The 54,749-nt window shown below is 67.6% G+C and carries 54 protein-coding genes and 1 other RNA gene (2 of these 55 running past the window's edge); 16 read left to right on the forward strand and 39 right to left on the reverse strand.

Annotation, left to right across the window (positions count from 1 at the left end; translation table 11 throughout):
* Positions 1-478, forward strand: the 3' portion of a protein-coding gene (locus VGV58_RS16090; protein ID WP_326875040.1) for an SDR family oxidoreductase. 278 nt of this gene lie to the left of the window's left edge; 478 of the gene's 756 nt are visible here — the last part of the coding sequence; the start codon falls outside the window, past its left edge; its stop codon occupies positions 476-478.
* A 169-nt stretch (positions 479-647) separates the two neighbouring features.
* Positions 648-1,595, forward strand: coding sequence for a 50S ribosomal protein L11 methyltransferase (locus tag VGV58_RS16095; protein WP_326875041.1), 948 nt, complete (start codon positions 648-650; stop codon positions 1,593-1,595).
* 47 nt (positions 1,596-1,642) lie between these two features.
* On the opposite strand, the gene VGV58_RS16100 is transcribed toward VGV58_RS16095, so the two are convergent.
* Complete coding sequence (locus VGV58_RS16100) at positions 1,643-1,771, reverse strand: hypothetical protein (protein WP_326875042.1); 129 nt, start codon at positions 1,769-1,771, stop codon at positions 1,643-1,645.
* A gap of 58 nt (positions 1,772-1,829) precedes the next feature.
* Positions 1,830-2,075 carry a hypothetical protein gene (locus VGV58_RS16105; RefSeq protein ID WP_326875043.1) on the reverse strand — a complete coding sequence of 82 codons (246 nt, stop codon included), beginning with the start codon at positions 2,073-2,075 and terminating at the stop codon, positions 1,830-1,832.
* Between the two features lie 305 nt (positions 2,076-2,380).
* Between VGV58_RS16105 and VGV58_RS16110 the strand changes: the two genes are divergently transcribed.
* Entirely contained in the window at positions 2,381-4,213 is a 1,833-nt protein-coding gene (locus VGV58_RS16110) for an aminopeptidase P family protein (RefSeq protein ID WP_326875044.1), read from the forward strand.
* Between the two features lie 140 nt (positions 4,214-4,353).
* On the opposite strand, the gene VGV58_RS16115 is transcribed toward VGV58_RS16110, so the two are convergent.
* The 5 genes from VGV58_RS16115 to VGV58_RS16135 form a co-directional block, all read right to left on the reverse strand.
* Positions 4,354-5,316, reverse strand: coding sequence for a PLP-dependent cysteine synthase family protein (locus VGV58_RS16115; protein WP_326875045.1), 963 nt, complete (start codon positions 5,314-5,316; stop codon positions 4,354-4,356).
* A 20-nt stretch (positions 5,317-5,336) separates the two neighbouring features.
* Positions 5,337-5,636 carry an AzlD family protein gene (locus tag VGV58_RS16120; RefSeq protein ID WP_284170957.1) on the reverse strand — a complete coding sequence of 100 codons (300 nt, stop codon included), beginning with the start codon at positions 5,634-5,636 and terminating at the stop codon, positions 5,337-5,339.
* On the reverse strand, positions 5,633-6,343 hold the full coding sequence (locus VGV58_RS16125) for an AzlC family ABC transporter permease (protein ID WP_326875046.1): 711 nt from the start codon (positions 6,341-6,343) through the stop codon (positions 5,633-5,635). Before VGV58_RS16125 ends, VGV58_RS16120 begins: the two co-directional genes overlap by 4 nt.
* Before the next feature lie 11 nt (positions 6,344-6,354).
* A complete protein-coding gene (locus tag VGV58_RS16130) occupies positions 6,355-7,218 on the reverse strand; it encodes an AraC family transcriptional regulator (protein ID WP_326875047.1) in 864 nt (287 codons plus the stop codon).
* 85 nt (positions 7,219-7,303) lie between these two features.
* Positions 7,304-8,515, reverse strand: a complete 1,212-nt coding sequence (locus VGV58_RS16135; protein WP_326875048.1) for an MFS transporter — start codon at positions 8,513-8,515, stop codon at positions 7,304-7,306.
* Between the two features lie 83 nt (positions 8,516-8,598).
* Here VGV58_RS16135 and VGV58_RS16140 point away from each other — a divergent pair, with 83 nt between their 5' ends.
* The 3 genes from VGV58_RS16140 to VGV58_RS16150 are packed head-to-tail and all read left to right on the forward strand — an operon-like array spanning position 8,599 to position 11,718.
* On the forward strand, positions 8,599-9,618 hold the full coding sequence (locus VGV58_RS16140; protein ID WP_326875049.1) for an AraC family transcriptional regulator: 1,020 nt from the start codon (positions 8,599-8,601) through the stop codon (positions 9,616-9,618).
* Between the two features lie 25 nt (positions 9,619-9,643).
* A complete protein-coding gene (gene pepT / locus VGV58_RS16145; protein ID WP_326875050.1) occupies positions 9,644-10,894 on the forward strand; it encodes a peptidase T in 1,251 nt (416 codons plus the stop codon).
* Between the two features lie 50 nt (positions 10,895-10,944).
* The gene (locus tag VGV58_RS16150; protein ID WP_326875051.1) at positions 10,945-11,718 is read left to right on the forward strand and encodes a M50 family metallopeptidase; all 774 of its coding nucleotides are present in this window, start codon (positions 10,945-10,947) and stop codon (positions 11,716-11,718) included.
* A gap of 18 nt (positions 11,719-11,736) precedes the next feature.
* Here the strand turns inward: VGV58_RS16150 and ligA are convergent, their stop codons facing one another.
* Complete coding sequence (ligA, locus tag VGV58_RS16155; RefSeq protein ID WP_326875052.1) at positions 11,737-13,887, reverse strand: NAD-dependent DNA ligase LigA; 2,151 nt, start codon at positions 13,885-13,887, stop codon at positions 11,737-11,739.
* 222 nt (positions 13,888-14,109) lie between these two features.
* Between ligA and VGV58_RS16160 the strand changes: the two genes are divergently transcribed.
* Positions 14,110-14,889, forward strand: coding sequence for a DUF2189 domain-containing protein (locus tag VGV58_RS16160; protein ID WP_414644041.1), 780 nt, complete (start codon positions 14,110-14,112; stop codon positions 14,887-14,889).
* Positions 14,890-15,068: 179 nt separating this feature from the next.
* Here the strand turns inward: VGV58_RS16160 and VGV58_RS16165 are convergent, their stop codons facing one another.
* Genes VGV58_RS16165 through VGV58_RS16175 form a run of 3 tightly spaced genes read right to left on the reverse strand, consistent with a single transcriptional unit; the run spans position 15,069 to position 18,017 of the window.
* Complete coding sequence (locus tag VGV58_RS16165; RefSeq protein WP_326875054.1) at positions 15,069-15,872, reverse strand: carbohydrate ABC transporter permease; 804 nt, start codon at positions 15,870-15,872, stop codon at positions 15,069-15,071.
* Entirely contained in the window at positions 15,869-16,738 is an 870-nt protein-coding gene (locus VGV58_RS16170; protein ID WP_326875055.1) for a carbohydrate ABC transporter permease, read from the reverse strand. Before VGV58_RS16170 ends, VGV58_RS16165 begins: the two co-directional genes overlap by 4 nt.
* A 52-nt stretch (positions 16,739-16,790) precedes the next feature.
* The gene (locus VGV58_RS16175; protein WP_326875056.1) at positions 16,791-18,017 is read right to left on the reverse strand and encodes an ABC transporter substrate-binding protein; all 1,227 of its coding nucleotides are present in this window, start codon (positions 18,015-18,017) and stop codon (positions 16,791-16,793) included.
* Positions 18,018-18,132: 115 nt separating this feature from the next.
* On the opposite strand from VGV58_RS16175, the gene VGV58_RS16180 reads away from it, so the two are divergent.
* Positions 18,133-18,279, forward strand: coding sequence for a hypothetical protein (locus VGV58_RS16180; protein WP_326875057.1), 147 nt, complete (start codon positions 18,133-18,135; stop codon positions 18,277-18,279).
* A gap of 156 nt (positions 18,280-18,435) precedes the next feature.
* On the opposite strand, the gene VGV58_RS16185 is transcribed toward VGV58_RS16180, so the two are convergent.
* Positions 18,436-20,520, reverse strand: a complete 2,085-nt coding sequence (locus tag VGV58_RS16185; protein ID WP_326875058.1) for a DEAD/DEAH box helicase — start codon at positions 20,518-20,520, stop codon at positions 18,436-18,438.
* Between the two features lie 233 nt (positions 20,521-20,753).
* Here VGV58_RS16185 and aidB point away from each other — a divergent pair, with 233 nt between their 5' ends.
* A complete protein-coding gene (gene aidB / locus VGV58_RS16190) occupies positions 20,754-21,572 on the forward strand; it encodes an AidB family quorum-quenching N-acyl homoserine lactonase (RefSeq protein WP_326875059.1) in 819 nt (272 codons plus the stop codon).
* Between the two features lie 12 nt (positions 21,573-21,584).
* On the opposite strand, the gene recN is transcribed toward aidB, so the two are convergent.
* The 8 genes from recN to VGV58_RS16230 form a co-directional block, all read right to left on the reverse strand.
* The gene (recN, locus tag VGV58_RS16195; RefSeq protein ID WP_326875060.1) at positions 21,585-23,273 is read right to left on the reverse strand and encodes a DNA repair protein RecN; all 1,689 of its coding nucleotides are present in this window, start codon (positions 23,271-23,273) and stop codon (positions 21,585-21,587) included.
* A gap of 60 nt (positions 23,274-23,333) precedes the next feature.
* A complete protein-coding gene (locus VGV58_RS16200; RefSeq protein WP_326875061.1) occupies positions 23,334-24,248 on the reverse strand; it encodes an outer membrane protein assembly factor BamD in 915 nt (304 codons plus the stop codon).
* Positions 24,249-24,416: 168 nt separating this feature from the next.
* Entirely contained in the window at positions 24,417-25,364 is a 948-nt protein-coding gene (gene lpxC / locus VGV58_RS16205) for a UDP-3-O-acyl-N-acetylglucosamine deacetylase (protein WP_326875062.1), read from the reverse strand.
* A gap of 329 nt (positions 25,365-25,693) precedes the next feature.
* Positions 25,694-27,403 (reverse strand): cell division protein FtsZ, encoded by a 1,710-nt coding sequence (gene ftsZ / locus VGV58_RS16210; RefSeq protein ID WP_326875063.1) that lies wholly within the window; start codon positions 27,401-27,403, stop codon positions 25,694-25,696.
* Between the two features lie 130 nt (positions 27,404-27,533).
* Complete coding sequence (gene ftsA, locus VGV58_RS16215) at positions 27,534-28,859, reverse strand: cell division protein FtsA (RefSeq protein ID WP_326875064.1); 1,326 nt, start codon at positions 28,857-28,859, stop codon at positions 27,534-27,536.
* The gene (locus VGV58_RS16220; RefSeq protein WP_326875065.1) at positions 28,856-29,776 is read right to left on the reverse strand and encodes a cell division protein FtsQ/DivIB; all 921 of its coding nucleotides are present in this window, start codon (positions 29,774-29,776) and stop codon (positions 28,856-28,858) included. The genes ftsA and VGV58_RS16220 overlap by 4 nt, the downstream gene beginning before the upstream one ends.
* Positions 29,777-29,787: 11 nt before the next feature.
* A complete protein-coding gene (locus VGV58_RS16225) occupies positions 29,788-30,702 on the reverse strand; it encodes a D-alanine--D-alanine ligase (RefSeq protein ID WP_326875066.1) in 915 nt (304 codons plus the stop codon).
* Positions 30,703-30,812: 110 nt separating this feature from the next.
* Entirely contained in the window at positions 30,813-31,328 is a 516-nt protein-coding gene (locus tag VGV58_RS16230; protein WP_326875067.1) for a MarR family winged helix-turn-helix transcriptional regulator, read from the reverse strand.
* A 105-nt stretch (positions 31,329-31,433) separates the two neighbouring features.
* Between VGV58_RS16230 and VGV58_RS16235 the strand changes: the two genes are divergently transcribed.
* A complete protein-coding gene (locus VGV58_RS16235; protein WP_326875068.1) occupies positions 31,434-32,354 on the forward strand; it encodes a DMT family transporter in 921 nt (306 codons plus the stop codon).
* Here VGV58_RS16235 and murB read toward each other — a convergent pair.
* The 17 genes from murB to VGV58_RS16320 all read right to left on the reverse strand — a co-directional run bounded on the left by murB (position 32,309) and on the right by VGV58_RS16320 (position 48,714).
* Positions 32,309-33,232 (reverse strand): UDP-N-acetylmuramate dehydrogenase, encoded by a 924-nt coding sequence (gene murB / locus VGV58_RS16240; protein ID WP_326875069.1) that lies wholly within the window; start codon positions 33,230-33,232, stop codon positions 32,309-32,311. The two genes, VGV58_RS16235 and murB, sit on opposite strands and share 46 nt — an antisense overlap.
* Positions 33,233-33,236: 4 nt before the next feature.
* Entirely contained in the window at positions 33,237-33,665 is a 429-nt protein-coding gene (locus VGV58_RS16245) for an endonuclease domain-containing protein (protein WP_326875070.1), read from the reverse strand.
* A 16-nt stretch (positions 33,666-33,681) separates the two neighbouring features.
* On the reverse strand, positions 33,682-35,121 hold the full coding sequence (gene murC / locus VGV58_RS16250; RefSeq protein ID WP_326875071.1) for a UDP-N-acetylmuramate--L-alanine ligase: 1,440 nt from the start codon (positions 35,119-35,121) through the stop codon (positions 33,682-33,684).
* 21 nt (positions 35,122-35,142) lie between these two features.
* Positions 35,143-36,243, reverse strand: coding sequence for an undecaprenyldiphospho-muramoylpentapeptide beta-N-acetylglucosaminyltransferase (murG, locus tag VGV58_RS16255; RefSeq protein ID WP_326875072.1), 1,101 nt, complete (start codon positions 36,241-36,243; stop codon positions 35,143-35,145).
* Positions 36,240-37,379: an FtsW/RodA/SpoVE family cell cycle protein gene (locus VGV58_RS16260; protein WP_326875073.1), complete on the reverse strand. Its 1,140-nt coding sequence runs from the start codon at positions 37,377-37,379 to the stop codon at positions 36,240-36,242. Before VGV58_RS16260 ends, murG begins: the two co-directional genes overlap by 4 nt.
* Before the next feature lie 134 nt (positions 37,380-37,513).
* Complete coding sequence (locus VGV58_RS16265) at positions 37,514-37,975, reverse strand: cupin domain-containing protein (protein WP_326875074.1); 462 nt, start codon at positions 37,973-37,975, stop codon at positions 37,514-37,516.
* A gap of 43 nt (positions 37,976-38,018) precedes the next feature.
* On the reverse strand, positions 38,019-38,321 hold the full coding sequence (locus tag VGV58_RS16270) for a HigA family addiction module antitoxin (protein ID WP_326875075.1): 303 nt from the start codon (positions 38,319-38,321) through the stop codon (positions 38,019-38,021).
* A complete protein-coding gene (locus tag VGV58_RS16275; protein ID WP_326875076.1) occupies positions 38,321-38,644 on the reverse strand; it encodes a type II toxin-antitoxin system RelE/ParE family toxin in 324 nt (107 codons plus the stop codon). The genes VGV58_RS16270 and VGV58_RS16275 overlap by 1 nt, the downstream gene beginning before the upstream one ends.
* 19 nt (positions 38,645-38,663) lie before the next feature.
* The gene (gene murD, locus VGV58_RS16280) at positions 38,664-40,091 is read right to left on the reverse strand and encodes a UDP-N-acetylmuramoyl-L-alanine--D-glutamate ligase (RefSeq protein WP_326875077.1); all 1,428 of its coding nucleotides are present in this window, start codon (positions 40,089-40,091) and stop codon (positions 38,664-38,666) included.
* Positions 40,091-41,173: a phospho-N-acetylmuramoyl-pentapeptide-transferase gene (gene mraY / locus VGV58_RS16285; protein WP_326875078.1), complete on the reverse strand. Its 1,083-nt coding sequence runs from the start codon at positions 41,171-41,173 to the stop codon at positions 40,091-40,093. Before mraY ends, murD begins: the two co-directional genes overlap by 1 nt.
* A gap of 17 nt (positions 41,174-41,190) precedes the next feature.
* Entirely contained in the window at positions 41,191-42,618 is a 1,428-nt protein-coding gene (locus VGV58_RS16290; protein WP_326875079.1) for a UDP-N-acetylmuramoylalanyl-D-glutamyl-2,6-diaminopimelate--D-alanyl-D-alanine ligase, read from the reverse strand.
* On the reverse strand, positions 42,615-44,087 hold the full coding sequence (locus VGV58_RS16295; protein ID WP_326875080.1) for a UDP-N-acetylmuramoyl-L-alanyl-D-glutamate--2,6-diaminopimelate ligase: 1,473 nt from the start codon (positions 44,085-44,087) through the stop codon (positions 42,615-42,617). Before VGV58_RS16295 ends, VGV58_RS16290 begins: the two co-directional genes overlap by 4 nt.
* A 137-nt stretch (positions 44,088-44,224) precedes the next feature.
* Positions 44,225-46,021 (reverse strand): peptidoglycan D,D-transpeptidase FtsI family protein, encoded by a 1,797-nt coding sequence (locus tag VGV58_RS16300; RefSeq protein ID WP_326875081.1) that lies wholly within the window; start codon positions 46,019-46,021, stop codon positions 44,225-44,227.
* Positions 46,018-46,407 (reverse strand): cell division protein FtsL, encoded by a 390-nt coding sequence (gene ftsL, locus VGV58_RS16305; protein WP_326875082.1) that lies wholly within the window; start codon positions 46,405-46,407, stop codon positions 46,018-46,020. Before ftsL ends, VGV58_RS16300 begins: the two co-directional genes overlap by 4 nt.
* A 2-nt stretch (positions 46,408-46,409) precedes the next feature.
* Positions 46,410-47,414, reverse strand: a complete 1,005-nt coding sequence (gene rsmH, locus VGV58_RS16310; RefSeq protein WP_326875083.1) for a 16S rRNA (cytosine(1402)-N(4))-methyltransferase RsmH — start codon at positions 47,412-47,414, stop codon at positions 46,410-46,412.
* Positions 47,411-47,866, reverse strand: a complete 456-nt coding sequence (locus VGV58_RS16315; protein ID WP_326875084.1) for a division/cell wall cluster transcriptional repressor MraZ — start codon at positions 47,864-47,866, stop codon at positions 47,411-47,413. Before VGV58_RS16315 ends, rsmH begins: the two co-directional genes overlap by 4 nt.
* A gap of 383 nt (positions 47,867-48,249) precedes the next feature.
* A complete protein-coding gene (locus VGV58_RS16320; protein WP_326875085.1) occupies positions 48,250-48,714 on the reverse strand; it encodes a MarR family winged helix-turn-helix transcriptional regulator in 465 nt (154 codons plus the stop codon).
* A 229-nt stretch (positions 48,715-48,943) separates the two neighbouring features.
* Here VGV58_RS16320 and VGV58_RS16325 point away from each other — a divergent pair, with 229 nt between their 5' ends.
* Both VGV58_RS16325 and VGV58_RS16330 read left to right on the forward strand, forming a co-directional pair.
* Complete coding sequence (locus VGV58_RS16325) at positions 48,944-49,369, forward strand: organic hydroperoxide resistance protein (protein WP_152013023.1); 426 nt, start codon at positions 48,944-48,946, stop codon at positions 49,367-49,369.
* A 124-nt stretch (positions 49,370-49,493) separates the two neighbouring features.
* The gene (locus VGV58_RS16330) at positions 49,494-50,447 is read left to right on the forward strand and encodes an MBL fold metallo-hydrolase (RefSeq protein WP_326875086.1); all 954 of its coding nucleotides are present in this window, start codon (positions 49,494-49,496) and stop codon (positions 50,445-50,447) included.
* Positions 50,448-50,508: 61 nt separating this feature from the next.
* Here VGV58_RS16330 and rnpB read toward each other — a convergent pair.
* Together rnpB and VGV58_RS16340 are read right to left on the reverse strand one after the other, a co-directional pair.
* An RNA gene (rnpB, locus tag VGV58_RS16335) (RNase P RNA component class A) lies at positions 50,509-50,915 on the reverse strand.
* Positions 50,916-50,969: 54 nt separating this feature from the next.
* Positions 50,970-51,635 (reverse strand): lytic transglycosylase domain-containing protein, encoded by a 666-nt coding sequence (locus VGV58_RS16340; protein WP_326875087.1) that lies wholly within the window; start codon positions 51,633-51,635, stop codon positions 50,970-50,972.
* A 314-nt stretch (positions 51,636-51,949) separates the two neighbouring features.
* On the opposite strand from VGV58_RS16340, the gene VGV58_RS16345 reads away from it, so the two are divergent.
* From VGV58_RS16345 to VGV58_RS16360, 4 genes are all read left to right on the forward strand, one after another.
* On the forward strand, positions 51,950-52,249 hold the full coding sequence (locus VGV58_RS16345) for a glycine zipper domain-containing protein (protein ID WP_326875088.1): 300 nt from the start codon (positions 51,950-51,952) through the stop codon (positions 52,247-52,249).
* A gap of 55 nt (positions 52,250-52,304) precedes the next feature.
* Positions 52,305-53,051: a TerB family tellurite resistance protein gene (locus VGV58_RS16350; RefSeq protein WP_326875089.1), complete on the forward strand. Its 747-nt coding sequence runs from the start codon at positions 52,305-52,307 to the stop codon at positions 53,049-53,051.
* On the forward strand, positions 53,048-53,851 hold the full coding sequence (locus VGV58_RS16355) for an N-acetylmuramoyl-L-alanine amidase (RefSeq protein ID WP_326875090.1): 804 nt from the start codon (positions 53,048-53,050) through the stop codon (positions 53,849-53,851). The genes VGV58_RS16350 and VGV58_RS16355 overlap by 4 nt, the downstream gene beginning before the upstream one ends.
* A 112-nt stretch (positions 53,852-53,963) precedes the next feature.
* Positions 53,964-54,749: the 5' portion of a diguanylate cyclase domain-containing protein gene (locus VGV58_RS16360; protein WP_326875091.1), read on the forward strand. 171 nt of this gene lie beyond the right edge of the window; only the first 786 of its 957 coding nucleotides appear in the window; the start codon lies at positions 53,964-53,966; its stop codon lies off the right edge, out of view.

Consider the following 54,749-nt stretch of genomic DNA (forward strand, 5'->3'; position numbering starts at 1 on the left):
GGTCGCCGCCGGCGACTTCCTCGCCACGGCCGAGGACACGGTTGCGACCAATCTGCTCGGCCCGATCCGGCTGACCGCCGCGCTGCTGCCGCATCTCCTGAAGCAGGAGCGCGCGGCGATCCTGACCGTCTCCTCCGGCCTCGCCTTCGTGCCGCTGGCGACGACGCCGACCTACAGCGCGACCAAGGCGGCGATCCATGCCTGGTCGATGGCACTACGCGAGCAGCTCAAAAAGACCTCGGTCGAGGTCATCGAGATCGCCCCGCCCTACGTCCAGACCGAATTGCTCGGCCCGCAGCAGGCGGTCGATCCCGCAGCGATGCCACTGGCCGAGTTCATCGCCGAGGTGATGGCGCTGCTCGAAAGCCAGCCTACCTCCGGCGAGATCATCGTCGAGCGCTGCAAGCCGCTGCGCTTCGCCGCCGAGAACGGCCAGGTCGCGGCGATCTTCGCCCAGCTCAACGCGCAGCACGGCTGAGCGCCCCCCGCGCAGGTCGTCCCGGACAAGCCGCATCAGCGGCGCCGATCCGAGACCCATACCTGAACCGTTCTGGCATGGGTCCCGGGTCTCCCTTCGGTCGCCCGGGACGACCAAGAAGGTGGCTGAACGGAATGACAAGCCGCCTCGCCCCTGCTAAGCCGCGCCCATGCGCGAAGGCCTCCTCCCCGCGACGGTCGCGACCGTCCTCGAACTCGAAACCAGCGGCGACAAGGCCCGCGCCTTGACCGAGCTCCTGGGCGAGGTATTCGACCCCACAGAAACGGCCGTCTCCGCCTTCGAGGTCGAGAGCGGCGTCACCACCCTGTCGCTGAACGCGCCCTGGAAGGTCGAGATCTATTTCGCGACGCACCCGGACGAAGAAGCGGTGCGTGACATGCTCAGGCCAATCGTCGGCGACAGCATCGACGCGACGCCTTTCACCACGGTAAAGCAGCAGGATTGGGTCGCCGCCAGCCTGGACGGCCTGCAGCCGGTGCGCGCCGGCAGGGTCCTGGTCCACGGTTCGCATGACCGCGACGCGGTCAAGGTCAACGACGTCGCCATCGAGATCGCGGCGGCGCTCGCCTTCGGCACCGGCCATCACGGCACCACCGCCGGCTGCCTGCTGGCGCTCGACGCCGAGCTGAAGAAGCGCCGGCCACGCAACGCCATCGATGTCGGCACCGGCACCGGCATCCTCGCGCTCGCGCTCGCCAAGCAGGTCAAGCGCAAGGTCGTCGCCGGCGATATCGACGCGATCGCGATCGAGGTCTCAGCCAGCAATGCCAGGATCAACCATGCCCCGCAGGCGCTCGACCTTTATGTCGCGCCGGGCCTGCGCCATGCCAAGGCGGATCGTCCCCGCCATTTCGACCTGATCTTCGCCAATATCCTGGCCGGCCCGCTGCGCAAGCTGGCACCCGCGATCGCCCGCGCGCTCTCCGATGACGGCGTGGTGATCCTGTCGGGGCTGCTGGAAATGGACGTCGCCGGCGTGCTCTCGGCCTATCGCCATCAGGGGCTGGCGCTGGCCAAGCGCTCCTCGCGCGAAGGCTGGGCAACGCTGGTCATGAAAAGAGGCGGCGCAGCCGCCAGGCCGCGCCGCCTCTACTAGGCCCTACACTTCGAACAAGCGGCAGCGGATTTCGCCGCCATGCCTGCTCAGAAGCCCAGGTGGCCGTACTTTCCTTCGGCTTCCGCCTGCAAAGCGCGGGCGTCGTGCCAGACCGCGGCCGCGAACTTGGCGGCGTCGACGATCGAGTCATAGGCATGCTTGACGATGGCGATCATGGTCCTGGTTCCTTGTCTGTTGCGCGCGGCGCGGTTCGCGGCCTGCGGCGCTTGAAGATCAACGGTTGAAAGGCAGCTCGGCGTCGCTTTTCAGCGTCGTCGCCGGGAAGCCACCGAGCACCAGCTCACTCTCGCGAACCAGGTAGCTGTGTGCGCGCAGCTCGCGCAGGGCCGAACGGCGGCGGCTCTCGATCATCGCGGCATAGAGACGCTGCCAGAAGCCCTGGCCAGCGGTCTTGGTTTCCGTCGTCTCGGCGCGGGTCGCGGCCGGAAGGACGTCGGTGGAATTCAGCACATAGGTCATAAGGGTCTCTCCTCGAGATCACGAAGGACAGTCCCGGTCGCTTCCTCGTTCTCTTATGCGACTAAAGTGGGCCGTCTTCGCACTTGCGAGAAGATATGTTCGCATATGCACAACATGCAAAAAACGCATGACAGAAACAGAATTACATTAACGAGTGCGAATTTCGCATAGCGATGAGGCAGATCGCTCAAATGCGAGCCAGCGTCCGCCTGCTGCGAAAGCAGGGGCGAAACGGCAGTTTTGCACTGGCCTTTCAGGCGCGCGGAAGCGAGTGTGGCCGCAAATCCCGCTTTGCCGAGCCCGACATGACCGATTCCCGCGCCACCTGCCGCTTCCAGTCCTTCTCCGAACCGAGCGACCCGTCCCAGGTCGCGCCACGCGTCGCGGCCTTGCGCGCTGCTTTGGCGAAGCAGGGCCTCGACGGTTTCATCGTCCCGCGCGCCGACGAGCACCAGGGCGAGTACGTCCCCGCCCATATGGCGCGCCTTGCCTGGCTGACCGGCTTCACCGGCTCGGCCGGCCATGCCGTCGTCCTCGCCGACAAGGCGGCGCTGATCGTCGATGGCCGCTACACCATCCAGTCCGCCGCACAGACCGACACCAGCGTCGTGACGCCGACCAAGATGGAAGAGACGCCGCTAGACAAATGGGTCGAGGCCAATCTGCCGGCGGGCGGCAAGCTCGGCTACGATCCCTGGCTCCACACCGTCGACGGCGTCGCCAGGCTGGAAAAGGCCGTAGCCTCGGCCGGCGGCATGCTGGTGCCGGTGACGCCGAATCCGATCGACGCGCTCTGGAGCGACCGCCCGGCCCCGCCGACCGCGCCGGTCAAGGCGCATCCGGCCGCCTATGCCGGCGAGAGCGCCGCCAGCAAGCTCGCCCGCATCCAGCAGGAACTTGCCAAGGCCAAGGTCGATGCGCTCGTGCTCTCCGATCCGCACGCGCTGGCCTGGACCTTCAACATCCGCGGCGGCGATGTCGAGCACACGCCGCTGCCGCTCGGCTATGCCATCGTGCCGCTCGAGGGCCGCCCGACCGTCTTCCTCGCTCCCGAGAAAATCACCAACGAGGCCGGCGACGCCATCGGCGCGCTCGGCGAGATCGCCCCGCCACAGGCACTGGAGCAGCAGCTCAAGGCGCTCGGTACCAACAAGGCCAAGGTCCGGCTCGATTCCGCGACGGCCGCCTCGGCGTTGGCGACGCTGATCCGCGATGCCGGTGGCATGCCCGAAGCCGGCACCGACCCGATCGCGCTGATGAAGGCGAGGAAGAACGAGGCCGAGCTCGACGGCAGCCGCCGGGCACATCTGCGCGACGGCGCGGCCATCGTCCGCTTCCTGTCCTGGCTGGCGCGCGAAGCGCCGAAGGGCGGCCTGACCGAGATCGACGCCGTAGCGGCGCTGGAAGCCGAGCGGCTGAAGACCGGCGAATTGCGCGACGTCTCCTTCACCACCATCGCCGGCGCCGGCCCGAACGCGGCGCTGCCGCATTACCGCGTCACCGAATCCAGCAATCGCAGGATCGAGCCCGGCATCTTCCTGGTCGATTCCGGCGGGCAATACGAGGACGGCACCACCGACATCACCCGCACCATGGCGGTGGGTGAACCGACGGCCGAGATGCGCGACCGCTATACCCGCGTGCTCAAGGGCCATCTCGCGATCTCGCGCGCCGTCTTCCCGAAAGGCACTTCGGGCGCCCAGCTCGACGCCTTCGCCCGCGCTCCGCTCTGGCAGGCCGGGCTCGATTTCGACCACGGCACCGGCCATGGCGTCGGCAGCTATCTCTCGGTGCATGAGGGGCCGCAACGCCTCTCCAAGCTCGGCACCACGCCGCTCGAGCCCGGCATGATCCTCTCGAACGAGCCCGGCTACTACAAGGAAGGCGCCTACGGCATCCGCATCGAGAACCTGATCGTGGTCGAGGAGCGAGTGATCCCGGGAGGTGACCGCACCATGTACGGCTTCGAGACGGTGACCTGGTGCCCTTATGAGCGGGCGCTGATCGACCTCTCGCTGCTCGACGAAGGCGAGATCGCCTGGATCAACGCCTATCATGCTGAGGTCTGGAGCAAGCTCGCGCCGCTGGTCGAGGGCGAGGCGAAGGCCTGGCTGGAGCAGGCTTGCTTGCCGTTGTGAGAGCAGCCTCCTTCTCCCCTCGGGGGAGAAGGTGCCGGCAGGCGGATGAGGGCAGCACGACTGGGTGAGCCACCCTTCCCTCATCCGTCAGCGCTTCGCGCTGCCACCTTCTCCCCCGGAGGGGAGAAGGAAAGGAGCTCTCACCCCCACAGATTGGTCGACAGATACTTCAGCCCGGAATCGCAGACGATGACGGCAATCGTCTTCCCGGCCTCGCCCCCACGCAGCAGCTGAACCGCTGCCGCGACATTCGCCCCGGCCGAGAAGCCGCCGAAAATTCCCTCGAACCGCGCCAGCAGCCGCGTCGTCTCGCGCGCCTCCTCGCCGGTCACCTGCAGATAGCCGTCGACCGGCACATCCTGGAGGAAGGCAAGATCGGCCATCGAGTAACCACCACCCTGGATCGGATGATCAGGCCTGGCGACCGTCTCGCCCGCCGCGGCGGCAGCTCCCGCCGGCTCGACGACGTAGCAGCGCAATGTCGGGCTGCGCTCCTTCAGCACTCTGGTCACCCCGGCATAGCTGCCGCCCGAGCCGATGAAGTCGACGAAGGCGTCGATCGCGCCACCGCTCTGCTCCCAGAGCTCCGGCCCGGTCGTCCGGTAATGCGCCAGCCAATTGCCGTCGCGGTGGAACTGGTCGGCGCGGAAGGCGCCGCGCTCCTTTGTGATCCGCTTCGCTTCGCGGTCCACGAGTTCGAGATCGCCGCCCGAGACCTGCCCCGGCACCGAGCCCGGCAGTTGCTCGACCAGCACGACCTCGGCCCCGAGCGCCCGCATCATCCGGGCGCGCTCCTCGGAATTGCCTTTCGACATCACGGCGATGAAGGGGTAGCCCCTGATCCCGCAGACGATGGCGAGCCCAGTGCCCATATTGCCGGAGGTGAGCTCGACCACGGTCTGGCCGGGCTTCAGCGCACCGGACGCTTCCGCCTCCTCGATGATACCGAGCGCGGCCCGGTCCTTCTTCGAGAAACCGGGATTGAGATAGTCGAGCTTGGCGAAGACGGTCCCGCTGACGCCGAGATGCCGCGTCAGCCGATCGAGCCGCACCAGCGGCGTATCGCCGATCGCCTCGACCACGGAATCCATCACGGGGCGCATGCGTCTCCTCCCGGTCGGTTTCAGGCCACCATGCGCAAGGCAACCACGGTCGCGACCCCTACGGCAACCACGCCGAGCAGCGGCAGCCGCGTCGCCGCAAGACCGCAGACCAGTGCCGCCACCGTCTCCGGCCAGCCCGTCGCGAGTGCGCTGGGCGCGATCACGGCGATCAGCACGGCCGGCGGGATCGCATCGAAGGCGGCCTGCGCCCGCGGCGAGAGGTTGAGCCGGCCGACGAGGGCGAGGCCGGCAATGCGGGTGAGATAGGTCACCAGCGCCATGCCGAGGAAGGCGGCGAGATTGATCGGGTCGAGGCTCATTCGGCCGGGCTTTCGACGGGTTTCTCGGCGAGGTCGCCGGCAGCGGTCCAGGCTGCGGCGAGGCCGCAGAGCGCGCCCGCCAGCACATGCCAGGGCGGTCCGGCGAGCTTGTAGGCCAGCGCCGAAGCGATGCCGGCGGCAGCCACCGTCCAGGCCGTGACCCGGCCCTTCCAGAAGGCAGCGGTCAGGGCGATGAACAGCGCGGTGAAGGCGAAGTCGGCGCCATAGCGCTTGGGGTCGCCCAGCGCGGCGCCGATGATCGCGCCGGTGGTCGAGGTCGTCAGCCAGCCAAGCACGAAGGGCACGATCATGGCGAACCAGTAGGCCGGCGTGACCGGATGGCTGCGCGCGCGCTTCTCGGCCAGCGCCCAGTTCTCGTCGGCCATGTAGTAGAGCCCGCCGAAGAGCTGCGGCGTCGAGAAGCCCTTGAGCTTCGGCGCGATCGAGGCGCTCATCAGGATGTGGCGGGCATTGATCAGCGCCGTGGAGAACACCAGCGCGAAGATCGGCGCCGGGTGCGTCCAGAGCTCGACCGCGGCGAATTGCGCTCCGCCGGCAAAGACCAGCACGCTCATCAGGAAGACCTCGAACGGCGAGAGGCCCTTGCCGGCGGCGAGCGCACCGAAGAGCAGGCCGATCGGCACGGCCGCCAGCGCTGCCGGCCAGATGTCATTGAGCCCGGCCCGGGCTTCGTCTTTCCAGCTCATCGTCTTGTCCATCAGCCGTGATGGGCGGCGCGGAAGACGCCCGGCGTCACGCCAAGCCTCGCCTTGAAGGCGCGGGTCAGATGCGCCTGGTCGCAGAACCCGGTGGCGGCCGCGACCGCACCGGGGGATTCGCCACGCCGCAGCCGCTCGCGGGCGCGGCGGACGCGGACATCGACGAGATAGGCATGCGGCGTCAGCCCGGTCTCACGCCGGAAGGCCCGGATAAGGTGGTGCCGCGGCAGGCCGGAGCGCTGCGTCAGGTCCGCCAGCGACAGGTCTTCGTCATAGCGCTGCTCGAGCAGCTCCTTCGCCTGCGCGATAGGCCCGCGCTCGCGCCCGATGTCGCGAATAGAGAGATCGGCATGGCGCGACAGGCACCAGGCATAGGCGCGCAGCAGGCCTTCCTCACCGGCGAGGCCGTCGCCACCCTCCTCCAGCGCGCGATGCGCCTCCGAGAACAGCGCCGAGCCCTCCGGGTCCTGCACGGTCGGCTCGGGGAAGAACGGCGTGCCGATCGTCTCGTCGCCGGTCAGCGAGATCGCGACCTCGCGCATCAGCTCGATCGTCGGATAGGTCATCCGGTAGCGATAGCCGCCCTCGCTCGGCGCACCGTCATGGACGTCGAGCGGATGGTTGAAGACGAGATCGCCGGTGCGGGCGAAGAGCGTGCGGCCGCGCGCATGCCAGAGCTCGCAGCCCGAGAGGATCGTGCCGACCGCATAGGTCTCATGGGCATGCGGCGAATAGGTATGGGTCGAGAACCGCGCCGACAGGCATTCCAGCCCGGAGAAGCGCGCCGCCGTGAACAGGCGGGCGTGCTCGCCCTCCCGGAGCGGCATCTCCTGCAATGCGTCGCCTTGGCTGATCAGATCCATGGCGCAAGATAGAGCGGAACCGCGTCCGCATGTCTTGAAGAAAAGTGATGGCGACGATCACGCGATCGTCGCCATTTGTCAGGAGTCAGGGACGCGGCGGCTCCTTGCCAGCGACCAGCACCAAGAGCGCGCCTGCGAGCGTCGCCAACGCCATGTAGCCGATCGGGCCAAGCCCGCCGACATGGTTGACCAGGAGGCCGCCCAGCACGGCGCCGCTGGCGATCGCGACCAGGAAGGCCGCCGTCACCAAGCCGCTTGCCGATTCGGCGTGATCGGCCGCAACCCGCACCATCCAGGTCTGGAAACCGACGGGCGCGAAGCCGAAAGCGAAGCCCCAGAGCGCGACCGTGATCCCCGCGACGATCGGCGAGGCGCCGAACTGGAGCATGACCAGCGCCAGCACGCCGATCGCCAGCGCGAAGGAAACGATCGCAAGCTTGACCCCGCGCCCCGCCACCGCGCCGCCGGCGAAATTGCCGACGACATTACCAAGGCCGTAGCCGAGCAGCACGATGGTGATCGCCGCGACGCCGAGCTGCGGCGCATGCTCGAGGAATGGCCGGATATAGGTGAAGCCGGTGAACTGCCCGGAGATGATGACGAGCACCGAGATCAGCATCAGCCGGATGCTCGGCCGCGAGAGCAGCACTCCCAGAGTGCCGAGCCGCGGCGCCGCCTGAGGCGGCAGAGACGGCATCGTCGCCAGCAGCGCCAGCAGGGCGACGCCGGCAAGCGCAGCCGACAGCCCGAAGACTGCCCGCCAGCCGATCAGGGAATCGAGATAGGCTCCGAGCGGTCCGCCGCCGATGAAAGCCGCCGAGACGCCGGCGGAGATCAACGCCAGCGCCCTTGGCACGGACTGCGCCGGCACGAGCCGCAGCGTCAGCGCCGGCGCCATCGACCAGAAGCCGCCGAGCGCAAGACCGAGCAGGAAGCGCGCCGCCAGCAGCATGAGAAAGCCGTTCGCCAGCGCCGTGACGAGGCTCGACAAGGCAAGCAGCGAGAGCAGCGACCAGAGCACGAGGCGCCGGTCGAAGCGGCTGGTGACGATCGGCGTGAAGATAGCGGCGGCGACGCCGACCAGCGAGGTCACGGTGACGGTCTGCCCGGCGGCGCCGACGCTGATCGAGAGATCGGCGGCGATCGAGGTGAGGACGCTGGCGGGCAGGAATTCGGCGCTGACCAGGGCGAACACGCCCATGGAGAGAGCGAAGACCGCCGGCCAGACGGCCGTGCGCTCTTCGGGCACGATGCCGACGAGTTCGGCATCGGCTGTGGCTGACAAGGAATCCGACATCGGATGCTCCAAAAAAGACCGGAGAAGTTCGGACACCGGAGTTAGGCGTGACCGCCTGGAGCTTCCATGCTAGAAAATCCGATATGCTTGCCCAATCGTCCAGAAAATCGGGACCGGACCCGCTCACGGAGATGCTCCGCGGCCTCCGCCTCGAGGGTGTGGACTATGCCCGATACGAGATGACGACGCCGTGGTGTCTGCTGTTCCCGGCCCAGCCGGCGGCCCGCCTCCACTTCATGGCCGAGCGGGGTTGCTGGCTGCGCACGCCCGAGGGCGAGTGGTGCCGGCTCGAACAGGGCGATGCCGTGCTGATGCCGCGCGGCGTCGAGCATGCGCTGGCCAGCGAGCCCGGCCTCTCGGCGAAACCCAATGGCAACTGCGCCTTCCAGCATTGCTGCGGCGAGATCGCCGAGGCGCGCGGCGGGGCGGGAGAAGGCGATGCGACCTTGTTCTTCAGCGCCAGCCTCTGCTTCAACGTCGATGCCCAGCACCCGATGCTGCGGATGATGCCGGAACTGATGTGGGTGCATGAAATGGCAGTGCACGAGCCGGCAATCCCGGCACTGCTCGGCACCATGGCGTGTGAACTTGCGCTCGACCGGGTTGGCGCCGGCGGCATACTCACCCGCCTCGCCGATGTCGTCGCCGCCGCCCTGATCCGCTCTTGGGTCGAGCGTGGCTGCGGCAGCGCCACCGGCTGGGTCGCCGCCGCTCGCGATCCCGATATCGGCCGCGTCCTAGCCGCGATCCATCTCAACCCGAGCGAGGATTGGACGGTCGATGCGCTCGCCCGGGTGATGCACGCTTCGCGCTCCGCTTTCGCCGAGCGCTTCGCCAGCGTCGTCGGCGAGACCCCGGCCCGCTATGTCCTGCAGGTCCAGATGCACCAGGCCAGGCAGTGGCTGGAGCGCGACCGGATGCGGATTTCGGCCGTGGCGCGCCGCCTCGGTTACGATTCGGAGGCGTCCTTCAGCCGCGCCTTCAAGCGGGTGATCGGCAAGCCGCCGAGCCATTTCCGCAATACCGAGCCGCCGATCCGCGCGACACGGCCCGTCGACGCCTCCCCTGCCGGCAACGTCCCGGCGCGTATCACCGACCAATGACCGCCACGCCTTCGACGGAACGACCATGAGCATCCGCCAGCAACTGATCGAGCGCTTCTTCCGCTATGTCGCGGTCACCAGCCAGAGCGACATCAGAGCAACGACGCTGCCGAGCACGCCGGGCCAGCAACGCCTCGCCGAATTGCTTGCGGACGAACTGCGCGGGCTCGGCCTCGACGATGTCGCGATCGACGACCGCGCCACCGTCACGGCAGTGAAGCGCGGCACCGTCGCCGGCGCCCCCAAGATCGGCTTCATCGCCCATCTCGACACCTTCGACGCCGGCCTGTCGCCCGATATCCGCCCACAGCTTCTGCGCTTCGAGGGCAAGGACCTCTGCCTCAACCGCGACCAGGACATCTGGCTGCGCGTCGCCGAGCATCCGCAACTCAGCCACTGGCAGGGTGCCGAGATCATCACCAGCGATGGCACCAGCGTGCTCGGCGCTGACAACAAGGCGGCGATCACAGTGATCATGACCCTGCTCGCCAACCTCAGGCCGGAGGACAAACATGGCGACATCGCCGTCGCCTTCGTCCCCGACGAGGAGATCGGCCTGCGCGGCGCCAAGGTCCTCGACCTCGCCCGCTTCCCCTGCGACTTCGCCTATACGATCGATTGCTGCGAGCTTGGCGAAGTCGTGATCGAGAACTTCAACGCCGCCGCCGTGGAGATCACGCTCACAGGCGTCAGCACCCATCCGATGTCGGCCAAGGGCGTGCTGGTGAACCCGGTGCTGATGGCGCAGGATCTCATCAGCCGCTTCGACCGCTCTGAGACGCCGGAGAACACGGAGGGGCGCGAAGGCTATGTCTGGTTCAACGCCATCACCGCCAATGCCAGCGAGGCGAAGCTTGGGGCGCTGATCCGTGATTTCGACCGGCAAAGCTTCGAAGCGCGCAAGCGCCGCTTCAGCGAGGTCACCACCGAGATCGCCGCGCTCTATCCGACCGGCCGGGTCGAGTGTGTGGTCAGCGACACCTATGGCAACATCCATGACAGCCTGGGTGACGACCAGCGCCCGGTCGAACTGCTGTTCGGCGCCCTGGAAGCGCTGCAGATCCGCAGGATGCAGATCCCGATGCGCGGTGGCACCGATGGCGCGGCGCTCTCGGCCCGCGGCCTGCCAACGCCGAACTTCTTCACCGGCGCCTATAATTTCCACTCGCGCTACGAGTTCCTGCCCGTCCCGGCCTTCGAGAAGTCGTATGAGGTGGCACGGATGATCTGCACGCTAGCGGCGCAACCGCGGTCGGCGACAACCAACTTGCGGTAGCTCCGAAGTTCGTTGAAATGATCGGCAGGGTCTGGCGTCGGGGCGCAATCTTGCAGGTCAAATCACTGAAAGGCGGCCTGGAGTTCCGTTTCCCGGGACAGCCGACGATCCAACTCTATCTTGGCATGCCGCTCGTCGCGACGTTGCTCACCTATCCGCTCTGGCGCGGCTTCCGTGCGGACGGATTGATCGCTGCGGTTCTGGTCGGCATCGGCGCGATGCTGTCGGTGCTGGCCCATGAGCTCGGCCATGCCGCCGTGGCAAAGCGGGTCGGATTGAAGCCCTCGCTCATCCGGCTGTACGCCCTCGGCGGCGACGTGACGTGGCAAGCCAAGCACTGGACCCGTGCCGAGGAGCAGCGGATTCTGTGGGCCGGGCCGCTGGTCAATCTCCTGCTCGGGCTAGTCTGCCTCGGGGCCTACTGGCTGCTCCTGCAGGCGCCTGCATTGCTAGGAATTGCCGATCCCGAGCATGGGCGCACCGTGTTCCTGTCGCCACCGCCAAAGTTTGACCCGGTGCCGCTTCGCGTCCTGCACTGGCTGGGCTGGATCAATCTCGTCCTCGGTTTCCTCAACCTCCTGCCGGCCTATCCCCTGGATGGCGGCAGGCTGGCGCACAACTGGATCGAGCGGCGCTATGGCAGGGCTCGCGCGCTGTTCTGGCTCGGCCTCAGTGGCACTGGGCTGGCGATCCTGGCCAAGCTCGCCTTCGTCATGAGCCTTCTGGCGGGTATGCTGATCTGGGCCCCACCAGACTTCGCGCCGAACTGGGCCGCCTTCAAGAAGGGACGCCGCCTGCTCGCGGCCAAGCCGCAGGAGCCCTGAGCCAGCGCCGATCCGCCTCTACCCACCCACCAGCTCGAACCACCCTGCCTCGTCGATAACCTTGACACCGTGCTTGGCGGCGTCCTTGAGCTTCGAGCCGGCTCCTGGCCCCGCCACCAGCAGATCCGTCTTCGACGAGACCGAGCCGGCGACCTTCGCGCCGAGCCGTTCGGCCATCGCCTTGGCCTCGTCGCGGGTCATGCGCTCCAGCGCGCCGGTAAAGACGACGATCTGGCCGGCGACCGGGCTGGACGAGGCCACCGCCTCCAGCGGCTGCGGCGTCACCTCGCCCAGCAGCCGGGTGAGCATCTGCTGATTGTGCTCCTCGGCGAAGAACTGCAGCAGCGCCTCGACCACGGTCGGACCAACGCCGTCGATCGCATCGAGCGCCGCGCGCTCCTCGCTCTCGGGGTTCTCGGCGGCGAGGCAGGCGGCCTGCAGCGCCTCGAACGAGCCGTAATGGCGCGCCAGCAGACGGGCATTGGTCTCGCCGATATGGCGGATGCCGAGCCCGAAGATGAAGCGGTTCAGCGGGGGCCTGCGCCGGTCGTCGATGGCCTCGAACAGCTTCTTGGTGCTGGTCGCGCCGAAGCCTTCCTTGTCCTTCAGCTTCTTAAGGTTCGCCGCATCGCGCTCAGCCAGCGTGAAGATGTCGGCCGGCTGCTTCACTGGCAGGTCGGGATCGTCGTGGAAGAATTCGATCTGCTTGTCACCGAGCCCGTCAATGTCGAGCGCATCGCGCGAGACGAAATGCTTGAGACGCTCGACCGCCTGTGCCTCGCAGATCAGCCCGCCGGTGCAGCGGCGTACCGCATCCTCCTTGCCCGAGCGCGGATTATGCTCGCGCACCGCATCCGAGCCGCAGACCGGGCAACTCGTCGGGAAGACGTAGGGCTGTGCATCGGCCGGGCGCTTGGCGAGATCAACCGCCTCGACGCGCGGAATCACGTCGCCGGCGCGCTTCACCGTCACGGTGTCGCCGATGCGGATGTCGCTGCCGTCGCGGATCGGCAGCCCCTTCGAATCGAAGCCGCGGATATAGTCCTCGTTGTGCAGCGTCGCATTGGTGACGACGACGCCGCCGACCGTCACTGGCTTCAGCCGCGCAACCGGCGAGAGCGCCCCGGTGCGGCCGACCTGGATGTCGATCGCTTCCAGCACGGTGGTGGCGAGCTCGGCCGGGAATTTATGCGCGATCGCCCAGCGCGGCGCCCGCGCGACGAAGCCGAGCCTGGCCTGCAGCGCGAGATCGTCGACCTTGTAGACTACGCCGTCGATGTCGTAGCCGAGCGTGGCGCGCTGCGCCTCGATCGACCGGTAATGCGCCAGCAGCGCCTCGACGCTCTCGCAGCGCGCCATCAGCGGATTGGTCTTGAAACCCCAGCGCGCGAAGGCCTCGACCACGCCGAATTGCGTTGGCGCCGGCAGGACCGGCATCTCGCCCCAGGCGTAGGCGAAGAAGCGCAAGGGGCGGCTCGCCGTGATCGAGACGTCGAGCTGGCGCAGCGAGCCGGCGGCGGCGTTGCGCGGATTGGCGAACTCCCGTTCCTCCTTCTCGCGCTGGCGCTGGTTGATCGCGGCAAAATCGGCATGGCCGAGATAGATCTCGCCGCGCACCTCGGCGATCTCAGGCACGTCCTTGCCCTTCAACCGGTGCGGGATCTCGGAGATGGTGCGGGCATTGGCTGTGACGTCCTCGCCCTCCTCGCCATCGCCGCGCGTCGCGGCGCTGACCAGCTCGCCCTTCTCATAGCGCAGCGAGAGCGAGAGCCCGTCGATCTTCGGCTCGGCGGTGAAGGCGATCGGCTGGTCGTCCTTGCGGCCGAGGAAGGTCCGCACGCGGGTGACGAAATCGGCGATGTCCTCGTCGGCGAAGGCATTGTTGAGCGAAAGCATCGGCACGCGATGCCGGATCTTGGCGAACTTGCCTGAGGGCTTGGCGCCGACCTTGTCGGACAGCGCCTCGGTGCCTTTCAGCTCTGGGAAAGCGCTTTCAAGCGCCGTCAGCCGGCGGAACTTCGCGTCGAAGGTCGCGTCGTCCATGATCGGCGCGCTATCGCTGTGATAGGCCTCGTTCGCCGCGGCGATCTCGGGCGCGAGCAGCTGGTGCTCCGCGCGGGCGGCTTCGGGCGTCAAATCTTCGACGGGAGTGGGAACAGTGTCGGCCATGGCGCAGTTCTAGTTCAGGGGAGGTTTCCTGCGAAGCGCCTGTTTCACGATTTGGGTACGCCGATTTGTGGCAGGAGCGCGTCGGGTGTAGGCTTCCCCCGCTGAAATGGATGCTCGACGCCTCGCAGGTCTTGACCGGAGGATCGCGTCAGGACCGCCTAGGCGAACCGGGCCGCAACCGGGAAGAACGCCATGGCCGATACCCATATCCATCATCCCCCGATGGCGGCGAACGATGCTGCGCCTGCCGATGCCCTGCCGGTCAATGAGATCGGCATCGCCGACATCAAGGATGCGCTCAGGCAGGGCTATGCCGATTTCATCGCCCAGCCGAGCCACCTGCTCTTCATCGCGCTGATCTATCCGATCGCCGGCATCCTGCTCGCCCGGCTGACGGTGAGCTACAACATCTTCCCCTTGCTGTTCCCGCTGGCCTCGGGCTTCGCCCTGCTCGGCCCCTTCGCCGCGATCGGCCTCTACGAGATCAGCCGCCGCCGCGAGCTCGGCATGGACACCTCCTGGAAGCATGCGCTCGACGTCGTGCACTCGCCCGGCATCGGCCAGATCGCGACGCTTGGCGCGCTGCTGATGGGCGTCTTCCTCGCCTGGCTGTTCAGCGCCTGGGTGATCTATCGCTGGCTGATGGGCGATGTCCCGCTCGACTCCCTCGAGGGCTTCATGACGCCGCTGCTGACCACGGCGAACGGCTGGACCATGATCATCCTCGGCAATGCGCTCGGGCTGCTCTTCGCCATCCTGGTGTTCTCGATGACGGTCATCTCCTTCCCGCTGATGCTCGACCGGCATGTCAGCATGGGGACCGCGGTGAAGACCTCGATGGCGGCTGTCGAGAAGAGCCCCGGGGGCATGCTGTACTGGGCGCTGACGCTCACGGCGTTGCTGGTGCTCGGTTCGCTGCCGGTGCTGGTCGGCCTGATCGTGGTCATGCCGATCCTCGGCCACGCCAGCTGGCATCTCTACCGCAAGGTCGTGCCGCGGTAGGCGCCGCTTACCAAACAAGCGCGGGATCCCCTCTCCCGGATGGGAGAGGGGTAGGGGTGAGGGGCCGCCGCCTATTGTTGGGGCGAGGCGGAGCCGCCGCGCCTTCTGTGGATAAAGGCAGGCCCTCACCCCTGCCCTTCTCCCACACGGGAGAAGGGTTCCCCGCGCTCTTCAACCCCTCAATGCTGATCGACAGAGACCTCGCGCGTCAGCCCGCGCCGGACCAGCCCGACCGCGAACAGCACCGGCAGCGAGGCGATCAGCCCCATCGCCGAGAGCTTGCCCCACAAGGTCTCGTCCTCGTTGATCAGCGTCGCGATGAACGCCGGCAGGGTGAACTTCGACGGCGTCTGGATGAAGAGCAGCGCGAACAGGAATTCGTTCCAGCTCATGATCGCGACGAACACCGCGGTCGCGACCAGTCCCGGCATCAGCAGCGGCACGACGATCTCCAGCAGCCGCTTCACGAAACCGGCCCCGTCGAGCATCGCCGCTTCTTCAAACGAGTAAGGCACGTCGCGGACGAAGCCGAGCAGCATCCAGATCGCGAAGGGCAGCGCCAGGATCTGGTTGGCGAGGATCAGCCCGAGATGGGTGTCGAGCAGCCCGAGGGCCCGCAGCACCTGGTAGAGCGGGATCGCGAGCGCGATGGGCGGCGCGAGCTTGATCACCAGCACGAAGCCGAGGAAGACGATGTCGAAGCGCTTCGGCAACTGGAAGCGCGCCAGCGCATAGGCCGCCGGCAAACCGGCCAGCAGCGACAGCCCGACCGTGCCGAGCGCCACCACGACGCTGTTGAGCCCGAGCCGCCACATCCCGCCGTCTAGCAGCACGCGGTAATGCGCCAGCGTCGGATCCTGCGGCCAGAGCGCGATCGAGGTCGAGACATATTCGGCCGGCGGCTTGACCGAGGTCGCAACCATCCAGACCAGCGGGATCAGCGACAGTGCGCAGAGGCCGAAAGCGGCGATGATCCGGATCATCGGCCCGCCCCCTTGAGCAGCGAGGCTGCATAGACGACCGCGAGCAGGCCGGCGACGGCGATCATCACCACCGCGGCGGCCGAGGCCAGGCCGATGTCGAAGAAGCGGAAACCCTGGCGGTAGACGAACATCGAGACCGTCTCGGTCGCCTGCCCTGGCCCGCCGCCGGTCATGGCATAGACCTTGTCGAACAATTTGAAGCTGTCGACCGAGCGCAGCAGCGCCGCGACGAAGAGATACGGCGCGAGCAGCGGCAGCGTCATGTCGCGGAAACGCCGCCACGGCCCGGCGCCGTCGACGCGGGCGGCTTCGTAGACATCCTGCGGGATCAGCCTCAAGCCCGCGAAGATGATCAGGAAGGCGAAGGGCGCGGTCTGCCAGACGTCGACCAGCACGATCGACCAGAGCGCGAGATTGGGATCGAACAGCCAGGGCACGCCGGGCAGGCCGACCGTGCGCAGGAGGTTGTTGAGGAAGCCGAGATCGAAATGGAACCAGGCGCGCCAGATCGCAGTCACCACCATGGTCGAGAGCACGAAGGGCGCGAGCAGCAGCGTCATCACCAAGGTGCGGCCGGGAAAGGCGCGGTCGAGCAGCAACGCCAGCCCCAGGCCGGCTGCGACCTCGAGCACTGTCGACACCACCGTGAACAGCACGGTGTTAGTCACCGCCTGCCGGAAGAAGCGGCTGTCCCAGAGCTCGCGGAAATTCTCGAGCCCAACGAACTTGGCGTTCTCGAAGCCGTAATCGGTCGCGAACAGGGAGAGCGCCAGCGTCCGCCCGAGCGGATAGAGCGTCAGCCCGGCGAAGATCAGGAGCGCCGGCGTCAGCAGGAGCCAGGGCAGTAGGCGGCGTGAAGCGGTCATTACGTCCAGACGGAATGCGGGCCGCCTCGCAGCGAGGCGGCCCGCGTTAGGGTCAGCGCGACAGCGCGCGAGCGATCTGGGCGTTGGCTTCGGTCAGCGCCTGCTTGGGCTGCATCTGGCCGATCAGCGCGAGCTGGAGATAGTCGCCGAGGATGGTCTCGACGCGGGCCCACTGGCTGATGCGGGGACGCGCCCGGGCAACGTTGAGCGCCTCGAGCTGCGCCGGGTACCAGCGGTACTTGGCGACGAGATCCTTGTCGTTGAACAGCGCCGCGAGGGTCGGCGGGTTGCCGGTCTCGAGCGCGATCAGCTTCTGGTTCTCAGGCGAGGTGACGAAGCGGATGAAGTCGGCGGCGCGCGCCTTGTTCGGCGAGTCCGCCGGAATGGCGAGCAGCCAGGCGCCGAGCATCGGCGCCGGGCCCTTGACCTCGCCGGGCGTGGCCACGACCTCGACCTGGTTCGCCACCTTCGAGGCGTTGCCGTCGAGCGTGCCGGCCCAGGACGACCACATCTCGACCGCGATCGCAGCGCGGCCCTGCTGGATCGCGTCGCGCAGTTCGGTGGCGTTGTAGGTCTCGACGCCCTTCGGCGCGAGCGGCTTGAACGAGAGGAATTGGGTCAGCGCCTTCTCGGCTTCGGGCGTGTCGAGCACGGCCTTGCCGTCGGCGCTCACCACGTCGCCGCCATGCGCCCACAGCACCGGCAGGAAGGAGGTGACGATCGGGTTGCCCTTGATGCCGCGGAAGACGAGGCCGGAGACGCCCTCTTCCTTCGACTGGATCGCCTGCGCCGCCTTGACGACGTCACTCCAGGTCTTGGGCCGCTCGAAGCCGTGCTTGGCGAGCAGGTCCTTGCGATAGGCGAACATCGCGATGTTGCCGACGAAGGGCGCGGCATAGAGCTTGCCGTTGTGCTTGGAGACATCGATCGCCGACTTGACGAATTCGCCCGGCAGGCCGCCGACGGTGTCGAGATCGGTGAGCCAGCCGCGGGCCATGAATTCGGGCGCCCAGATATCGTCGAGCATGGCGACGTCGGTCGCCGCCGTCTTCTCGCGCGCACCGACCGCGAGGCGCTCATAGAGCGGGCCGCCGCCGAGCTCGAGCCGCTCGATCTTCACGCTCGGATTCTTGGCCTGGTAGAGCTCGACCATCTTGGCCAGCGCCGGCGCGAAGCCGGCATCGCGCCCGGCGATCACCAGCCGGTCCTGCGCGGCGGCGGGCAGAGCGAGCCCGGCCAACATCAACATGGCGCCGAGCGCCTTACCCATTGTCCTCATCGCGATCCCCCGTCCGGGTCTCTGCCCGGCCGGGCATTGTGGGAGCGGATGGCTGGGGAGTGCAACAGATATACGACGATTTTGGAACAATCCCGCGCGGCAGCGCGTTCGACTGATGCTGCGGCGCGACGTGGCGCCGCGTCAGCCGTGCAAGCGCGGCACCGAACAACCAGCGGGGGGTTCCGCCATGAACAACATCATCTACCTGGTCGGCCTGGTCGTCGTCGTCCTCGCGATTCTGTCCTTCCTCGGGCTGCGTTGATTGCGGCAGCCAGAGGCCAAGCGCACAACGCTGCTCCAGCCGTCATGCTCGCCCCTGCGGCGAGCATCGACGTCTTGAGCACCACCCGACTGAAAGGAAGACGTGGATGGTCGGCACAAAGCCGACCATGACGATGAGGCGTAGGTTCAGCCTATCTCAGCGGTCGTCGCGGCGCGGCTTCTTTGCTCCGAACGGCTTCTTGCCAGTAAAAGGCTTCTTGGCTCCAAAGGGCTTTTTCTCGCCGAAGCTCTTGCCGGCCGGCCGGCTATCTCCGGCGCCCGAGCGCTCACCGCCATGCGACGCGCCGAACGGCTTCTTGTCGCCCTTGAACTTGCCGGCGAACGGCTTGCCGCCATGGTCGCCCTTCTTGTCGAAGGGCCGCTCCGGCCGCAGGATCGCGGTTTCCTCATAGACCGGCTCGCGGTCACGCCGCGTCGGATCATAGGGCTTGGCGCCGAATGGCTTGCCCTTGCCCTCATAGGGCTTGCGCGCCGTCGAACGCTCGTCGCGCTGCTCGCGCGCCGGATGAGCACCGCGCGGCGCATGGCTCGCCTTCTCGGCGAAGGGCTTGGCCGGGCGGCGCTCCTCCTCGCCGGTCACCGGCTCGATGATGATCTTGTCGCGGTCGACAGCACGGGCGAGCTGCGCGAAGCGCTCGGCAACCTCCGCATCGATCTCGACCTTGGTCTCCTTGTCGAAGATGCGGATCGCGCCGACCTCGTCGCGCGTGATCTTGCCGCGCCGGCACAGCATCGGCAGCAGCTGGCGCGGGTCGGCGCCATCCTTGCGGCCGATATTCAGGCGGAACCAGACGGTATCGCCGCGCGGACCCGACCTCTCGCGGCGCTCCGGCCGCTCGGCGCCACCATGCTCGCGCGGCCTTGCGTAATCCTCGTTGCTGCGCACCGGACGGCGTTCGTCACGACCGAAATTGGGGTCGCCGACTTCCTCGGCCGCTGGCAGGCGCGAGCGATAGACCCGCACCAGCGCTGCCGCGATCTCCTCCGTCGAGCGCCCCGCGAGCAAAGCCGCGACCATCGGCGCATCGTCCTCGCTCGCCTCGCCGGAAAGCAGGGGATCGCTCAGCAGGCGCTGTTCGTCGAGCACGCGGATCTCGTCCTGCGTCGGTGGGCCGGCCCAGCTCACTTCAATCTTGGCCTCGGCGATCAGCATCTCGGCCTTGCGCCGGCGCGAGGCCGGCACCAGCAGCACGCTCGTGCCCTTGTTACCGGCGCGGCCGGTGCGGCCCGAGCGATGCTGCATCACCTCGGGATCGTTCGGCAGCTCGGCATGGATGACCAGCGTCAGGCCGGGCAGGTCGATACCGCGCGCCGCGACGTCGGTCGCGACGCAGACGCGCGCCCTGCCGTCGCGCAAGGCCTGCAGCGCCGAGTTGCGCTCGCTCTGGCTGAGCTCGCCCGAGAGCGCCACGGCCGAGAAACCGCGCTCCAGCAGGATCGCCTCGAGATGGCGCACCGCGTTGCGGGTGTTGCAGAACACCAGCGCGGTCGGCGAATCGTGGAAGCGCAGCAGGTTGACGACCGCGAGCTCGGCTTCCTTCGGGAAGACGCGAATGGCGCGGTACTCGATATCGGCATGGCCGCGCTCGCCGCCGGCGACCTCGATGCGCAGGGCGTCGCGCTGATAGCTGCGCGCCATGGCGATGATCGCTTTCGGCAGCGTCGCCGAAAACAGCAGGCTGCGGCGCTCTTCCGGCGCGGACTTCAGGATGAATTCGAGATCGTCGCGAAAGCCGAGATCGAGCATCTCGTCGGCTTCGTCGAGCACGACCGCCCGCAGGCCCGAAACGTCGAGGCGGCGGCGTTCGATGTGGTCGCGCAGACGGCCAGGCGTGCCGACGACGATATGCGCGCCCTCGTCGAGCAGCGCCGCCTCGCGGCGCGGATCCATGCCGCCGACGCAGGAGATCACGCGGGCATTGGTCTGCTTGTAGAGCCAGCCGAGCTCACGCTGGACCTGGAGGGCGAGCTCGCGCGTCGGCGCCACGATCAGCGCCAGCGGCCGTTCGGCCCGCGGCAGCACCTCGGCATCGCCGAGCAGGTCGGCGCCGATGGCGAGCCCATAGGCCACCGTCTTGCCCGAGCCGGTCTGCGAGGAGACCAGCAGGTCACGGCCGGCGGCTGCCTCTTCCAGCACTGCGGCCTGGACGGGGGTCGGCTCGCTGTAATTACGGTCGGCGAGCGCCCGCGCCAGCGGCGCACTCGTGGAGATGAAGGACATCGATGTTAGGCCTTAGATTGCAGCTGGCGGGTCGGCAGCACGCAGAACGAGGGGCGGCGCCGGACGCGGCACCGCGATATTGCGCTGCACATAGAGGAAATCGTGGGAAAAGGGAATGCAGCATCGGTTCATCCCGTATGCGGCAGCGGATGCCGGCCATGCCGCCCGCTCCGTTGTCAGCGGCGAGAGCTGCATGGTCTAAGCATATCACACTGGAGCGAGGGTCTGTGGAGATGAGCGAGACTTGGCAACGCTTCGGCGCCTACGACGTGCTCACGCTCCACGACGGGATCTTCGAGGCGCCGCTTGATGTCCTGATCCATGCCGATGGCGAGGCCGCGCGCGACGAGGCCGTGGCACGGTGGGGCAAGCCGAAAGTCAGCATCCCCGTCAACTGCTTCGCCCTCAAAGGCGCCGACGGGATCACCCTCGTCGATGCCGGCACCGGCCCCTCCTGGGGCTCGGCAATGGGCCATGCTCCCGCCGCCATGGCTGGCGCCGGCATCGCACCCGAGCAGGTCGAGCGTATCCTGATCACGCATCTCCATGGTGACCACGCGCTCGGGCTGTTCGACGGCGAGAGCGCCCGGTTCCCCCATGCCGAGATCATCGTGCCCGAAGCCGATTTGGGCTTCTTCGGCGACGAGGCCAATCGCGCAACGACGCCGCAGAACCGGCAAGGTGGCTTCGCCGTCACGGCGGCGGTGAAGAAGCACTATGCCGGCCGCATCCAGCCTGCCCCGGCTGGCATCGTGCGCCCCGGCATCACATTGATCCCGCTCCCCGGCCATACCGCCGGCCATAGCGCCTACCTGATCGAAGGCGCACAGAGCCTGCTGCTCTGGGGCGATGCGCTGCACCTCTCGGACCTGCAGGCCACCGATCCAAAGATCGGCTTCGTCTATGATTTCGACGCGGCCACTGCCCTCGCCTCCCGCCGCGCGATCCTCGAACGCGCCGCGCGTGAAAGCTGGATCGTCTCAGGCGGCCATATCGAGAGCTTCAGGCGCGTCATCGAAGGCAGCGCGGGCTACGAGTTGATCCCAGCCTGAACGGATGCACCGCTAGCCGCGCATCCCGGCTGCATCGAGCAGCTTGCCGGCGGCCGCCCTCGCCTCCTCGGTGATCGAGGCGCCGGCGAGCATGCGGGCGATCTCCTCGCGCCGGGTGCCGTCCAGCAAGGGCGAGACCCGGGTGACGGTGCGCTCGTCGGCCCCCTGCCCGCCATCGGCCGACTTCGCGATCAGGAAATGCTGGCCGGCCTTGGCCGCGACCTGTGGCGCATGCGTCACCGAGATCACCTGCACGCGCGCCGCCAGCCGGGCCAGCCGCTCACCGATCGCATCCGCCACCGCACCGCCGACGCCGGTGTCGATCTCGTCGAAGACCAGGGTCGGCGCCGAGCCGCGCTCGGCCAGCACAACCTTCAGCGCCAGCATGAAGCGCGAGAGCTCGCCGCCCGAGGCGACCTTCATCATCGGCCCCGGCCGCGTCCCCGGATTGGTCTCGACCCAGAACTCGACGCGGTCGAGCCCTTCCGGCCCGCGTGCATCGGGGTCGCTGTCGATCTGCGTGATGAACCGCGCCCGCTCCAGCTTGAGCGGCGGCAATTCCGCCTTCACCGCCGCATCGAGCGCCGAAGCAGCCCTGATGCGCCCTGCGGACAATGCCGTCGCCAAGGCGACATAAGCCGCTTCGGCTTCGGCGAGCTCCGCCTCCAGACGCTTCAGCGAGCCTTCGCTCTCATCGAGCGCAGCAAGATCGGCCGCCATGGTCTGCGCCAGCGCCGCCAGCGCGTCGACCGGGACATCGAATTTGCGAGCCGCCGCGCGCAGCGCAAACAGCCGCTCCTCGACGCGCTCCAGCACGCGCGGATCAAATTCGGCGGCGCGCACCGCCGCCTGCAGCGTCTCCCCTGCCTCCTCCAGCGCGACCACCGCCGTGGTCAGCGCCGCGATCGAGGGCTCGACAAGCTCCGGCGCCTGGGTGGCGCGTCGCTCCAGCCGGCGCAGCACGCCCGACAGGGCGGAAACAGGCGAAGCGGTGCCGCCGACCGCCTCATAGGCTTCGATGATGTCGCGGGCGACCTTCTCGGCAGACATCATGCCCTGACGCTTTGCCGCGAGCGCGTCCTCCTCGCCCGGCTCGGGTGCGAGCTTGCCAAGCTCGGCCACGGCATGGCGCAGGAAATCGGCCTCCTTGCGCGCGGTCTCGACCCGGATGCGCTGGCTCTGCAGGGCCTGGCGCGCCTTTTTCAGCGTCTCGCTGGAGCGGGCGACCTCGGCCGCCTGCGCGGCCAGTTCGCCGAAGCTGTCGAGGATGGTGCGATGCTGAGCCGGGTCGGTCAGGGCCCGGTCGTCATGCTGGCCGTGGATCTCGACGAGCGCCGCGCCGATCATGCGCAGGATCTGGACGCTGACCGGCTGGTCGTTGACGAAGGCGCGGGTGCGCCCGTCGGCATATTGCACGCGCCGCAGGATCAGGTCGCCATCGGTGTCGATCTCCTGCGCCTGGGCGAGGGCCCGCGCCGGATGCGCCATCGGCAGGTCGAACACGGCACTGACCTGGCCTTGCGTCTCGCCATGACGCACCAGGCCGCCGTCACCGCGCGCACCCAGCGCCAGCGCGAAGCCGTCGAGCAAGATCGACTTGCCGGCGCCGGTCTCGCCGGTCAGCACGCTGAGCCCGTCCTCGAAGCCCAGGTCGAGCCGGTCGATCAGAACGATGTCGCGGATCGAGAGCTGGGCGAGCATGGCGACTCAGCACCCTTGTGCCGGCTGCGGATGACCTCGCCGGGGCACCGGCAGACCGGCTTAGAGGCGGCCGAGACCGGTTATCCCGACGACGGCGCGGGTAAAGCCGTTGAAGGTCCGGCTGATATAGGAGCCGCGATCCTCCCGTGGCTGCAGGCCGCCGCTCTCCAGGAGCGTATAGGCGTCCTTGTACCAGGGGCTGTCAGGGAAGTTGTGGCCGAGCACCGCCGCGGCGGTCTGCGCCTCGTTGGTGATGCCGAGCGCCATATAGGCCTCGGTCAGGCGCATCAGCGCCTCCTCGACATGGCGCGTGGTCTGGTACTTGGTGATGACGTCGCGGAAGCGGCCGACGGCGCCGGTGTAGTTGCGCTTCTCGAGATAGAAGCGCCCGACATTCATCTCCTTGCCGGCAAGCTGATCGCGCGCGACCAGCATCTTCTCGCGCACGTCGAGCACGTATTCCGACTTCGGATAGCGGTCGAGCAGTTCCTGCATCGCGCGCAGCGCCAGGTCGGTACGCTCCTGGTCACGCGTCGCGTCCGGGATCTGGTTGTAATAGGACATCGCCAGGATGTACTGCGCGTAGGCCGCGTCCGGGCTCGCCGGGTTCTGCGCCAGGAAGCGCTTCGAGGCGGTGATCGCGTCGTCGTATTTCTGCGCCTCGTAATTCGAGTAAGCGGCCATGATCAGGCCCTTCTTCGAATAGGGCGAGAACGGCGCGTTCTTGTCGATCTCGTCGAACTTCTTGTTCGCGCCTTCGGTGTCGCCGTTCTGGAGACGGGCGAGGCCCTCATTGTAGAGCTTGTCGGCCGGAACCTCAGCCACCACCTCGGGCTTGTAGGTCTCAGGGCGATCGAACGGGTTGAGCGAGCTCATCGTGTCGCAGCCGCCGAGTGCGGCCGCGAAGGCAAAGGCCAGCACGAGGCGCTTGCCGCCGCTGGTCGATTCGCCGGAGTTGATTGTCTTCAGCCGCATGACGCTCACTTCATCCGTCCTTGTGACGCCCTTCGGTAAGAGCGCGCGAAATGGCTTTAGCTCAGAAGCAGCCTTTTCGCCAAGCGTGACGGGCGCTTCATGCAGTGCGCTCGCCGTTTCCAACAGGAAACGGGCGAATGCAAGGCGTGGCGTCGCGTAATACCCTGCTCAGTGCAGGTCGGGCGCGAGCGCGGCAGGCACCGGGCCGGCCGCCATCTGCACCGCATGGTGGGCGAAGACCGGCTGGGCCTCGACGATCGCGTAATTGGCGCGGTCGGCGAACAGGGCCTCGAGGATCCGGACATTCATGCGATGACCGCCGCAATAGGAGCGGAACTCGCCGAGGATCGGGTAGCCGGCGAGCGCAAGGTCGCCCACCGCGTCGAGAACCTTGTGGCGCACGAACTCGTCGGCGTAGCGCAGGCCTTCGGGATTGATCACCTTGTCGTCGCCGATCGCGACGGTGTTGTCGAGCGAGGCGCCCAGCGCGAAGCCGGCCTTCCAGAGCTGCTCGACATCGCGCATGAAGCCAAAGGTGCGGGCGCGGGAAATCTCGCGGGCATAGGCCTCGGGGTCGAGATCGAAGATCTTGCGCTGGCGGCCGATCGCCTTGGTGTCGAAGTCGATCTCGACATCGAGGCGGAAGCCGTTCTCCGACGGAGCCAGCTCGGCGAAGGCGCGGCCCTGCTCGATGCGGACCGGGCGCAGAACCTTGAGGTAGCGGCGGGTCGCGCCAAGGGCGACAAGGCCGGTCGCCTCGATGGCGGAGACGAACTCGGCGGCGCTGCCGTCCATGATCGGCATCTCGGGACCGTCGATCTCGACCAGCACATTGTCGAGGCCGAGGCCGGCGCAGGCCGACATCAGATGCTCGATCGTGGCGACGGAACCGGAGGCCTGATCACCGATCACGGTGCACAGCTCGGTGGCGCTGACCTTGTTGTGGCGGGCGTGGATCAGCTGCTCATGGCCGCCTTCGAGGCCCTTGCGCAGGAAGACGACGCCGGAATTGGCAGTGGAGGGCCGCAGGGTCAGGCAGGCGGGAGCCCCGGAATGAACGCCGATGCCTTGGAGGGTCACGGGCGAGCGTAGGGTCGTCTGCCGTTCAGCCATCATACTCAGTATCCGTCTTAAGCGCGACGATCCCCAGGGCCAGCGCCTTGTGGCGCAACCTCTTCAGCGATCGTGCGGTTCCCTGATGTGCAGCGAACTCAGGACTAATCCCGAATCCCCTTACCCGGTGATGCGCTGCAAGATACGCGCAGGCGCATTGGCTTCAAAATCACGCTTTCTTTCGCTCTGTAACAGAGATTACAAAGCCAGAAAATCTTAACCATCTGCTTGATGTATATGGTTTTTCAGACGTTAAAAAAGGCCCGGCGGCCAGTGCCGCCGGGCCTTTTGTTAAACCGGTTGAACCGGCCGGGAAAGCTCAGTCCGAAAGCTCAGTTCGACTGACGGCGCAGGAAGGCCGGGATCTCGAGCTGGTCTTCTTCCGTATTGCGGGCCGGGGCGGCGCGGCCGAGCTGGTCGAGCTGGCCCTGGGCTGGCCGGGTCGCCGGCGCCGGCGGGCGGCGCATGAACTCGGCATGGGCAGCACTTGGGCCGGCGGCCGGAGCCGGCGGAGCCTGACGCGGCGCCGGAGCCGGCGGCGCCATCGGAGCCTCAACGTACTCGTCCTCCTTGCGGCCGAAGCCGACCGAGGCGAGGCGCTGCATCAGCGACATGCGCTTCTGCTCGACCGAGGCCGGCGCAGGAGCCGGCACCGCGCCGCGGCTCTGCGCGATCTGGTGCTGGGCCGGCAGCGGCAGGTCCTCGACGCGCGGCATGCGGGTCGGGCGGATCACCGCGCGCTCGGGCATCGGCGGGATGAAGCTGTCCTCATGATGCGGCAGCGAGGCTTCGGCGATCGGCGCCTCGACGACGGGCGGAGCGACCATTGCCGGACGCGGCTGGGCCGGCTCGATGCGGACATCGGCAGCGAAGCTGACCGGGGCCGGCGCAGGAGCGCGGACGGGCTCCGGCATCATGGTCTCGGCGACGGGAGCCGGCATGGGCGCAGGAGCAGGCGCCGAGGCAGAGGTGCGGATGTTCGGGACGGCCGAACGCAGCCGTGCCTCGGCCTTCAGGCGCTCGGCAACCTCGGCGATACGGGCTTCGGTCGGGTCGAGCTCGCTCTGGGCAGTCATCGGCTTGTCGATGCCGGTGGCGACCACCGAAACGCGCATCGTGCCTTCGAGCGCTTCGTCGAAGGTGGCGCCGACGATGATGTTGGCCTCGGAGTCGACCTCCTCGCGGATGCGGGTGGCGGCCTCGTCGACCTCGTAGAGCTTCATGTCGCGCCCGCCGGTGATCGAGATCAGCAGGCCGCGCGCGCCCTTCATCGAGACGTCGTCGAGCAGCGGGTTGTTGATCGCGGCCTGGGCGGCCGAGAGCGCACGCTTCTCGCCCTGGGCCTCGCCGGTGCCCATCATCGCCTTGCCCATGCCGCGCATCACGGCGCGCACGTCGGCGAAGTCGAGGTTGATCAGGCCGGGACGGACCATCAGGTCTGTGATGCAGGCGACGCCGGAGTAGAGCACCTGGTCGGCCATGCCGAAGGCGTCGGCGAAGCCGGTGTTCTCGTTGGCGACGCGGAACAGGTTCTGGTTCGGGATGACGATCAGCGTGTCGACGGCCTCGTTGAGCTCCCCGATGCCGGCCTCGGCCATGCGCATGCGGCGCTGACCCTCGAACTGGAACGGCTTGGTAACGACGCCGACGGTGAGGATGCCCATGTCACGGGCGACGCGGGCGATCGCGGGGGCAGCGCCGGTGCCGGTGCCGCCGCCCATGCCGGCAGTGATGAAGACCATGTGCGCGCCGGCCAGATGATCGCGGATCTCGTCGATCACCTCTTCGGCGGCCGCGCGCCCGACTTCCGGCTGCGAGCCGGCGCCGAGGCCCTCGGTGACCTGGAGGCCCATCTGGATGATGCGCGGAGCGCGGGCGAGTGCAAGCGCCTGCGCGTCGGTGTTGGCGCAGACGAAGTCGACGCCATCGAGCCCGGCCTCGATCATGTTGTTCACGGCATTGCCGCCGGCGCCGCCGACGCCGAACACGGTGATCCGGGGCTTCAGTTCCCGGATGTCCGGGGCTTGCAGGTTCATCGCCATGATTGCCTCTTTCACTGTCTTGTCCGGCTCCTGGCGGGCCGTCCCGTCTTCCACGCCAGGGGCCTTAAGCCCCGCTCTGCTCATACTCACCCCGGTCCGCATCGGCCTTTCGGCGGTGCGGGCCGCAACTCTAGAAGCTCTCGCGCAGCCAGCGGCCGACGCGGGAGAAGTAGCCATCGGTCGCATGGGCGAAGAAGGACGCCCCCGCCCGTGGTTCGAAATGTTCGACATGCGCGACCTGCGGGTAGACCAGGAGGCCGACCGCCGCCGCGAAGGACGGGCCCTTGCCCGCTTCCGGCAAACCCTTGATTCCGAGCGGCCGACCGGTGCGGACCTGGCCGCCGAGCACGCGCCGCGCCACTTCCGGCATGCCGGTGAGCTGGCAGGCACCGCCGGTCAGGACAACGCGCCGCCCGGCCTCGGCCGAGAAGCCGGATGCCTTCAGCCGGTCGCGCACGAGTTCGAGAATCTCCTCGACGCGCGGCTTGATGATCCGGACCAGATGCGACTTCGAGAGATGGTTCGGCGTGTCGCGCTCGTCGTCGTCGACCTGCGGCACCGCGATCATGTCCCGCTCGTCGGAGGGGCTGGCAATCGCCGAGCCGTGCAGCGTCTTCAGTCGCTCGGCGGCGGAGACCCGGGTCGAGAGCCCGCGCGCCACGTCCATGGTGATATGGTTGCCGCCGACGGCGATCGCGTCGGCATGGGTCAGGTGCCCGCCGGAGAAGACGCCGAGCGAGGTGGTGCCACCGCCCATGTCGACCACGACGACGCCCATCTCGGCCTCGTCGTCGACCAGCACGGAGAGACCCGCCGCATAGGGGCTCGCGACCACCGCCTCGACCTCGAGATGACAGCGCTCGACCGCGAGCATGACATTGCGCGCCGCCGCCGCCTCCGCCGCCACGACATGCATGTCGACCGAGAGCGAACCGCCGATCAGCCCGCGCGGATCGAGCACGCCGGGCGAACCGTCGAGCGCGTAGCCGGTCGGCAGCGCATGCAGCACCGCCTTGCCCGGCCGGATCGCATGGGTCGCAGCAGCGGCAAGCACCCGCTTCACATCGGAATCACCGACCGAGCCGCCGCGCAGATCGACGCTGGCCTGATAATGCTGCGAGTTCAGCCGGCCGCCGGTCAGGTTGACGATGACGGACTGGACTTCGACCTTGGCCATGCGCTCGGCCGCGTCGACCGCAGCGCGGATGGCGCGCTCGGCGCTTTCCAGATCGATGATCGCGCCGCCCTTCAGGCCGAGCGAGCGCTGATGGCCGATGCCGATGATGCGCGCGACATGGGTACGCCCGCGCAGCCGCTCGTTCGCCTCGGCCGGGTTCAATTCGGCGATCAGGCAGACGACCTTGCTCGTGCCGATGTCCAGAATCGACAAGGTCGCGCTCTTGCGCGACGACAACGGACGCATCCGCGGGGTCAGACCTTGCGAGGTCAAGCTCATGCCTCGCCGCCCTTCTTCTTGGTCTTGCTCTTGAGCTGCTCGAACCGCGTCGTCGCGGCCTCTTCGGTCAGGCGCATGGTCACCCGGTCAGGCTGGCGCATGTCGATGGCGATCAGGTCCTTCTCGCTGATTCGGAAGTCCTGTTCGAGGCTGGCCAGGCGCTTCAGCGCGGCGCCGGCGCCCTGCTCCGGCAGCCGGACATCGGCGCCGGTATCAAGCTTCAGGTTCCAGCGCCGGCCGGCAACGAGGCTGCCGGCGCGGATGCGCGAGCTGAAGGAACCGGCCTCGCCGAGCAGCGCGATGTAGTCCTTCGCCCGCTTGTTGGCGTCGGGCCCGACGACCAGCGGCAGGTAGGCGAAGCGGCCGTCATCCATCTTGTCGATCACCGTGCCGTCCTGCGCGATCAGGAAGAGATCGCCCTTGACCTGCCAGAGCGCATAGGGCTCGCGCTCGACCAGGTTGATCGAAATCTCGCCAGGATAGAGCTTGCGGACAGAGGCCTCGCGGATCATCGGCGTCGCCTCGAGCCGCTTGCGCGCCTCGTCTGCGTCGAAGAAGGCGAGCGAGATCTTGGGGTCGATGCCGGCGGCGACCAGGACCTCGATCTCGGAGAGGCCGCTGAGGCCGGAGATGGTGATGCGGTCGATGCCGAGGCCGACGAGCCGGGCCAGCGCATGCCTGGGCTCGCCATAGTTCTCGCGGAAGGTCTCGTAATGGCCGCCCAGGATCGCTCCACTCACGCCCGTGAGCACGAGGAAGCCGATCGCCAGGAAGGAGCCGAGGCCGCTCGGCAGCCGCTCGGCCAGCGGCACCGCGACGGCGCTGCGCCGCGAGCCGCGGAACCAGCGGCGCGAGCGCTCGCCGACGAGGAGCTGCGGCCCCGTCACGCGCATCGGCAGGTTGGCCCCGGTGAACACCGGTTCCACCTTCACCGATTCAAGGAGGCGTCCTCGACGATCCATTTGACGAGCTCACCGAAGTTCATGCCCGCATGGGCGGCTAATTCAGGCACAAGGCTGGTTTCGGTCATGCCGGGCTGCGTGTTGACCTCCAGCCAGACGAGCGTGTCGCTCTCGTCGTCGTAGCGGAAGTCTGAACGGCTGACGCCGCGGCACCCGATTGCTTGATGCGCCGTTAACGCACACTCTTCGATTTGGCGGTAAAGATTCGGTAAAATTTGCGCCGGGCAGATGTGGATTGAACCGCCTTTGGCATATTTGGCGTCGTAGTCGTAGAACTCCCCCGTCGCCGCCCGAATCTCCGTTACCCCCAAGGACTTGCCGTCCATCACCGCGCAGGTCAGTTCGCGCCCGGCGATGAAGGTTTCGGCCAGCATGATCTCGCCGCAGGGCCAGTCTGGCCGGGCGATCTCCTGGGGCGGGTGCTCGCGGCCTTTCTTAACGATCACCACCCCGACGGAGGAGCCTTCGTCGATCGGCTTGATCACATAGGGCGGCGGCAGGGGATGCCGTTTCGCAGCCTCGAAGCGCGAGACGGTCACGCCTTTCGCCACCGGCACGCCGGCGGCCGCCACGACCATCTTGGCCTTGTCCTTGCGGATGGCGAGCGAGGAGGCCAGCACGCCGGAATGGGTATAGGGGATGCCGAGGATCTCGAGCACGCCCTGGATGGTACCGTCCTCGCCGTAGCGGCCGTGCAGGGCATTGAAGGCGGCGTCGGGCTTCAGCTTCGCCAGCACCTCGGCAACGTCGCGGCCGACCTCGACGCGCGTGACACGATAGCCGACGCCTTCCAGCGCCCGAGCACAGGCCGCGCCGCTGCTGAGGCTGACCTCACGCTCGACGGACCACCCGCCCATCAGCACTGCGACATGCTTGCTCATCAAGGTTCCTGACACCGAATTCCTGGGTCCGAACCTGAGCCGAGATGGTTAACGGCGCGTTAACGATGCACCCTGCCGGTTAATGACGAGCCGGCTGTTGCACGCCGGACTCACTCCCCCTCACCGGCCGCAACCTTGGCCAGCAGGGCCTTGAGCTGCTCATGTTCAGCTGGACTGAGCGCCGAAATCAGCGCCGCTTCCGTCGCCACATGCGAGACCACCAGCCGCTCGATTAGCGCGAAACCGTCCGGCGTCAGCACGATGCGCAGGCTGCGTCGGTCCTGTGGATCGGCCTGCCTTGCGATCAGCCCGCGCTTCTCCAGCCGGTCGAGCCGATTCGTCATCGCCGAGGTCGAGAGCATCATGTCCTTGGCAAGCTCGGACGGAGTCAGCGAACCACCCTGCTCGCCCTGGCGGCGCAGGGTCATCAGCACGTCGAAACCGGCGAAATCGAGGTCCTCCCCGATCAGGTTGCGCCCGACGCCGAGGCGAACGCGTTCGGCCGCTCGCCAGATCGCGCCACAGACCGCCATCGGGCTCGCGTCGATATCCGGTCGCGCCCGTCGCCATTGCGAGAGGATCGAATCGAGCGGGCCACCCTGCCCGGCTTCGTCAGCTTGACTCATGGAAATCCCGCGCCTAATTATCCCGCATCAAATAATTCGATCTCGAATTATCTCTTATCGAATAATCCTACGCATACACATCCCGCGATGCAAAGGGAGGCCACCATGGCCGACAGCAAGACCCGCATCCTGTTCACGACAATCCTGGCGCCCGTCCTCTGGGGCACGACCTATGTCGTCTTCACCCAGACGCTTCCCGTCGAGCACCCCCTGCTGGTCGGGGCGCTACGTGCCCTGCCGGCCGGCATCCTCCTGATGCTGCTCGGCCCCGGCCTGCCGCCACGCGACAAGCTCCTGCCGCTCGCCATCATCGGCTTCGCCAATATCGGCCTGTTCTTCGGCATGCTCTTCCTCAGCGCCTCGCGCCTGCCGGGCGGGCTCGCCGCCACGCTCGGCTCGATGCAGCCGCTGCTCGTCGCCTTCCTCGCCTGGCCGCTGCTGCTGCGCCGCCCGCGTCTCGGGCAGGTGCTCGCCGCCCTCGCCGGCACGCTCGGCGTCGGCCTGCTGGTGATCGACAATACCGTGAAGCTCGACGCGATCGGCGTCATCGCCGCGCTGATCGGCGCCGCCTCGATGGCGACCGGCACGGTGCTGATCGAGCGCTGGGGCAAGGTCGGCACGCCGCTCGCGCTCGCCGCCTGGCAGCTCACCCTCGGCGGGCTCCTGCTCCTGCCGGTCGCGCTCCTGGTCGAAGGCCTGCCGCCGATGCCGACAATCCGTAACCTCGCCGGCCTGAGCTATCTCGTGGTAATCGGCACCGCCTTCGCCTATTGGCTCTGGGTGCGTGGCATCGCCGCGATCGGCACGGGCGTCGCGTTCCTGAGCCTGCTCAGCCCGCTGGTCGCGACCTTCCTCGGCGCCGCCCTGCTGAATGAATGGTTCAACGCCCAGCAATGGCTCGGCATCGCCATCATCTTCGGCTCGACCGTCATCGGCATCATGCTGTCACGGCGCAAGACGGCCGAACCGGCCGCCCCGGTTCAAGCCGCGACGCCGAACCGCTTGATCTCCCAGTGCAGCTCGTAGCCTGAATTGTCCTTGACGCGGCGGCGGACCTCTTCGCCCAGCCCCTCGATATCGGCGGCGCTCGCACCGCCGGTATTGATCAGGAAGTTGCAGTGCATCTCGGAGACCTGCGCTCCGCCGATGCGCAGCCCCCGGCAGCCGGCGGCATCGATCAATTGCCAGGCCTTGCCGCCCTCGGGGTTCTTGAAAGTCGAGCCGCCGGTGCGCTCCTTGATCGGCTGCGCCGCCTCGCGCGCCGAGGTCACCCGCTCCATCTCGGCGAGGATCGCGGCCTGGTCGCCCGGGCGGCCCTGGAACAGCGCCGAAGTGAAGATGATGTCGCTTGGCGCCGTCGAGTTACGGTAGCTGAAGCCCATATCGGCATGTGAGAACGTCACGATCTCGCCCTTGCGGGTAACGCCGCGCGCCTCGACCAGCACATCGGTGGTCTCGCCACCATGCGCGCCGGCGTTCATCCGCAGCGCCCCGCCGATGCAGCCGGGAATGCCGCGATAGAAGGCGAGGCCATCGAGCGAGGCGTCAGCAGCAGCGCGTGCCACCTTCACATCCGGAACGGCGGTGCCGGCGCGCAGACGATCGCCGTCCTCGCGGGTGATCTCGCCAAAAGCCTTGCCGGCGAGGCGGATGACCACGCCGGGAATCCCACCATCGCGCACGATCAGGTTCGAGCCGAGCCCGACCACGCTGACCGGGATCTCGGCCGGCAGCTTGCCGAGCAGGTAAGCGAGATCCGCCTCGTCGGCTGGAGTGAACAGAATCTGCGCCGGCCCGCCGACACGGAACCAGGTCAGCCCCGCCATCTCCTGATTGGCGAGCAGCCGCCCGCGTAATTCAGGCGCGGCGGCGCGGAGGTCGGGAGTGATGTCTTGGAAAGGCATGAGCTTACCCGCGCGTCTCCTTCTCCCCTCGGGGGAGAAGGTGGCCCGGCGAAGCCGGGTCGGATGAGGGCCGCCCGGCGAGGCCGACATGTTCGGCGATCTCGCGGAGGACGAATTCGAGGTTTCCTAGAACCCGCTCGTTCGAAAAGCGCAAGACCCGATAGCCCTCGCTCCGCAGAAAGGCGTCGCGACGCCTATCCCGCTTTTGCGCGTCGTCGATCTTGTGAGGCTCGCCATCGAGCTCGACGATCAGCCGAAGTTCGAAACAGCAGAAATCCGCGATGAACGGCCCGATCGCCATCTGGCGCTTGAACTTGAGGCCAGCGAAGCGGCGGCCACGCACCGCCTGCCAAAAGGCAGCCTCAGTGCGCGTTGGCTCCCGGCGCTGGTCGCGGGCGAAGGAGAGAGTACCGGCCGTGTTCTTGCGCTCCACGACCGGCCCTCATCCGTCAGCGCTTCGCGCTGCCACCTTCTCCCCCGAGGGGAGAAGGAAGAGAGGCAAGCTCGCCCGGCAAGGCATAAGCCCACTGCGTGATGTTCCCAGCCCCGAGGCAGACCACGTAATCCCCCGGCCCGGCGAGATCGGCGACCATGCCCGCGAGCTTGTCGGAGGATTCGAGCGGCAGCGCATGGCGATGACCGCGCGCCTTGATCGCCGCCACCAGCGAGTCGCGATCCGCACCCACGATCGGCTGCTCGCCGGCCGCATAGGTGTCGGCGATGATCACCGTGTCGGCGTCGTTGAAGCAGGCGGCGAAGTCGGCGAACAGGCTCGACAGGCGGCTGTAGCGATGCGGCTGCATCACCGCGATGACCTTGCCCTTGGTCGAGGCGCGCGCCGCCTTGAGCACGGCAGCGATCTCGACCGGATGGTGGCCGTAATCGTCGAAGATCAGCGCGCCGTTCCACTCGCCCGTCCTGGTAAAGCGGCGCTTGACGCCGCCAAAGCCGGCAAGCGCCTCGCGGATCACAGGCACGGGAATGCCGAGGTCATAGGCGACCGCGATCGCCGCCGTCGCGTTGAGCGCGTTGTGATGGCCAGGCATCGGCATCAGGAGATCGCGGACCACCTCGTCGCGGCCGGTCTTGCGGTCGCGGATGAGGAGCGTGAACTTCGCCTGCCCGCCGGAGAGGTCGATGTCGATCAGGCGGAAATCGGCCTGCGGGTTCTCGCCATAGGTGACGACGCGGCGGTCCTCGATCTGGCCGACGAGACCCTGCACCGTCGGGTGGTCGATGCACATCACCGCGAAACCGTAGAACGGCAGGTTCTCGACGAAGGAGCGGAAGGCCGCCTTGATCGCGTCGAAGGTGCCGAAATGGTCGAGATGCTCGGGATCGATATTGGTGACGATCGCGACATCGGCAGGGAGCTTCAGGAAGGTGCCGTCCGACTCGTCGGCCTCGACCACCATCCAGTCGCTCTCGCCCATGCGGGCATTGGTGCCATAGGCGTTGATGATGCCGCCATTGATCACGGTCGGGTCGAGCCCGCCCTTCTCGAGCAGCGTCGCGACCAGCGAGGTCGTCGTCGTCTTGCCATGCGTGCCGGCGATGGCGACGCAGGATTTCAGCCGCATCAGCTCGGCCAGCATCTCGGCCCGGCGCACCACCGGCAGGCGCTTCTCGCGCGCAGCCATCAGTTCGGGATTGTCGCGCTTGATCGCGGTCGAGACCACGACGACCTCGGCCTCGCCGATATTCTCGGCCTTGTGGCCGACGAAGGTGGTGATGCCCTTTTCGGCCAGGCGCTTGACGTTGGCGCCATCGGAGGCGTCCGAGCCCTGCACCTTGTAGCCGAGATTGTGCAGGACTTCAGCGATGCCGGACATGCCGATGCCGCCGATACCGACGAAATGGATGGAGCCGAGCTTCGGCGGTAGCTTCATGATGGATACGTCCTGAAAGGTTCAGCCCTGGGCGGTCTGCAGCACGAGCCGCGCCAGGCGGTCGGCCGCATCCGGTATGCCCGCGCTCTTGGCCGCCTGAGCCATCGCCGTCAAGCGCTGTGGCTCGGCAAGCAGCGTGGAAAGCTCGCCGGCGAGGCGCCGTGGCGAGAAATCGTTCTGCAGGATCGCCATCGCTCCGCCGGCCCTGGCGAGCACGCCGGCATTGGCGGCCTGGTCCTGATCGAGCGAGCCCGGCAGCGGCACCAGCAGCGACGGCCGGCCGATCACCGTGAGCTCGGCGACGGTAGAGGCGCCGGAGCGCGCGACCACCAGCTGCGACGCTGCCATCCGGGCCGGCAGGTCCTTGAAGAAGGGCGCCAGCTCGAACTTGATGCCGAGCGAGGAATAGATCTTCCTGACGCGCTCATCGTCCTCCGCCCGCGCCTGCTGGACGATCGCCAGGCGGCTGCGCTCCTCGGCGGAAAGCAGTTGCATCGCCGGCGGCACGATGTCCGCCATCACCCGCGCGCCCTGGCTGCCGCCGAAGACGAGGAGGTTCAGCCGCCCCTCCGGCTCGGCATAGGGCGAGGCCGCCTCGATCACCGCCGGTCGCACGGGATTGCCGACCTGCGTGCATTTCTGCGCCTGCTCCGGCGTCAGCCCGCCGACCTCGGCGAAGCCGGTGGCAATCGCCTTGACCCGGCTGGCGAGGAAGCGGTTGGCCCGGCCGATCACAGCGTTCTGCTCGTGCAGGAGTGTCGGCACGCCCATCAGCGCCGCGGCGAAGACCGGCGGCACCGTCGGATAGCCGCCGAAGCCGACGACGATGGCGGGCTTGAGCTGCTTGATCGCCTGCCGCGCCGCGAGCCCACCCTTCAGCAGCACCAGCGCCGCCTTCGCCATCGCGACCGGCGACTTGCCCGAGGGCGTCGCCGCCGGCACGGCATGGATCGATTCGGCCGGGAAGTTGCCGGCGTATTCGGCGGCGCGCGTATCGGTGATCAGCGCGACCCGTGCGCCGGCACGGTGCAGAGCATGGCTCAGCGCCTCGGCCGGGAAGAGATGCCCGCCCGTGCCGCCCGCGGCGAGCACGACGAGCGGCGCCTGCCCTGCTGCGCTCACGAGCGCCGCCCCGGCTCGCCGAAACTCTCCGAGCGCGGCCGCTTGCGGGTCAAGGCCAGCAGGAAGCCGGTACCCAGCGCCAGCGAGATCAGCGAGGAACCGCCATAGGAGATGAACGGCAAGGTCATGCCCTTGGCCGGCATCATATGCAGGTTCACCATCATGTTGATCGCGGCCTGGATACCGAAGAGCAGGGCAAGGCCGGTGACGCCGAGGCGCACGAACGGATCCTCGGCACGCTGCGCCACGAACAGCGCCCGAAGCACGATGATCGCGAACAGCAGCACCAGTGCCATGCAGACGACGATGCCGAACTCCTCGGCGGTCACCGCGAAGATGAAGTCGGTATGCGCGTCGGGCAGGATGCGCTTCACCGTGCCCTCGCCCGGCCCCTTCCCGAACCAGCCGCCCTGCGCGAAGCTCTCCAGCGCCGTGTCGACCTGGAAGGTGTCGCCCGAGCCCTTGTCCATGAAGCGCTCGATGCGGGCGCGAACGTGCGGGACCAGCTCATAGGCGATGAACAGGCCGACGGCGCCGATGCCGCCGAGCCCCATTACCCAGAACCAGTGCAGGCCGGCGACGAAGAACAGCCCAGCCCAGACCAGGGTGATCAGGATGGTCTGGCCGAAATCGGGCTGCAGCACGAGCGGCACGATCGTGATCGGCAGCAGCAGGAAGGCGATGATCGTGCCTGGCAGCTCGGGCCGGCGATGGCCTTCGGCGAAGGCCCAGGCGGCGAGCACGACGAAAGCCGGCTTGACGAATTCGGAAGGCTGGATCGAGCCGAGCGGCCCAAGCGTCAACCAGCGCTTGGCACCCTTGACCTCGACGCCGAAGAACAGCGTGGCGACCACGCCGGCGAGCGAAAACAGGAAGATGATCAGTGCGATGCGGCGCACCTGGCGCGGCGCCAGCAGCGAGGTCGACAGGAAGATCGCCAGCGCGACCAGGAGATAGACCACCTGGCGGTTGACGAAATGGAAGGTCGAGAGACCGAGGCGCTCGGCGACCGGCGGGCCGCCCGCCATCAGCAGCACGACGCCGGAGACCATCAGCGCCACCAGCGTCGTCAGGATGATGCGGTCGATCGACCACCACCAGCGGCCGCTCAGGCTCGGTTCTGCGCGCGAGACCATCGTTTACAAGGCTCCGTACGGGCGGGCAGATCGAGGGCGCCCGCTCCGGCGAATCACTCTGTCAATGAATGGTTAGCCGATTGATTCCGATCCCTGGTTTCCGGCCGGACCGGGCACGCCTGCCAACAGGCTTCTCAGCCTTCGGAGTACGGCCTGCCATCCTTGTGCAGGAAGCGGCCGTCCCTGCTCGGGCTCATCATGTCGATGTCGGAGCAGGTGATTACGTCGTCTGGAGAGCGGCTGCCGACCTCGAGATAGACCGCGACCTCGTCCGAACGGTTGATCATGTGGTGGCCGTTGCCGCTGTTCCTGGCGAAGGCGGCGCAATCGCCGGCGCGCAGCACAGTCTCGCCGTCGTTCTCGACGAGGACCAGTTCGCCTTCGAGCAGATAGACGAACTCGTCCTCATGCGAATGCCAGTGGCGCTGGCTCGACCAGCCGCCCGGCGGCAGCCGCATCAGGTTGACGCCGAAATCGGTCAGGCCGCCGGCATTGCCGAGCCGCTTGCGGATGCGCTCGGCACAAGGGGTATCGAACGGCTTCGGATAGCCCGAGCCCGTGCGTTCGGGCACCGCTGCGACGTCGATCTTGGGCATGAAGATCTCCCCAGTGCAGGGAACTCCGCCACAGAGCTAGCCGCTACGCCAGCGCCGCGACGCGTTCCACCTTGATCTCATCCTCATGAGCGCGGGCCTCGACCAGATCATAGGCCGCCTGCATCCGCAGCATCGTCTCGGCCCGAACGCCGAACGCCTTCTCGAAGCGGATGGCCATCTCGGCCGACAAGGCGGCCTTGCCGTTCAGGAGATTGCTCATAGCCTGCCGCGTCACGCCCAGTTTCTCGGCCGCGACCGTCACGCTCAAACCATAAGGCTCGACGATCTCGGTCCGCAGCCATGCGCCAGGATGCACGGCGAAGCTCGAATGAAGCTTGATGGCCATCAGTGATAATCCTCCAGATCGATATCCTCGATCGCAAGAGCCTGATTGACGCGAAACGTCATACGCCAGTTCTTCGTCACGACGAGCGACCATTCGCCTACCCGGTCGCCCGTGAGCTGATGGGCCCCGTAGTTGGGCGGGTTCTTGAGTTCATCGGCAGCGTCGATCGCAGCCAGATAGGCGAGCATGTTCCGCAGGCGATCGACGAGATTGCCAGGCAGGCCCTTGCTCTTCCCGGTCTCTGCGAACTGGCGAAGCGCTTTGTGCCTGATGCTCGCAATCTCCATGGGAAGGAGATTGCCGCGAAAATTGTAGCGCGTCAATTGTCACTTGACATTTAAGCTACCGCTCGATCGCCTCGAACCCCGGCAGCGCCTTGACCAGCGTCCGGAAGGCATCGCCCCGCACCTCGAAATTCGGGAACTGGTCGTAGGACGCGCAGGCCGGCGAGAGCAGCACGGCGATCTCGCCGCTGCCCTGCTGCGCCAGCGCAGCCTTGGTCGCAGCCGCGACCGCGACGTCGAGCGTGCCGCTGCAGTCGTAGGCGACGCGGCCGTCATCGTCGAAGGTCGCGGCGAAGAGGTCGCTCGCCGCGCCGATCAGATAGGCCCGGGCGATGTTGGGAAAATAGCGCCGCAGCGACTCGATCCCGCCTTCCTTGGCCTTGCCGCCGAGGATCCAGAAGATCTCGCGGAAGGAGGTCAGCGCCTTCTCGGTCGAGTCGGCATTGGTCGCCTTGGAATCGTTGATGAAGACGACGCGGCCGATCCGGCCGAGTTCCTCCATCCGATGCTTCAGGCCGGGATAGCTCTTGAAGCCGGCGGCGATCTCCTCGGCCGTCAGGCCGAGCGCCGCGCAGGCGGCGAAGGCCGCTGCCGCGTTCTGGGCGTTGTGGCTGCCGCGCAAGGAACCGATGCCGGCAAGATTGGCGACGACCCTGGGCTTGCCGTCCTTGACCTCGACGATGCGCGTGTCGAGCTGGCCGGCATTGGCGGTCACGCCGGCAAAAACGCCCTCGTCGAGCGGCTGCTCGCCGCTGATCTTCACGAGCGGCTTGCCAGAAGCCGCACGCCGCCGCGCCATCTGCTTCGACGGCTCGTCGTCTACACCGACAACCGCGACGTCGGAGGCGGTGACCAGCCGCTCCTTGATCGCGCCATAGGCTTGGAAGGTACCGTGCCGGTCGAGATGATCCGGCGTCAGGTTCATCTGGATGCCGACCGTCGGCTTGATCGAGGGGGCCAGGTCGATCTGGAAGGTCGAGCACTCCACCACATGGATGCGGTGATCGGCCGGAGGCTCCAGCGCCAGCACGGCGGTGCCGATATTGCCGCCCATCTGGACGTCGCGGCCGGCAGTCTCAAGCACATGCGCGATCAGCGCAGTCGTGGTCGACTTGCCATTGGTGCCGGTGATGCAGATCACCGGTGCGGAGGGGGCGATCTTCGCCCGCTCCAGGAAGAACAGTTCGATGTCGCCGATCACCGGGACATTCGCAGCTTTCGCCTTCTCGACAGTCCAGTGCGGCACGGGATGCGTCAGCGGCACGCCGGGCGAGAGCACGAAGGCGGCAAAGCCGGACCAATCGGCGCTCGCGAGATCGACAACCGCAAGCCCCTCGGCCGCAGCCTTGTCGCGGCTCGCCTGATTGTCATCCCAGCAGGCGAGTTCGGCGCCGCCGGCAACGAGCGCGCGCGCCGTCGCCAGTCCCGAACCGCCAAGGCCGAACAGGGCGAGCGTCTTGCCCGCGAACACGGTGACGGGTGTCATCAACGCAGCTTCAGCGTGGCGAGGCCGACCAGCGCCAGCACCACCGAGATGATCCAGAAGCGGATCACCACCTGCGGCTCGGTCCAGCCCAGCTTCTCGAAATGGTGGTGGATCGGCGCCATCAGGAAGACGCGCTTGCCGGTGCGCTTGAACACTGCGACCTGGATGATCACCGAGAGCGCCTCGACCACGAACAGGCCGCCGACGATGGCGAGCACGATCTCGTGCTTCACCGCCACCGCGATGGTGCCGAGCATGCCGCCAAGGCCGAGCGAGCCGGTGTCGCCCATGAAGATCTGCGCCGGCGGCGCGTTGAACCAGAGGAAGCCGAGACCGGCGCCCATCATCGCGCCGCAGATCACGGCAAGCTCGCCGACACCCGGCACATGGTGGATCTGCAGGTAGTTGGCGAAGATGGCGTTACCCGCGAGATAGGCGATGAAGCCGAAGGTGCCGGCCGCGATCATCACCGGCACGATGGCGAGGCCGTCGAGCCCGTCGGTCAGGTTCACCGAGTTGCCGGCGCCAACCACGACGAAAGCGGTGACGACCGGGAACAGGATGCCGAGCGGGATCATCCATTCCTTGAGGAACGGCAGCGCGAAGCCGCTGGCGATCGCGGGCGGGCTGACCTGCATGATCGCCGTGCAGGCGGCGAGCGCGATGACGATCTCGAAGCCGAGGCGCGCCTTGCTGGAGAAGCCCTTATGCGACTGCTTCGTCACCTTGAGGAAGTCGTCATAGAAGCCGATCGCGCCATAGGTCGCGGTGACGCCGAGCACGATCCAGACGTATGGGTTGCGCAGGTTTCCCCAGAGCAGCGTCGCGACGAACAGCCCGGTCAGGATCATCAGGCCGCCCATGGTCGGCGTGCCGCGCTTGGCGAGATGCGATTCCGGCCCGTCGGCGCGAATCGGCTGGCCCTTGCCCTGCTTGATCCTGAGCCAGGAGATCGCCGCCGGCCCGAAGAAGAAGACGAAGAGCAGCGCCGTCGCGGTCGCCCCGCCGGCGCGGAAGGTGATGTAGCGGAAGACGTTGAGGACCGGGAACGATCCCGCGAACTCGGCAAGCCAGACCAGCATCGAACCCCGTTCCTTACTCAGTCGTCGGCCTGGACGACCGGGAAGCGAGCCGTCATCGCCTTGACGATCGGCCCCATGCGCGTACCCAGCGAGCCCTTCACCGTGACGACGTCGCCGGCACGGACCGCATCGAGCACATAGGGCTCGAGGCTGCTCGCCTGTGCGGCATAAGCGCCACGGCGGTGCGAAGGCAAGGCGTCGTAGAGGGATCTCATCAGCGGACCGCAGGCGAAGACGAGGTCGATGCCGTTGCCGGTGACCGCGTCGGCGAGCCCCTTGTGCAGCTCCGGTGCAGTTTCGCCGAGCTCCAGCATGTCGCCGAGGACAGCGATCCGCCGCCCTCTGCCCGAAACTGGCATGCGCCCGAGATTCTCGATCGCGGCCCGCATCGAGGCCGGGTTGCCGTTATAGCTCTCGTCGATCAGCGTGAATGGACCGGCTGGCGCATGCAGCACCTGCCGGGCGCCGCGGCCCGAGGGCGGCGTCAGGTCGCCGAGCGCCAGAGCGGCCAGAGCGAGATCGGCCCCGAGCGCTTCGGCCGCAGCCAGTACGGCGAGCGAATTCAGGACGATATGCTTGCCCGGGCTACCCAGCTTGTAGGTGACTGGCCGGCCCATGACATTGGCTTCGGCGGTCGAGACATCGGGCTTCAGCGCACAGCCGAGCAGCCGCACGTCCGCCTGATCGCTCTCGCCGAAGGAGACGACGCGCCCTGCCCCGGCTGCCAGCGCCAATTCGCGCAAGAGGCCGGTCTGCTGGATGTCGGCATTGATGATCGCCGTGCCGCCCTGCTTCAATCCGTTGAAGATCGCCGCCTTCTCGCGGGCGATCCCCTCCAGAGATTCGAAGGCGGCAAGATGCACCGGCTGGATCGTGGTGATCACGGCGACGTCGGGCTGGACCATCCTGGCCAGCGGCAGGATCTCGCCGGGTGCGTTCATGCCGATCTCGTAGACACCGTAGCGCACGTCTCGCGGCGTCCGGGTCAGCGTCAGCGGCACACCCCAATGGTTGTTGTAGGAGGCGACCGGCGCATGCGTCTTGCCCTGGCGCGACAGCACCAGCCGCAGCGCCTCCTTGGTGCCGGTCTTGCCGACCGAGCCAGTAACGGCGACGACCCTGGCGGTTAGCTCCGCACGGCGCGCCATGCCGGCCTTTTCCATACCGCGGAGCACGTCAGGGACGATGGCGAGCGGCGCATCGGCCGGGAAGGAACCGGCATGGACTTCGTCGACCACTGCGAGCGCCGCGCCCTTCTCGAGCGCCGCAGCGACGAAGTCGTGCCCGTTGCGCGCTTCCCCGGTGATCGCGAAGAAGGCCTCGCCCGGCTCCAGCGTGCGCGTGTCGATCGAGGCGCCGGTGACGGCCGCCGGCACAGGCCCTTGCGAACGGGCGCCCATCGCCTCGATCAGGCGCGCGCCGGTCCACAGCGGTTCGGTGGTCATCCCCGTCTTCCCCCAGCCAATGCCGCGATCGCCTCGCGGACCACCTCATGGTCCGAGAATGGCAGCGTCCGATCGCCGATGATCTGGCCGCTTTCATGGCCTTTTCCGGCAACGACGAGGACATCTCCAGGCTGCAGCATGGCGACGCCCGCTGCGATCGCCTCGGCCCGGTCACCGATCTCCTTGAGACGCTCCGGCGCTGCCGCCAATACCTCGGCGCGGATCGCCGCCGGGTTCTCGCTGCGCGGATTGTCGTCGGTGACGATGGCAATGTCGGCGCCGTCAGCAGCGATGCCGCCCATCAGCGGGCGCTTGCCGCGATCGCGGTCGCCGCCACAGCCGAAGACGCAGATCAGCCGGCCGCTGGCGTAAGGGCGCAGGGTCTTCAGCACCGCCGCGAGCGCATCGGGCTTGTGGGCATAATCGACCACGACGAGCCCGCCATTGTGCTCGCCGACCCGTTCCAGCCGGCCCGGCACGCCCTGAAGGCCCGCGATCGCCCGCACCGACGCCACCGCATCCTCGCCCGTCGCGATTGCGAGCCCGGCTGCGACCAGCGCATTGCCGGCCATGAAGTCGCCGACCAGCGGCAGCAGCACTTCAGTCGTCGCGCCGTCGACGGCTACGGTCAGGCGCTGCGAGAAGCCCTCACGGGCGACATCGAGCAGTTTCAGGCGGTCGCCCTGCCTGCCGATCCCGATCACAGGACGGCTGCCGGCCTTCGCCGCTGCCTCAGCCCTGTCAGCATAGGGCTCGTCGCGGTTGACCACCACCGGCGCGCCGGCCGGCAGCAGCTCCCAGAGCCGCAGTTTGGCCGCAAGATAGTCCTCGACGCTCGGATGGTAGTCGAGATGGTCGCGGCCTAGATTGAGGAAGGCGCCGGCGGACAGCCTGACGCCGTCGAGCCGGTGCTGGTCGAGTCCGTGCGAAGACGCTTCCATCGCAAGATGGGTGATGCCGTCGCCGGCCAGCCCGTCGAGCGAGGCGTGCAGCGAGAGCGGGTCCGGCGTGGTCAGCGAGCCGTAATCGGCCCCGTCTTCAGTGACGATGCCGATGGTGCCGACGCTCGCCGCCTTGCGCCCGAGCGCCTTGAAAATCTGGCGGGTGAACTCGGCGACCGAGGATTTGCCGCTGGTACCGGTCACGGCGACGATCGTGCCGGGCTGGCGCGGATGCACCTTGGCCGCAGCCCGCGAGAGGGCGAGGCGCGGATCGCCGACCTGGGCATAGGCGATCCCGGCCGGCAGCTCGGCCGGTCGCGGTCCGCTGGAGACGATCGCGACCGCACCGCGCTGGACGGCGTCGCTGATGAAGCGGGCCCCATCAGCCTTCGCGCCGGCAAGCGCGACGAAGGCATCGCCGGGCACGACCTTGCGGCTGTCGAAGGCGACGCCGCCGACGCGGCGCGCTCCTGCGTCAGGGAAAGCTCCCGGGAAGAGCTGATCGAGGCTGAAGCCGGTGTCAGTCACAAGCGGATATCCTTGCCGGGCGCGAAAACCCGCGCGTCAATCTCGGGCGAAGCGGAGCGTAACCCCGAGAAGCTCATGCAGGATCAAGCTCCCATCCGTCCAGAGATGCCCGGGGCAGGCCCGAGCATGACGCTCCCCTATCGCGAGCCCCACGCCCCGAGCTTGGCCATCAGCGGGAACGGCGACGGCGGCGGCTCGAAGCGCGGCGCCATGCCGAGAATCGGCGCGGCGCGCTCGATCACCTTGCCGGTGGTCTTGCCGGCGTTCCAGGCCGCGGTCGAATAGCCGCCGCTCTCGGCATAGCCCTTCGGCTCGTCATAGATGGCGAGGAAGACGTAGCGCGGCTTGTCCGACGGCGCGATCGCCGTGAAGGTGGTGAAGTTCTTGTTCTTGGCGTAGCGGCCGTTGATGACCTTCTCGGCCGTGCCGGTCTTGCCGCCGACGAAATAGCCGGGAATGTCGGCGAAGCGGGCCGAGCCCTTCTCGCCATTGATGCGCATGATGAAGCGCATGGCTTCCGAGGTCTCCGGCTTGATCACCCGGACCGCGTCCTTCTTGGCTTCCTCCTCGGAGCGCTTCAGGAAGGTCGGCTTGATCAGGTAGCCGCCATTGACCAGCGCGCCCACCGCCGCCAGCGCCTGGATCGGCGCGACCGCGAGGCCGTGGCCGAAGGCGATCGTCGCCGTGTTGATCTCGCCCCAGCGCTGCGGAACGATCGGCGCGGCGCTTTCCGGCAGCTCGGTCGTCATGCGGTCGAGCTGCATCATCTTCCTGAGGAAGGCCTTGTGGCCCTCGACGCCGACCGAGAGCGCCATCTTGATCGAGCCCATGTTCGACGAATGCAGGAACACCTCCGGCACCGTCAGTGTGCGGCCGGTGCCGTGGTATTCCTTGATGACCTGGCGGCCGAACCGCATCATGCCGCCGGCGGTCGAATAGCTCGAATTGATGTTGGCCTTGCCGGAATCGAGCGCCATCGCGATGGTCAGCGCCTTGAAGGTCGAGCCCATTTCGTAGACGCCGACATTCATCCGGTTGATCCGGTCCTTCTCCAGCGCGTCGACCGGGTTGCCGGGATCGAAGTCGGGCAGCGAGACCAGCGCGATCATCTCGCCGGTATTGACGTCCATGACCGCGCCCGCCGCCGCGATCGCCCGGTATTTCTCGATGCCCTTGACCAGCTCGTCGCGCAGCAGGTGCTGGACGCGCATGTCGATCGAGAGCTGCACCGGCTTGAGGTCGGAGGCCTGCACAGCGAAGCCCGCCCCGTTCAGGTCCTGCAGCCCTTGCGAGTCGATGTATTTCTCGATGCCGGCGATGCCGATATTGTCGACATTGGCGAAGCCGAGCACATGGGCAGCGACATTGCCGTTCGGATAGACGCGCTTGTTCTCGGGCACGAAGCCGACGCCGGGGATGCCGAGCCGGTGCACCTCAGCCTGCTGGCGCGGCGTGATCTCGCGCTTGATCCAGACGAAGCCCTTCTTGGTGCCGAGCTTCTCGCGCAGCTCCTTGGCGTTGAGGTCGGGCAGGACCGCGGTCAGGAGCTCGGTCGCCTCGTCCTTGTCGAGGATGTTGCGGGGCTCGGCGAAGACCGAGACGGTGCGGATGTCGGTGGCGAGCTGGATGCCGTTGCGGTCGAGGATGTCGGGCCGGGCCGCCGAGATCGCGTTCGAGGTCGCCCGGCGCAGGCCGACCTGGTCGCTCGGGAAGGCGCCGAGCATGACGAGCCGGCCGACGATCGCGAGAAACAGGCAGCTGAAGCCGAGGATGACGAGGCCGACGCGCGGCTCGCTCTTCTCGCCGCTCATCCGGAAGATGTCGCGCAGCCACTCGGTGCGGAAGCGCCATTTCGGCTTCGCGACCGCGGGCTTCTCGATCGGGGCGGCGGCGATCTCGGGCGCGGCGCCCTGCTGGTCGAGCTCCTGGCTCATGGGCGGGCTCCCGGCGTCGTCGCGGTGTTGCTCTTGCGGTCGCGCGGGGTCTCGGTCGGCAGGCCGAGGCCGAGATCCTCGAGCTTGCGGCCGATCGAATCCACCTTCGGCCCGCGATTGGGGATGTCGGACAGCCGCACGATCTGGTTCGTCTGCAGCATCTGCAGGTCGAGATGCTTGTCGGCCAGCGCCTGCAGCCGCTCCGGGCGGTTGAGGAACTGCCATTCGGCCTTCAGCACCGCGATCGCCTCGCGCTCACGCTGGGCCTTGGCTTTCAGCTTCTGCAGCTGCTCGGCCTGCAGCGTCGTCTCGTATTTGATCGAGTAGGCATAGAGCGCCGAGGAGACCAGCGCGCCGATGGCGATGATGTGCAAGAGCTTGATCACGCTCAGCTCCTCCGGCGGGCTTGCGGCGCAGGGACGACGGCGAGTTCGACAATGTCGGGATCGGGCGCGCGCGATGGCGCCTCGGTCCGCTCGGCGGCCCGCAGCTTGGCCGAGCGGGCGCGCGGATTGGCCCGCGTCTCGGCTTCGGAGGGCGCGACCGGCCCCTTGGTGACCAGCTTGAACGTCGCCTGCGGCGCGGCCGTCGCCGGAGCGTGGCGCGAGCCGCCCGGCGCCCTGCCCGAGCGCTCGGCGAAGAACTGCTTGACGATCCGGTCCTCGAGCGAATGGAAGGTGACGACGGAAAGCCGCCCGCCCGGCGCAAGCACGGCCTCGGCGCCGTGCAGCGCCCGGACCAGCTCGCAGAGCTCGTCGTTCACCGCGATGCGCAGGCCCTGGAAGGTCCGCGTCGCCGGATGTGCTCCGCCCGGCTCGCCGCGGACGATGCCGGCGACGAGATCGGCGAGCTGCTTGGTCGTCGTGATCGGCGCCTTGCGCCGGGCCTCGACGATCGCCCGCGCCACGGCGCGCGAGCGCCGCTCCTCGCCGTAATGGTAGATGATGTTGGCGAGCACGCCCTCATCCGCCTCGTTGACGAGCTCGGCCGCGCTCTGGCCGCTCGCCGCCATGCGCATGTCGAGCGGCCCGTCGAAACGGAAGGAAAAGCCGCGCTGGGCCTGATCGAGCTGCATCGAGGAGACGCCGATATCGAGCACGACGCCGTCGAGCGGCGCCATCTTGAAGCGCTCGGCCTCTTCCGCCAGCGCGCCGAAACGCGCTTCGGACAAAGTCAGCCGCCCGCCCATCGCAGCGACGAGGCCGGCGCCGCCGGCGATCGCGCTCGGGTCCCGGTCGAGCGCCAGCAAAGTCGCCTTCGGCTCGCGCTCCAGCAGCGCGCGCGAATAACCGCCGGCTCCGAAGGTACCGTCGAGATAACGACCGCCTGCCTTGAGCGCGAGCGCATCGAGCGCTTCGTCCATCAGTACGGGGATATGCGACTCGCTGGTCATGCCGGCCTCGCGCCCAATGTCCGCCGGACGTCGCGCAGCTTCGCCCTGGCCTCCTCGAGATGCGCCTTGAAGCGCTCCGGCTCCCAGATCTGGAACTTGTGGCCCTGCCCGACGAAGGTGACGGTATCGCCGATGCCGGCATGCGCCTTCAGCGTCTCGCTCAGCATGATCCGCCCTTCCGGATCGACCTTCAACACCTCCGAGGTGCCATTCAGCGCCGTCGAGAGCGACTCCCACTCCTCGGAGAAAGGCGAGAAGCGCGACAGGATCTCGTCGATCGTCGCGCGCAGCGCATGGCCTCCGCAGTCGAGACTGAACTGGTCGAGCGCCGGATAGACGTAGAGCCCCTCGTAGCCGTCCTTCACCAGCACGGCCCGGAACGGAGCCGGGATCGAGACCCGCCCCTTGGCATCGAGCTTGTTGGTGAAATGGGAGACGAAGCGGTCCGTCAACGCCGCCTCCTGGTCGGACTTCCAACCGCGCCGCGAAGGCGCAGAGCGAGCCGGCATGCGCCGGCGATCGATACTCCCGCCGAGCCCGACATGGCAGGGCCGTCAGCCAGAATCCGCGCGGCACACGGACCCTGACTTGATGCTTGCCTGTCGGTCTCGACGGGATGATTTGGGATAGCATGGGACAATATGGGCGTCAACGGATCCAACGCTGCGGACAGGGGTCTATCCGAGCCTGCGGACATCACAGCCCGTTAAGGTTAACTATCCGTGAAGGCGAGGTTTTTCGGCGCGCGAACGCCAGCGCGCGGTAGCGCTTCAGCCAGATGGCCGGAACGTGCTGCGTAGAAATATTTTGGAGCTACCGCCCCGCCCGCCGGGCCTCAGCCCTCGTCTGCCGCCCGGCGGAGCAGCGCCTCGCGCAGGGCCTGGACATCACCGAGCAGGCGAGCCGGCGGCACTCCGCTGTCCTCGACCGCGCAAGGCACTGGATTGGGGGCATTGCCTGCCTTCTCGCGCAACCCCTGCCCTGCCTCGGTCAGCTCAACCAGCACCTGGCGCTCATCCTCGCGACCGCGCTTGCGCAGGATCAGGCCGTTCCCTTCAAGGCGCTTCAGCAGCGGCGTCAGCGTGCCGGAATCGAGCATCAATCTGTCGCCGATTGCCTTCACGCTCTGGCCGTCCTGCTCCCACAGCACCAGCATGACCAGATATTGCGGATAGGTCAGCCCGAGCCCGGCCAGAAACGGCCGATAAGCCCGGTTGAAGGCATGGGCCGCCGAATAGACCGCGAAGCAGATCTGCTCGTCGAGCCCGCGCACCGTCGTCGCCTTTGCATCTTTCGTCATAGCCTTGCCGCCTATCGCCCGCACTATGGACCCGTGGACAGGGAGAGCGATCCGATCGGATTGGAACAACTCACCCAGGAAACAGTCTCCCCTGCGATGAAACCAAGATAGCCTCTCATCGCATCGAACGCCGCCCGTTCACGGAAATGTGAATTGCAGACAATTCAATTGTGCACAATCTAATTCACATCGACCACGGCGGACGGCCCGCCCAGCAAGGAGAGCAGAGATGAAGATCCTCTACACCGCCCATGGTTCCGCCACTGGCGGCCGCGAAGGCCAGGCCGCGACCGACACCGGCAACGTCAAGCTCGTGCTGAACACCCCGAAGGAGCTCGGCGGCGGCGGTGGCGAGGGCACCAATCCCGAGCAGCTCTTCGCCATGGGCTATTCGGCCTGCTTCCTCGGCGCGCTGAAGTTCGCCGCCGGCAAGGAGAGCGTGAAGATCCCGGACGACGCCCGGGTCAGCGCCGATGTCGGCATCGGTCCGCGCGATGACGGCAAGGGCTTCGGCATCGCCGTCAAGCTGACGATCTCGGCGCCCGGCATCGACAAGGCCAAGCTCGAGGACCTCGTCCAGAAGGCCCATATCGTCTGCCCCTATTCCGACGCGACACGGGGCAACATCGACGTCCAGCTGACGGTTGCGGCCTGACCCTGCGCAACCCATCTGATCCTCACGGCCGGACATTCCTCCGGCCGTGAGACGATTTGGCCTGCCCCCCGAGGGCGGACCTCGTTTCCGGAAGCCTCAACCTCCAAAGCCTCTGGAACATCCCATGATCGATCGCCGCCATTTCCTCGCAGCGGCCGCGGCCACTGCGCTCGCGCCCGCCCTCCCCGCCGCAGCCCGCGCGCCTCTCGCCGGAGACCAGGTGCCGGGCGTCTATCGCCGCAAGCTCGGCGACCTTGAGATCACCGCGATCCTCGACGGCTACATTCCCTTTGATACCAAGGTCTTCGGCGGCAGCGACCCCGCCGCGATCCGCCAGAGCCTCGCCAATGCCGGTCAGGGCGAGCGCCTGCCCACCGCAGTCAACACCTTCGTCATCAACACCAAGGACAGGACCTATCTGCTCGACACCGGCGCCGGCGCCTGGAATGCGATGGGCGACACCATGGGCCGGGCCGAGAGCAATCTGCGTACCGCCGGCATCACGCCGGAGCAGATCGACACGGTTATCCTGACGCACGCCCACCCCGATCATCACGAAGGCCTGCTCACCGCGCAGAAGACGGCGCGCTTCGCGAATGCCGAGCTGATCATCAACGAGACCGAACATGCCTTCTGGCACGATGACGGCATCCTCAACCAGGCTCCGGCCGAGGTGAAACCCTTCTTCGCCTCGGCCCGGAACGCGCTCGCGCCCTATGCGAGCCGGACCCGAAAGGTGAAAGCGGGCGAGGTCGCCCCTGGCCTCACGCTCGAGCATGCGCCCGGCCACACCCCCGGCCACAGCATCCTGCGTGTTGCATCGGGCAATGAGCAGCTCCTGCTCGTCGGCGACAGCATCCACAATGTCGTGATCCAGACAGCGCAGCCGGAGGTGACCTTCGTCTTCGACGCCGACGGCAAGCAGGCGGCAGCCTCGCGCCGGCGCGTGCTCGACATGGCCGCCACCGACGGATTGCTGATCAGCGGGGCGCACATGCCTTTCCCCGGCTTTGGCAAGGTCCTGAAGGACGGCCCGGCCTTCCGCTTCGTTCCCGCCGATTGGAGCTACGTACTCTGATCGCAGCCGCTGCAAATGCGAAAGGGCCGGGATCGCTCCCGGCCCTTTTCTCTAGGATGAGGGTGCCAGCCGGCCTGTAAGCCGGGTTCTGGACGGCCGGGAGCAGGCTCCCGCAGGAACTTGCCCCCGACGTGACGGCCATTCCTCTGGGACGCGCATTGCTGCGCGCCTCGAGCAACCAACCCGGACGACTGGACCTGGAAACCGGCCCCTCCTCCCTTGCGGGCGAGCATCGTCCCTATTCGGTTTTGCTCCCGGTGGGGCTTGCCATGCCGTCCCCGTTGCCGGGTCCGCGGTGCGCTCTTACCGCACCTTTTCACCCTTACCGCGTGCCGAAGCCCGCGGCGGTTCGATCTCTGTGGCGCTTTCCCTGGGGTCGCCCCCGCCGGACGTTATCCGGCACCGTGTTTCCGTGGAGCCCGGACTTTCCTCCCCTGCCGAAGCAGGAGCGGCCGTCCGGCCGACTGGCGGGCTCCCTCTGCGCTGGAAAGGCCGGGGCCGTCAAGCAACAGCGGTAAGAACTCAGTTGCTGGCGGAGATGGTGTGTGCGCTGCCGGAGATGCTGCGGACCTTGGCGCAATAGGTACGGTTGGCCCCGCTCATGCGGGTCGCCATATGGCCGCTCTGATACTTCATCACGGTGCGGCAGGTGTCGCCGCCGGCGAGGCGATAGGCCTGGCCGAGATATTTCATGGCGTAGCGGGCATTGGTGTCGGCATCGAGCAGGCCGGAAGCGCCGCCGCTGTAGCCGACGCCGCGCGCCGTCTGGTGGCGGATCTGCATCAGCCCGTAATTACCGGCATTCGATGCGCGCGGATTGTAGCGGCTCTCGATCCGAACCACCGCATCAGCCAGCGCGAACGGCACGCCATTGGCCGCGGCATGACGGGCGACCAGGGCGCGAAGCCCTTCCGAACCGGCCGGCGCTGCAAGTGGGGTACGGGCTGCACGAGCGGTCCTGCCGGCCTTGGCTTGAGCCTTGCGCCCACTCTTCGTCTCCGCAGTTTCGGTCGTCGACTTCTGCGAATCCTGCCCTTGCTCGGCAGCGGCGGCCTGGCGCCTGATTTCGGCCTCTCGCACGATGAAGGCGCGGGCGTCGGTCTCGGCGTTCACCTGGGCGGAAGCGGGTTGAAGAAAGGCCAGGCAAATCGCGAAGGCGGCGCAGCCGCTACCAGAGATTTTCATCATGCAGGAGGAGCCTCATCTATCGACAGGAACCAAAAACGGTGCGGCGAAATGATAGATGAATGTGACGACAATCCGGCCGATACGAACAAATTTCAATCGATTCCGAAGGAAGATCGATTACTTTAGCCTCGGTTCGAAAGCAGTAATTATCATGTATTGAGCGTTGGAACGATTCATCCTCGCCGGCGTTGACGCAGTCATGGCAGCGGGTCAAATCATTGCCGTATTGCGACCGCAATTCCCGTTCGCAATGCAATAAAGTCGGCTCCGGCCGGGACCGCTCTGCTGGATACGACCCGAGAAGGGGGAATGAGATGAAGGCATTGATCGCAATCGCGGTTGTCGGGCTCACGCTCGGCGCCTGCACACCGCATGAGGAACGTGTCGGCGGCGGCGCCCTGGTCGGTGCCGCGACCGGTGCCGTGATCGGCGGGCTCGCCACCGGCCGCGCGGGCGGTGCGCTCGCCGGCGCCGCGATCGGCGGCGTGGGCGGCGCCATCGTCGGCTCGGCCACCTCGCCCTATCGCCGCGGTGGCTATTATTATGACGACGGCTATGGCGGCTGCCCCTACGGCTACTACCGCGACTATTACGGCCGGCTCTATTGCCGCTGAACCGCTCGCATTCTACGCAGGAGCCGCGGCCGATCCGGCCGTGGCTGGATGAACGATGACATCGTCTTTCTGGGGGGCTCTGGGCGGCGGCGGCCTCGGCTTCGCCCTGGGCGGGCCACTGGGCGCGCTCATCGGCGCACTCGCAGGCCACGTCCTGGTCGACCGTGAAGGCGCGCTCTTCGGCCCTGCCCCCAAGCAATTGGTCTTCACCACCGGCCTGGTCGCGCTCGCCGCCAAGATGGCGCGCGCCGACGGGGTGGTGACGCGCGACGAGATCGCCGCCTTCGAGCGCATCGTCGATGTCCCGGAGGAGCAGAAGGCCCAGGTCGAGCGCCTGTTCGACCTCGCCAAGCAGACCAGCGCCGGCTTCGAGGCCTATGCCCAGCAGATCGCCGAGGCCTTCCGCGACGAGCCGGCCTTGCTGGAGGACGTGCTCGACGGCCTCTTCCTGATCGCCGCCGCCGACGGCGCGATCCACGAGCGCGAGCACGCCTATCTCCATGACGTCGCGACGATCTTCGCCATTGACGAGGCCGGCTTCGCCCGCATCGAGGCGCGCCACCTGCGCCGCCGCGACGACCCCTATCTCGTGCTCGGCGCCAACCGCGAGATGAGCGATGGCGAGTTGAAGCAGCTGCATCGCCGCCTCGTCCTGGAAAACCATCCGGATCGCGAGATCGCCCGTGGCCTGCCGGAAGAGGCGGTCTGCATCGCGACGCGCCGCCTCGCCGCCATCAACGCCGCCTGGGATGCGATCGAGAAAGAACGCGGCATCGGCCGTAGAGAACCGGAGCCGGCGTGAGCCTCACCCTCGAACCCGATAGCCGCTTCGCCGCCAAGGTCTTCCCCTCGCCCAACCATGGCGAGCGCAAGTTCAGCGATGGCAAGAATCCGGAAAAGGACCACGGGCGCCGGCCCGACACGCTGATCCTGCACTACACCGGCATGCCCGATGCCGGCGAAGCGCTGCAGTGGCTGTGCAACCCCGCCTCGCAGGTCTCCTCGCATTATTTCGTCTTCGAGAACGGCCACACCCTCCAGCTCGTGCCCGAGGAGCGCCGCGCCTGGCATGCCGGCGCCTCGCACTGGGCCGGCGAGACCGATCTCAACTCGGCATCAATCGGCATCGAGATCGCCAATCCCGGCCACCCTGGTGGCCTGCCCGATTTTCCCGAGGCGCAGATCGCCGCGACGCTGAACCTCTGCCGCGACATCTGCGAGCGCTGGCGGATCCCGCCCGAGCGCGTCCTCGCCCACTCCGATATCGCGCCGGGCCGCAAGATCGATCCCGGCGAGAAATTCCCCTGGCGCCGCTTCGCCGAGGGCGGCGTCGGCCTCTGGATCGAGCCCGCGCCGATCAGGGGCGGCCGCTTCTTCGCCCGCGGCGATGCCGGCCCGCCGGTCGAGGCGCTGCAGGCGATGTTCGCCATGCTCGGCTATGGCGTCTCGGTCGATGGCGTCTTCGACGAGCGCTTCGAGGCCGTGGTCGCCGCCTTCCAGCGTCATTGGCGACCGGAAAAGGTCGACGGTGTCGCCGACGGTTCGACCATCACGACGCTGCGCGACCTGCTGGCGCTGACGCAGGAAGCGCGGACCGCCTGATCGTCTGGTCTGCCGCCATCCCGGCCCGAAGGAGCGGCAATCTTCGTTAACTCTTCGGCCCTAGCGTCGCGGAAGCCGCTCACATCACCGACCCAAGGCTAAGGGCCGCCGCATGCCGCTCTCGGACGCCGAAGCCAGACGCCTCTACGATCAGGCCGCACTGATGGCCTGCATCGGCGCCTGGGAATGCCGGCTCGCCGATACGCGCCTGAGCTGGACCGACGGCATCTACGACCTGTTCGGTCTGCAACGCGGCTGCGCCATCAACCGCCGCTCGATCGTCGAGCTCTACCATGACGAATCCCGCGCCGAGATGGAGCGCCTGCGCGGCCGGCTGATCGCCAGCGGCCAGGGCTTCGTCATGGACGCCCGCATCTGCACCGCCAGCGGCGCCGAGCGCTGGATGCGCCTTTCCGCTTCCGTCACGCATGAGCACGGCCGGGCGGCGCGCATCCACGGCGCCAAGCAGGACATCACCGGCGAGAAGGACATGTGGATGGGCTTGCGCCGGCTCGCCTATAGCGACCCGCTGACCGGCCTCGCCAATCGCCGCGCCTTCGAGATGCAGCTCTCGGACCTGCGCCGCCACACCGGCGACGCCTGCGCGCTCGGCCTGCTCGCCATCGTCGATCTCGACAACCTCAAGCCGATCAACGACCGCCTCGGCCATGCCGCAGGCGACGAATGCCTGCGCCAGATCGCCATGCGGCTGGAGAGCGCGCTCAGCGACGCCGCGATCATCGCCCGTATCGGCGGCGACGAGTTCGGCCTGCTTCTCTGCTCGGCTGCCGGCCGCCCCTATCTGCTCCACCGGCTGGACCAGGCGCAGAAAGCGCTGTCGCGCCCGGTCACCTGGCGCGGAACGACCATCGAGGTCAGTGCCTCGATCGGCGCCACC

Origin of the sequence: Allobosea sp., from assembly GCF_035944895.1 — a bacterium.
Classification (GTDB): domain Bacteria; phylum Pseudomonadota; class Alphaproteobacteria; order Rhizobiales; family Beijerinckiaceae; genus Allobosea.

Excerpts from the sequence above, each read along its gene's own strand:
- VGV58_RS16185 (WP_326875058.1), bottom strand. The coding sequence starts at position 20,520 with ATGTCCTTCATCTCCACGAGTGCGCCGCTGGCGCGGGCGCTCGCCGAC.
- VGV58_RS16345 (WP_326875088.1), top strand. The coding sequence starts at position 51,950 with ATGAAGGCATTGATCGCAATCGCGGTTGTCGGGCTCACGCTCGGCGCC.
- VGV58_RS16180 (WP_326875057.1), top strand. The coding sequence starts at position 18,133 with ATGCTGCGGCGCGACGTGGCGCCGCGTCAGCCGTGCAAGCGCGGCACC.
- VGV58_RS16160 (WP_414644041.1), top strand. The coding sequence starts at position 14,110 with ATGGCGGCGAACGATGCTGCGCCTGCCGATGCCCTGCCGGTCAATGAG.
- VGV58_RS16320 (WP_326875085.1), bottom strand. The coding sequence starts at position 48,714 with ATGACGAAAGATGCAAAGGCGACGACGGTGCGCGGGCTCGACGAGCAG.
- VGV58_RS16135 (WP_326875048.1), bottom strand. The coding sequence starts at position 8,515 with ATGTCGGATTCCTTGTCAGCCACAGCCGATGCCGAACTCGTCGGCATC.
- VGV58_RS16300 (WP_326875081.1), bottom strand. The coding sequence starts at position 46,021 with ATGAGCCAGGAGCTCGACCAGCAGGGCGCCGCGCCCGAGATCGCCGCC.
- mraY (WP_326875078.1), bottom strand. The coding sequence starts at position 41,173 with ATGCTGGTCTGGCTTGCCGAGTTCGCGGGATCGTTCCCGGTCCTCAAC.
- VGV58_RS16270 (WP_326875075.1), bottom strand. The coding sequence starts at position 38,321 with ATGGCCATCAAGCTTCATTCGAGCTTCGCCGTGCATCCTGGCGCATGG.
- VGV58_RS16350 (WP_326875089.1), top strand. The coding sequence starts at position 52,305 with ATGACATCGTCTTTCTGGGGGGCTCTGGGCGGCGGCGGCCTCGGCTTC.
- VGV58_RS16130 (WP_326875047.1), bottom strand. The coding sequence starts at position 7,218 with ATGGATCTGATCAGCCAAGGCGACGCATTGCAGGAGATGCCGCTCCGG.
- VGV58_RS16100 (WP_326875042.1), bottom strand. The coding sequence starts at position 1,771 with ATGATCGCCATCGTCAAGCATGCCTATGACTCGATCGTCGACGCCGCC.
- VGV58_RS16175 (WP_326875056.1), bottom strand. The coding sequence starts at position 18,017 with ATGAGGACAATGGGTAAGGCGCTCGGCGCCATGTTGATGTTGGCCGGG.
- VGV58_RS16140 (WP_326875049.1), top strand. The coding sequence starts at position 8,599 with ATGCTTGCCCAATCGTCCAGAAAATCGGGACCGGACCCGCTCACGGAG.
- VGV58_RS16115 (WP_326875045.1), bottom strand. The coding sequence starts at position 5,316 with ATGCGCCCCGTGATGGATTCCGTGGTCGAGGCGATCGGCGATACGCCG.
- VGV58_RS16235 (WP_326875068.1), top strand. The coding sequence starts at position 31,434 with ATGGCCGACAGCAAGACCCGCATCCTGTTCACGACAATCCTGGCGCCC.
- VGV58_RS16230 (WP_326875067.1), bottom strand. The coding sequence starts at position 31,328 with ATGAGTCAAGCTGACGAAGCCGGGCAGGGTGGCCCGCTCGATTCGATC.
- VGV58_RS16325 (WP_152013023.1), top strand. The coding sequence starts at position 48,944 with ATGAAGATCCTCTACACCGCCCATGGTTCCGCCACTGGCGGCCGCGAA.
- VGV58_RS16110 (WP_326875044.1), top strand. The coding sequence starts at position 2,381 with ATGACCGATTCCCGCGCCACCTGCCGCTTCCAGTCCTTCTCCGAACCG.
- VGV58_RS16290 (WP_326875079.1), bottom strand. The coding sequence starts at position 42,618 with ATGACCACCGAACCGCTGTGGACCGGCGCGCGCCTGATCGAGGCGATG.
- murD (WP_326875077.1), bottom strand. The coding sequence starts at position 40,091 with ATGACACCCGTCACCGTGTTCGCGGGCAAGACGCTCGCCCTGTTCGGC.
- VGV58_RS16200 (WP_326875061.1), bottom strand. The coding sequence starts at position 24,248 with ATGCGGCTGAAGACAATCAACTCCGGCGAATCGACCAGCGGCGGCAAG.
- VGV58_RS16125 (WP_326875046.1), bottom strand. The coding sequence starts at position 6,343 with ATGAGCTGGAAAGACGAAGCCCGGGCCGGGCTCAATGACATCTGGCCG.
- VGV58_RS16120 (WP_284170957.1), bottom strand. The coding sequence starts at position 5,636 with ATGAGCCTCGACCCGATCAATCTCGCCGCCTTCCTCGGCATGGCGCTG.
- ligA (WP_326875052.1), bottom strand. The coding sequence starts at position 13,887 with ATGGCCGACACTGTTCCCACTCCCGTCGAAGATTTGACGCCCGAAGCC.
- murC (WP_326875071.1), bottom strand. The coding sequence starts at position 35,121 with ATGAAGCTACCGCCGAAGCTCGGCTCCATCCATTTCGTCGGTATCGGC.
- VGV58_RS16105 (WP_326875043.1), bottom strand. The coding sequence starts at position 2,075 with ATGACCTATGTGCTGAATTCCACCGACGTCCTTCCGGCCGCGACCCGC.
- VGV58_RS16340 (WP_326875087.1), bottom strand. The coding sequence starts at position 51,635 with ATGATGAAAATCTCTGGTAGCGGCTGCGCCGCCTTCGCGATTTGCCTG.
- VGV58_RS16095 (WP_326875041.1), top strand. The coding sequence starts at position 648 with ATGCGCGAAGGCCTCCTCCCCGCGACGGTCGCGACCGTCCTCGAACTC.
- recN (WP_326875060.1), bottom strand. The coding sequence starts at position 23,273 with ATGCTCGCCCAGCTCTCGATCCGCGACATCGTTCTGATCGACCGGCTC.
- VGV58_RS16265 (WP_326875074.1), bottom strand. The coding sequence starts at position 37,975 with ATGCCCAAGATCGACGTCGCAGCGGTGCCCGAACGCACGGGCTCGGGC.
- VGV58_RS16330 (WP_326875086.1), top strand. The coding sequence starts at position 49,494 with ATGATCGATCGCCGCCATTTCCTCGCAGCGGCCGCGGCCACTGCGCTC.
- lpxC (WP_326875062.1), bottom strand. The coding sequence starts at position 25,364 with ATGATGGCTGAACGGCAGACGACCCTACGCTCGCCCGTGACCCTCCAA.
- ftsA (WP_326875064.1), bottom strand. The coding sequence starts at position 28,859 with ATGAGCTTGACCTCGCAAGGTCTGACCCCGCGGATGCGTCCGTTGTCG.
- pepT (WP_326875050.1), top strand. The coding sequence starts at position 9,644 with ATGAGCATCCGCCAGCAACTGATCGAGCGCTTCTTCCGCTATGTCGCG.
- VGV58_RS16170 (WP_326875055.1), bottom strand. The coding sequence starts at position 16,738 with ATGACCGCTTCACGCCGCCTACTGCCCTGGCTCCTGCTGACGCCGGCG.
- VGV58_RS16165 (WP_326875054.1), bottom strand. The coding sequence starts at position 15,872 with ATGATCCGGATCATCGCCGCTTTCGGCCTCTGCGCACTGTCGCTGATC.
- aidB (WP_326875059.1), top strand. The coding sequence starts at position 20,754 with ATGAGCGAGACTTGGCAACGCTTCGGCGCCTACGACGTGCTCACGCTC.
- VGV58_RS16260 (WP_326875073.1), bottom strand. The coding sequence starts at position 37,379 with ATGGTCTCGCGCGCAGAACCGAGCCTGAGCGGCCGCTGGTGGTGGTCG.
- murB (WP_326875069.1), bottom strand. The coding sequence starts at position 33,232 with ATGCCTTTCCAAGACATCACTCCCGACCTCCGCGCCGCCGCGCCTGAA.
- VGV58_RS16225 (WP_326875066.1), bottom strand. The coding sequence starts at position 30,702 with ATGAGCAAGCATGTCGCAGTGCTGATGGGCGGGTGGTCCGTCGAGCGT.
- ftsZ (WP_326875063.1), bottom strand. The coding sequence starts at position 27,403 with ATGGCGATGAACCTGCAAGCCCCGGACATCCGGGAACTGAAGCCCCGG.
- rsmH (WP_326875083.1), bottom strand. The coding sequence starts at position 47,414 with ATGACCAGCGAGTCGCATATCCCCGTACTGATGGACGAAGCGCTCGAT.